This is a genomic window from Bacillus sp. SSR7, from assembly GCF_055902415.1.
Window position 1 is genome coordinate 345,425 of record NZ_JBVVXV010000003.1, and the last position, 57,671, is coordinate 403,095.

Annotated in this window: 61 protein-coding genes, 1 pseudogene and 2 riboswitches (2 of these 64 running past the window's edge); of the genes and pseudogenes, 17 read left to right on the forward strand and 45 right to left on the reverse strand. The window is 35.1% G+C overall.

Annotated features, from left to right (window positions below; translation table 11 throughout):
- From nrdI to AC0NJG_RS09140, 3 genes are all read right to left on the reverse strand, one after another.
- Positions 1 to 307, reverse strand: the 5' portion of a protein-coding gene (gene nrdI, locus AC0NJG_RS09130; protein ID WP_000959450.1) for a class Ib ribonucleoside-diphosphate reductase assembly flavoprotein NrdI. Its footprint begins 53 nt before the window's first position; the window shows 307 of its 360 coding nt (coding positions 1-307); the start codon lies at positions 305 to 307; its stop codon lies beyond the left edge, outside the window.
- A gap of 476 nt (positions 308 to 783) precedes the next feature.
- Positions 784 to 1,101 carry a hypothetical protein gene (locus tag AC0NJG_RS09135; protein ID WP_074602820.1) on the reverse strand — a complete coding sequence of 106 codons (318 nt, stop codon included), beginning with the start codon at positions 1,099 to 1,101 and terminating at the stop codon, positions 784 to 786.
- A gap of 25 nt (positions 1,102 to 1,126) precedes the next feature.
- Positions 1,127 to 1,321 (reverse strand): abortive phage infection protein, encoded by a 195-nt coding sequence (locus AC0NJG_RS09140; protein WP_098639323.1) that lies wholly within the window; start codon positions 1,319 to 1,321, stop codon positions 1,127 to 1,129.
- 245 nt (positions 1,322 to 1,566) lie between these two features.
- Here AC0NJG_RS09140 and AC0NJG_RS09145 point away from each other — a divergent pair, with 245 nt between their 5' ends.
- Positions 1,567 to 2,145 carry a GNAT family N-acetyltransferase gene (locus AC0NJG_RS09145; protein WP_087951765.1) on the forward strand — a complete coding sequence of 193 codons (579 nt, stop codon included), beginning with the start codon at positions 1,567 to 1,569 and terminating at the stop codon, positions 2,143 to 2,145.
- A gap of 35 nt (positions 2,146 to 2,180) precedes the next feature.
- Here the strand turns inward: AC0NJG_RS09145 and AC0NJG_RS09150 are convergent, their stop codons facing one another.
- Together AC0NJG_RS09150 and AC0NJG_RS09155 are read right to left on the reverse strand one after the other, a co-directional pair.
- Positions 2,181 to 2,783, reverse strand: coding sequence for a histidine phosphatase family protein (locus AC0NJG_RS09150; protein ID WP_087951764.1), 603 nt, complete (start codon positions 2,781 to 2,783; stop codon positions 2,181 to 2,183).
- A gap of 88 nt (positions 2,784 to 2,871) precedes the next feature.
- Entirely contained in the window at positions 2,872 to 3,027 is a 156-nt protein-coding gene (locus tag AC0NJG_RS09155) for a hypothetical protein (RefSeq protein WP_087951944.1), read from the reverse strand.
- Between the two features lie 261 nt (positions 3,028 to 3,288).
- On the opposite strand from AC0NJG_RS09155, the gene AC0NJG_RS09160 reads away from it, so the two are divergent.
- Positions 3,289 to 3,474 carry a YkvS family protein gene (locus AC0NJG_RS09160; protein ID WP_001165081.1) on the forward strand — a complete coding sequence of 62 codons (186 nt, stop codon included), beginning with the start codon at positions 3,289 to 3,291 and terminating at the stop codon, positions 3,472 to 3,474.
- A gap of 55 nt (positions 3,475 to 3,529) precedes the next feature.
- Here AC0NJG_RS09160 and queF read toward each other — a convergent pair whose 3' ends face one another.
- Genes queF through queC form a run of 4 tightly spaced genes read right to left on the reverse strand, consistent with a single transcriptional unit; the run spans position 3,530 to position 5,908 of the window.
- Positions 3,530 to 4,027 carry a preQ(1) synthase gene (queF, locus tag AC0NJG_RS09165; protein WP_000918895.1) on the reverse strand — a complete coding sequence of 166 codons (498 nt, stop codon included), beginning with the start codon at positions 4,025 to 4,027 and terminating at the stop codon, positions 3,530 to 3,532.
- Between the two features lie 18 nt (positions 4,028 to 4,045).
- On the reverse strand, positions 4,046 to 4,762 hold the full coding sequence (gene queE / locus AC0NJG_RS09170) for a 7-carboxy-7-deazaguanine synthase QueE (RefSeq protein ID WP_000036279.1): 717 nt from the start codon (positions 4,760 to 4,762) through the stop codon (positions 4,046 to 4,048).
- The gene (queD, locus tag AC0NJG_RS09175; RefSeq protein WP_000368413.1) at positions 4,755 to 5,246 is read right to left on the reverse strand and encodes a 6-carboxytetrahydropterin synthase QueD; all 492 of its coding nucleotides are present in this window, start codon (positions 5,244 to 5,246) and stop codon (positions 4,755 to 4,757) included. The genes queE and queD overlap by 8 nt, the downstream gene beginning before the upstream one ends.
- Positions 5,246 to 5,908 carry a 7-cyano-7-deazaguanine synthase QueC gene (gene queC / locus AC0NJG_RS09180; protein WP_087951763.1) on the reverse strand — a complete coding sequence of 221 codons (663 nt, stop codon included), beginning with the start codon at positions 5,906 to 5,908 and terminating at the stop codon, positions 5,246 to 5,248. Before queC ends, queD begins: the two co-directional genes overlap by 1 nt.
- Positions 5,909 to 6,001: 93 nt before the next feature.
- A riboswitch (PreQ1 riboswitch) is annotated at positions 6,002 to 6,045 on the reverse strand.
- Positions 6,046 to 6,252: 207 nt separating this feature from the next.
- Here queC and kinB point away from each other — a divergent pair.
- Positions 6,253 to 7,461, forward strand: coding sequence for a sporulation sensor histidine kinase KinB (gene kinB, locus AC0NJG_RS09185; RefSeq protein WP_087951762.1), 1,209 nt, complete (start codon positions 6,253 to 6,255; stop codon positions 7,459 to 7,461).
- Between the two features lie 11 nt (positions 7,462 to 7,472).
- Here the strand turns inward: kinB and AC0NJG_RS09190 are convergent, their stop codons facing one another.
- From AC0NJG_RS09190 to AC0NJG_RS09205, 4 genes are all read right to left on the reverse strand, one after another.
- Positions 7,473 to 7,589, reverse strand: coding sequence for a DUF6254 family protein (locus tag AC0NJG_RS09190; RefSeq protein ID WP_000038254.1), 117 nt, complete (start codon positions 7,587 to 7,589; stop codon positions 7,473 to 7,475).
- 99 nt (positions 7,590 to 7,688) lie between these two features.
- Entirely contained in the window at positions 7,689 to 8,222 is a 534-nt protein-coding gene (locus AC0NJG_RS09195; RefSeq protein ID WP_000941965.1) for a DinB family protein, read from the reverse strand.
- 138 nt (positions 8,223 to 8,360) lie between these two features.
- Complete coding sequence (locus tag AC0NJG_RS09200) at positions 8,361 to 10,055, reverse strand: M3 family oligoendopeptidase (protein WP_087951761.1); 1,695 nt, start codon at positions 10,053 to 10,055, stop codon at positions 8,361 to 8,363.
- A gap of 160 nt (positions 10,056 to 10,215) precedes the next feature.
- Positions 10,216 to 10,662 (reverse strand): MarR family winged helix-turn-helix transcriptional regulator, encoded by a 447-nt coding sequence (locus tag AC0NJG_RS09205; RefSeq protein WP_087951760.1) that lies wholly within the window; start codon positions 10,660 to 10,662, stop codon positions 10,216 to 10,218.
- 190 nt (positions 10,663 to 10,852) lie between these two features.
- Here AC0NJG_RS09205 and AC0NJG_RS09210 point away from each other — a divergent pair, with 190 nt between their 5' ends.
- Positions 10,853 to 12,349 (forward strand): DUF3149 domain-containing protein, encoded by a 1,497-nt coding sequence (locus tag AC0NJG_RS09210; protein WP_474062995.1) that lies wholly within the window; start codon positions 10,853 to 10,855, stop codon positions 12,347 to 12,349.
- Between the two features lie 29 nt (positions 12,350 to 12,378).
- Here the strand turns inward: AC0NJG_RS09210 and AC0NJG_RS09215 are convergent, their stop codons facing one another.
- Positions 12,379 to 12,660: an aspartyl-phosphate phosphatase Spo0E family protein gene (locus AC0NJG_RS09215; protein ID WP_000495532.1), complete on the reverse strand. Its 282-nt coding sequence runs from the start codon at positions 12,658 to 12,660 to the stop codon at positions 12,379 to 12,381.
- Positions 12,661 to 12,998: 338 nt separating this feature from the next.
- Here AC0NJG_RS09215 and AC0NJG_RS09220 point away from each other — a divergent pair, with 338 nt between their 5' ends.
- The gene (locus tag AC0NJG_RS09220; protein WP_001234128.1) at positions 12,999 to 13,769 is read left to right on the forward strand and encodes a divergent polysaccharide deacetylase family protein; all 771 of its coding nucleotides are present in this window, start codon (positions 12,999 to 13,001) and stop codon (positions 13,767 to 13,769) included.
- Between the two features lie 67 nt (positions 13,770 to 13,836).
- Here AC0NJG_RS09220 and cbpA read toward each other — a convergent pair whose 3' ends face one another.
- From cbpA to AC0NJG_RS09275, 11 genes and pseudogenes are all read right to left on the reverse strand, one after another.
- Entirely contained in the window at positions 13,837 to 14,460 is a 624-nt protein-coding gene (gene cbpA / locus AC0NJG_RS09225) for a cyclic di-AMP binding protein CbpA (protein ID WP_087951758.1), read from the reverse strand.
- A gap of 125 nt (positions 14,461 to 14,585) precedes the next feature.
- Entirely contained in the window at positions 14,586 to 15,215 is a 630-nt protein-coding gene (locus AC0NJG_RS09230; protein WP_087951757.1) for a class II aldolase/adducin family protein, read from the reverse strand.
- 248 nt (positions 15,216 to 15,463) lie between these two features.
- Complete coding sequence (locus AC0NJG_RS09235; RefSeq protein ID WP_474062996.1) at positions 15,464 to 17,764, reverse strand: NEAT domain-containing leucine-rich repeat protein; 2,301 nt, start codon at positions 17,762 to 17,764, stop codon at positions 15,464 to 15,466.
- A gap of 413 nt (positions 17,765 to 18,177) precedes the next feature.
- Positions 18,178 to 18,959: pseudogene (locus tag AC0NJG_RS09240) on the reverse strand (DeoR/GlpR family DNA-binding transcription regulator).
- Positions 18,960 to 18,999: 40 nt separating this feature from the next.
- Positions 19,000 to 20,184 carry a saccharopine dehydrogenase family protein gene (locus AC0NJG_RS09245; RefSeq protein WP_087994472.1) on the reverse strand — a complete coding sequence of 395 codons (1,185 nt, stop codon included), beginning with the start codon at positions 20,182 to 20,184 and terminating at the stop codon, positions 19,000 to 19,002.
- Positions 20,181 to 21,278: a 2-aminoethylphosphonate--pyruvate transaminase gene (gene phnW / locus AC0NJG_RS09250; protein ID WP_087994473.1), complete on the reverse strand. Its 1,098-nt coding sequence runs from the start codon at positions 21,276 to 21,278 to the stop codon at positions 20,181 to 20,183. Before phnW ends, AC0NJG_RS09245 begins: the two co-directional genes overlap by 4 nt.
- Before the next feature lie 15 nt (positions 21,279 to 21,293).
- The gene (phnX, locus tag AC0NJG_RS09255; protein WP_087994474.1) at positions 21,294 to 22,088 is read right to left on the reverse strand and encodes a phosphonoacetaldehyde hydrolase; all 795 of its coding nucleotides are present in this window, start codon (positions 22,086 to 22,088) and stop codon (positions 21,294 to 21,296) included.
- Between the two features lie 170 nt (positions 22,089 to 22,258).
- Positions 22,259 to 24,016: a putative 2-aminoethylphosphonate ABC transporter permease subunit gene (locus AC0NJG_RS09260; RefSeq protein ID WP_140168458.1), complete on the reverse strand. Its 1,758-nt coding sequence runs from the start codon at positions 24,014 to 24,016 to the stop codon at positions 22,259 to 22,261.
- Positions 24,017 to 25,018 carry a putative 2-aminoethylphosphonate ABC transporter ATP-binding protein gene (locus AC0NJG_RS09265; RefSeq protein WP_087994475.1) on the reverse strand — a complete coding sequence of 334 codons (1,002 nt, stop codon included), beginning with the start codon at positions 25,016 to 25,018 and terminating at the stop codon, positions 24,017 to 24,019.
- 20 nt (positions 25,019 to 25,038) lie between these two features.
- Positions 25,039 to 26,115, reverse strand: a complete 1,077-nt coding sequence (locus AC0NJG_RS09270) for a putative 2-aminoethylphosphonate ABC transporter substrate-binding protein (protein ID WP_087984802.1) — start codon at positions 26,113 to 26,115, stop codon at positions 25,039 to 25,041.
- A gap of 228 nt (positions 26,116 to 26,343) precedes the next feature.
- Positions 26,344 to 26,481, reverse strand: a complete 138-nt coding sequence (locus tag AC0NJG_RS09275; protein ID WP_162200384.1) for a hypothetical protein — start codon at positions 26,479 to 26,481, stop codon at positions 26,344 to 26,346.
- A 163-nt stretch (positions 26,482 to 26,644) separates the two neighbouring features.
- Between AC0NJG_RS09275 and AC0NJG_RS09280 the strand changes: the two genes are divergently transcribed.
- On the forward strand, positions 26,645 to 26,980 hold the full coding sequence (locus AC0NJG_RS09280; protein WP_474062997.1) for a DUF3905 domain-containing protein: 336 nt from the start codon (positions 26,645 to 26,647) through the stop codon (positions 26,978 to 26,980).
- Between the two features lie 38 nt (positions 26,981 to 27,018).
- On the opposite strand, the gene AC0NJG_RS09285 is transcribed toward AC0NJG_RS09280, so the two are convergent.
- The 5 genes from AC0NJG_RS09285 to phaR form a co-directional block, all read right to left on the reverse strand.
- Complete coding sequence (locus tag AC0NJG_RS09285; RefSeq protein ID WP_001204696.1) at positions 27,019 to 28,368, reverse strand: TrkH family potassium uptake protein; 1,350 nt, start codon at positions 28,366 to 28,368, stop codon at positions 27,019 to 27,021.
- 23 nt (positions 28,369 to 28,391) lie between these two features.
- Positions 28,392 to 29,585 (reverse strand): NAD(P)/FAD-dependent oxidoreductase, encoded by a 1,194-nt coding sequence (locus tag AC0NJG_RS09290; protein WP_087994476.1) that lies wholly within the window; start codon positions 29,583 to 29,585, stop codon positions 28,392 to 28,394.
- Positions 29,586 to 29,681: 96 nt separating this feature from the next.
- Positions 29,682 to 30,767, reverse strand: coding sequence for a class III poly(R)-hydroxyalkanoic acid synthase subunit PhaC (gene phaC / locus AC0NJG_RS09295; RefSeq protein ID WP_000206335.1), 1,086 nt, complete (start codon positions 30,765 to 30,767; stop codon positions 29,682 to 29,684).
- An 82-nt stretch (positions 30,768 to 30,849) separates the two neighbouring features.
- Positions 30,850 to 31,593: an acetoacetyl-CoA reductase gene (locus AC0NJG_RS09300; RefSeq protein ID WP_000250412.1), complete on the reverse strand. Its 744-nt coding sequence runs from the start codon at positions 31,591 to 31,593 to the stop codon at positions 30,850 to 30,852.
- A gap of 151 nt (positions 31,594 to 31,744) precedes the next feature.
- A complete protein-coding gene (gene phaR / locus AC0NJG_RS09305) occupies positions 31,745 to 32,227 on the reverse strand; it encodes a polyhydroxyalkanoic acid synthase subunit PhaR (protein ID WP_074602806.1) in 483 nt (160 codons plus the stop codon).
- A gap of 198 nt (positions 32,228 to 32,425) precedes the next feature.
- Between phaR and phaQ the strand changes: the two genes are divergently transcribed.
- From phaQ to AC0NJG_RS09340, 7 genes are all read left to right on the forward strand, one after another.
- On the forward strand, positions 32,426 to 32,878 hold the full coding sequence (gene phaQ / locus AC0NJG_RS09310; RefSeq protein WP_087994477.1) for a poly-beta-hydroxybutyrate-responsive repressor: 453 nt from the start codon (positions 32,426 to 32,428) through the stop codon (positions 32,876 to 32,878).
- A 42-nt stretch (positions 32,879 to 32,920) separates the two neighbouring features.
- Positions 32,921 to 33,445, forward strand: coding sequence for a polyhydroxyalkanoic acid inclusion protein PhaP (gene phaP, locus AC0NJG_RS09315; protein ID WP_474062998.1), 525 nt, complete (start codon positions 32,921 to 32,923; stop codon positions 33,443 to 33,445).
- A 101-nt stretch (positions 33,446 to 33,546) separates the two neighbouring features.
- Positions 33,547 to 33,990: a MaoC family dehydratase gene (locus AC0NJG_RS09320; protein WP_001067916.1), complete on the forward strand. Its 444-nt coding sequence runs from the start codon at positions 33,547 to 33,549 to the stop codon at positions 33,988 to 33,990.
- 148 nt (positions 33,991 to 34,138) lie between these two features.
- The gene (locus AC0NJG_RS09325) at positions 34,139 to 34,324 is read left to right on the forward strand and encodes an alpha/beta-type small acid-soluble spore protein (protein WP_001140707.1); all 186 of its coding nucleotides are present in this window, start codon (positions 34,139 to 34,141) and stop codon (positions 34,322 to 34,324) included.
- A 114-nt stretch (positions 34,325 to 34,438) separates the two neighbouring features.
- Positions 34,439 to 35,758, forward strand: a complete 1,320-nt coding sequence (locus AC0NJG_RS09330) for a TrkH family potassium uptake protein (RefSeq protein WP_087951747.1) — start codon at positions 34,439 to 34,441, stop codon at positions 35,756 to 35,758.
- Positions 35,759 to 35,796: 38 nt separating this feature from the next.
- A riboswitch (yybP-ykoY riboswitch) is annotated at positions 35,797 to 35,962 on the forward strand.
- Positions 35,963 to 36,052: 90 nt separating this feature from the next.
- Positions 36,053 to 36,847, forward strand: coding sequence for a TerC family protein (locus tag AC0NJG_RS09335; protein ID WP_000383324.1), 795 nt, complete (start codon positions 36,053 to 36,055; stop codon positions 36,845 to 36,847).
- A gap of 354 nt (positions 36,848 to 37,201) precedes the next feature.
- Positions 37,202 to 38,053 (forward strand): formate/nitrite transporter family protein, encoded by an 852-nt coding sequence (locus tag AC0NJG_RS09340; protein ID WP_087951745.1) that lies wholly within the window; start codon positions 37,202 to 37,204, stop codon positions 38,051 to 38,053.
- A gap of 35 nt (positions 38,054 to 38,088) precedes the next feature.
- On the opposite strand, the gene AC0NJG_RS09345 is transcribed toward AC0NJG_RS09340, so the two are convergent.
- From AC0NJG_RS09345 to AC0NJG_RS09385, 9 genes are all read right to left on the reverse strand, one after another.
- Positions 38,089 to 38,382, reverse strand: a complete 294-nt coding sequence (locus tag AC0NJG_RS09345; RefSeq protein ID WP_087994478.1) for a cyclic-phosphate processing receiver domain-containing protein — start codon at positions 38,380 to 38,382, stop codon at positions 38,089 to 38,091.
- Positions 38,383 to 38,396: 14 nt separating this feature from the next.
- Complete coding sequence (locus AC0NJG_RS09350; RefSeq protein ID WP_087994479.1) at positions 38,397 to 39,119, reverse strand: prepilin peptidase; 723 nt, start codon at positions 39,117 to 39,119, stop codon at positions 38,397 to 38,399.
- Positions 39,120 to 39,231: 112 nt separating this feature from the next.
- Positions 39,232 to 39,942, reverse strand: a complete 711-nt coding sequence (locus tag AC0NJG_RS09355) for a LutC/YkgG family protein (protein ID WP_087951742.1) — start codon at positions 39,940 to 39,942, stop codon at positions 39,232 to 39,234.
- Positions 39,942 to 41,363: a LutB/LldF family L-lactate oxidation iron-sulfur protein gene (locus AC0NJG_RS09360; protein ID WP_000061911.1), complete on the reverse strand. Its 1,422-nt coding sequence runs from the start codon at positions 41,361 to 41,363 to the stop codon at positions 39,942 to 39,944. Before AC0NJG_RS09360 ends, AC0NJG_RS09355 begins: the two co-directional genes overlap by 1 nt.
- A 16-nt stretch (positions 41,364 to 41,379) precedes the next feature.
- Positions 41,380 to 42,099: a (Fe-S)-binding protein gene (locus tag AC0NJG_RS09365; protein ID WP_087951741.1), complete on the reverse strand. Its 720-nt coding sequence runs from the start codon at positions 42,097 to 42,099 to the stop codon at positions 41,380 to 41,382.
- 168 nt (positions 42,100 to 42,267) lie between these two features.
- Positions 42,268 to 42,957, reverse strand: a complete 690-nt coding sequence (locus AC0NJG_RS09370) for a FadR/GntR family transcriptional regulator (protein WP_254912616.1) — start codon at positions 42,955 to 42,957, stop codon at positions 42,268 to 42,270.
- A gap of 226 nt (positions 42,958 to 43,183) precedes the next feature.
- Positions 43,184 to 44,584, reverse strand: coding sequence for a sensor histidine kinase (locus tag AC0NJG_RS09375; RefSeq protein ID WP_087951740.1), 1,401 nt, complete (start codon positions 44,582 to 44,584; stop codon positions 43,184 to 43,186).
- A gap of 3 nt (positions 44,585 to 44,587) precedes the next feature.
- On the reverse strand, positions 44,588 to 45,259 hold the full coding sequence (locus AC0NJG_RS09380) for a response regulator transcription factor (protein ID WP_000049878.1): 672 nt from the start codon (positions 45,257 to 45,259) through the stop codon (positions 44,588 to 44,590).
- Positions 45,252 to 46,226 (reverse strand): YncE family protein, encoded by a 975-nt coding sequence (locus tag AC0NJG_RS09385; protein WP_143880950.1) that lies wholly within the window; start codon positions 46,224 to 46,226, stop codon positions 45,252 to 45,254. Before AC0NJG_RS09385 ends, AC0NJG_RS09380 begins: the two co-directional genes overlap by 8 nt.
- A 136-nt stretch (positions 46,227 to 46,362) precedes the next feature.
- On the opposite strand from AC0NJG_RS09385, the gene AC0NJG_RS09390 reads away from it, so the two are divergent.
- From AC0NJG_RS09390 to AC0NJG_RS09405, 4 genes are all read left to right on the forward strand, one after another.
- On the forward strand, positions 46,363 to 47,478 hold the full coding sequence (locus AC0NJG_RS09390) for a CdaR family transcriptional regulator (RefSeq protein WP_474062999.1): 1,116 nt from the start codon (positions 46,363 to 46,365) through the stop codon (positions 47,476 to 47,478).
- A 117-nt stretch (positions 47,479 to 47,595) separates the two neighbouring features.
- Positions 47,596 to 49,008: a glycolate oxidase subunit GlcD gene (gene glcD, locus AC0NJG_RS09395; RefSeq protein WP_087951736.1), complete on the forward strand. Its 1,413-nt coding sequence runs from the start codon at positions 47,596 to 47,598 to the stop codon at positions 49,006 to 49,008.
- Positions 49,005 to 50,333 (forward strand): (Fe-S)-binding protein, encoded by a 1,329-nt coding sequence (locus AC0NJG_RS09400; protein ID WP_087951735.1) that lies wholly within the window; start codon positions 49,005 to 49,007, stop codon positions 50,331 to 50,333. The genes glcD and AC0NJG_RS09400 overlap by 4 nt, the downstream gene beginning before the upstream one ends.
- Before the next feature lie 465 nt (positions 50,334 to 50,798).
- Positions 50,799 to 51,626, forward strand: a complete 828-nt coding sequence (locus tag AC0NJG_RS09405) for a CAP domain-containing protein (protein WP_087994482.1) — start codon at positions 50,799 to 50,801, stop codon at positions 51,624 to 51,626.
- Positions 51,627 to 51,666: 40 nt separating this feature from the next.
- Here the strand turns inward: AC0NJG_RS09405 and AC0NJG_RS09410 are convergent, their stop codons facing one another.
- The 6 genes from AC0NJG_RS09410 to potD all read right to left on the reverse strand — a co-directional run.
- On the reverse strand, positions 51,667 to 52,272 hold the full coding sequence (locus AC0NJG_RS09410) for a DUF1648 domain-containing protein (protein ID WP_087951733.1): 606 nt from the start codon (positions 52,270 to 52,272) through the stop codon (positions 51,667 to 51,669).
- Positions 52,273 to 52,363: 91 nt separating this feature from the next.
- The gene (locus AC0NJG_RS09415; protein WP_087951732.1) at positions 52,364 to 53,287 is read right to left on the reverse strand and encodes an RluA family pseudouridine synthase; all 924 of its coding nucleotides are present in this window, start codon (positions 53,285 to 53,287) and stop codon (positions 52,364 to 52,366) included.
- Between the two features lie 98 nt (positions 53,288 to 53,385).
- Positions 53,386 to 53,802: a hypothetical protein gene (locus AC0NJG_RS09420; protein WP_000490297.1), complete on the reverse strand. Its 417-nt coding sequence runs from the start codon at positions 53,800 to 53,802 to the stop codon at positions 53,386 to 53,388.
- A gap of 101 nt (positions 53,803 to 53,903) precedes the next feature.
- Positions 53,904 to 56,096 (reverse strand): MMPL family transporter, encoded by a 2,193-nt coding sequence (locus AC0NJG_RS09425; protein WP_087951730.1) that lies wholly within the window; start codon positions 56,094 to 56,096, stop codon positions 53,904 to 53,906.
- Between the two features lie 110 nt (positions 56,097 to 56,206).
- On the reverse strand, positions 56,207 to 56,854 hold the full coding sequence (locus tag AC0NJG_RS09430) for a phosphatase PAP2 family protein (protein ID WP_140168460.1): 648 nt from the start codon (positions 56,852 to 56,854) through the stop codon (positions 56,207 to 56,209).
- A 59-nt stretch (positions 56,855 to 56,913) separates the two neighbouring features.
- Positions 56,914 to 57,671 carry the 3' portion of a spermidine/putrescine ABC transporter substrate-binding protein PotD gene (potD, locus tag AC0NJG_RS09435; RefSeq protein WP_087951729.1) on the reverse strand. The gene runs 292 nt beyond the window's last position, so the window shows 758 of its 1,050 coding nt (coding positions 293-1,050); the start codon falls outside the window, past its right edge; the stop codon is at positions 56,914 to 56,916.

Here is a 57,671-nt window from a genome sequence, read left to right on the forward strand (position 1 = left end):
TTGTTCCTGATAACTCAAATTTTGATACAATAGGCACTTCATATTTAGCAGAAATTTTGTCAGCACTTGCACCGAACATGTCTCCCCAGTTACGATTGCCGCTTGCAGATACGCCTTTTAATTTTTCATTATTGCGCTCTAAAAATTCTAAAACACGTTCTGGTACATTGCCAAAACCTGTTGTATACGTAATTAAAATAAAGTCTTCATCTATTACTAGATCTTCACCAATTTGAACGGCCGGCATATTTAATTTGTGAATGAAACGCTTCACGTTTCCTGTCATAGAATCATATGCAACTAACATTTCCGACCCTCCCTTTTCAATCTATACTCTCTGTATGTTGTTTCTTGATTTCTCTATATATTGTATTACGTTTCAAAATAAGACACAAGATATATGTATAAATTCTTTCTTTTTTTAACTTTTACTTTTCGACAAGACCGTCGATTTTTTTCAATACAATGACTATGAAACAACATTCTAAAACTCATGTCAATAAAGTGCTTTTCAAAAAAGTTGTCAACGAATTTAACCTTATTTTTAAAAAAGTTAACAATATATTTTGTCATAAAACGGCAAATGCTGGAGGAATATATTTCTCCAGCATCACGCAAAAAAGAACAGACATGAAACGATAATCTGTTCTAAAAAACGATTACATTTATCAACTTTACTTTATTAAATATTATACATATACTTTCAGTTCGCGTTACATACTAAAAGATAACTATTATAGAAAAAGATTATTATTATGGAAATTCAACTTATTTATGAAAAGATTATTCAGAGTGCTCAATACGCACAATATCTTTTACAAATATATGATGCGGATTTTCATCTTTATCAATCATTGTACATACAGGAGCTTCTTCATCAAAGTACACAATCATTCCTTCAACGTACTGATATGTATGTTGAACTTGTACAGTTACTTTAATTTCTACAGCCTCTTCATATGCTCTTTTTATTTTCTGAAGCATTTTTGCCGAACACTTTCGTTTCTCTGGATACATGACCATCCCCATAAATCGATTTCCGGCTCTATCTTTCCACATATAATCCCAATGCGGCAATATGCCTTGTTTAAAATCGCCCATAAGTCTCCTCCCTATATTCTTTTAGTTACGAACGTGGCGTTTCTGAATATGTATAAATGACCTGTCCGCCGCGCTGTGCGTTACCAATGAAATATTTAAAGTCTTCTCGATTTACTAAAACTTCTCTGAACGTATAAAATACATCTTTCGTAACAACATACTCCTTTATTTCACCATTTTTCAGCTGATCCAAAATTGTATTTGCTAATTCTTTATCCATGTATTTCACCTCTATGCAATATTTTATTTTATCTTATATTCTATAGGTCAACAACTGTAAAATTATCCAGATGCTATACCTTCATTTCATTTTCATTATTTTTCAAAAAAGATCTCTTTAGTAGATGTCCACTAAATATCATATACTAACATAGCTACTTCTCTATATCAAACATTTCGACATTCAATTATGCAAAATTCCATACCACTATGCTACAATATATAAATAGAACTAGGAGGGATACTATGATTCGGAAAGCAAAAAAGACAGATGCGAAACTGGTAGCACCTTTATTGTATAACGCTCTGCACGAAATTGCTGAAAAAATCACAGGTAGCACAGTTGAGACAGAAGTATTACTAGGACTTGAAACATGGTTCTCAAAAGAGAGAAATCGACTGAGCTATGAAAACTGTTTTGTATATGAGCAAGACGGGGGTGCAGTTGGAGTTATTGTCGCTTATCACGGTAGTGAAGCAACAATGCTTGATGCACCAATTGTACATCACTTAAGAGAATTACATAAAGATGAATCAATTATGTTAGAAAAAGAAGCCGAGCTTGATGAATATTACATTGATACCTTATCCGTTTCAAGTGCATATGGTGGAAAAGGAATTGGTTCTAAATTGATTGAAGCTGCTGAAATACATGCAACTGAAAAAGAGTATGAGAAAATCGCATTACTTGTTAATTTAGAAAACAAACGTGCCTATTCACTATACGAAAAACTAGGTTATAAAAAAGATCAAATCGTTATGCTTGTAGGCGAACCTTACGCACATCTCGTAAAACCATTAAACATCAAAATTTCTATATCTTAAAAAGAAAGCACACGACTTATATAAATCGTGTGCTTTTATGTTAAATTCGTATTCAATATATTTCCATTCATAGCCTCATGAAACGTATATGTTGTACATCCCCATGGCTCTCTGTGCAAAATAGGAGAACCAGACCATCCCATCGCTCTCAGTTCGGCACCAATCATTACATTCACATAATTATGCCCTACAAGAGCAATACTTCCATGTACGAGAGCATAACGATGTAATAAGTAAGCCGCTTGTCTTGCCCTCTCTCTTACTTCCTTATAAGACTCCACACCTTTATGGTAACCAAGTATCCATAATGTTCGTCCGATAAACATCCATACGTCAGGTTTACACTTCAACCATTTTGGAGCATAAAAACTCGTCGGAACTTCCGCTTCCCTAAATAGAGTATTTTGCATAAAAGATAAAGAATCCGTTAATTCAGCTGCTGACTGTACAGCACACCTTTGATCACTCGTTACAATCAATTTTGCCGCTTCAACCGCTTCCCTTGTTTCCGTTGGTATAGGTGCTTTTTCTGTTATAGTATGTAAGTCATATCCTTTCATCCATTCACGAAAGGATGTAACCGTCATTGGTTCTATAGTACGGTCTAAGCGACCATGACGAATAAAAGAAATCTTCATTCTTTCCACTCTCCATTCATCACTTACGAACTCTATTATGTACTATTTTTACATATCATACCACGCAAAAAAAGAAAGTTATACAACTTTACATATCCCCGCCACTCTCATGTGTGATCCCAGCATGTATCCCATCCATCCCATCAAAATATGTAGTCATTTCATGATGACGAATCTTTTTTAAATGTATATAAGAAAATACAAATAAAGTTAATGCTATAACACTCCCCACAAATTCAAACATCATTTTACCGCCTCTAATTTCTCCCACTTTAGTAGGTTCTTGTACATTTTTATTATACCCCTATATAAAGATGTCTGCATTTAAACCTTTCTTTTTTTCTAATAACATGACATTCTTGGATATTTTCTTACAAAAAGTGAATATTTTTCGATTTTTTACTTTGAAAACATTTACAAAACAGGAAACATAGTTCAAAATAAAGGAAAATAAAAAATCCCAAATTATTCTTTTTTGGAAAAACTGTAACAAGGAGAGTTGCTTATGCAGATCGCAGAAACTGGAGATATCATTGAATTTAAAGGTGGAATGCAAGGCCGTGTTCAAAAAGTAAATCAAAACTCCGTTATTGTAGATATAACAATTATGGAGAATTTTAGAGAACTAGATATGGAACCTCTTACAGTTGTTAGTCATAAAAACTATACTGTCATTAATCAAAATGCATAATATAATAGAAAGAAAGGATCTGTATGTTATACAGATCCTTTCTTTCTATTATACATTAACGATTATCAATTGTTTCTGGATATAAATCATGGTTCATCATGCGGTAGTCCGCCATTTGTTCATACTTCGTTCCTGGGCGACCGTAGTTGCAGTAAGGATCAATGGAAATCCCTCCACGTGGTGTGAATTTACCCCATACCTCGATGTAACGTGGATCCATTAATTTAATTAAGTCATTCATAATAACATTCATACAATCTTCGTGGAAGTCACCATGATTGCGGAAACTAAATAAATATAGTTTTAAAGATTTACTCTCTACCATTCTTTGTTCTGGAATATAGCTAATATAAATTGTTGCAAAATCCGGTTGGCCTGTTTTCGGACATAAGCTTGTAAATTCAGGGCAATTGAATTTAACAAAGTAATCACGGTTTGGATGATTATTATCAAATACCTCTAAAATTTCTGGACTATATTCAAATAAATATTTTGTATTTTGATTTCCTAATAATGTTACATCTTTTAAATCTTCATCTAATCTTCCTGCCATTTTAAACATCCCTTCTCATTATACTCCGCGTTTATTTCCCCATACTAACGCATGAAGCTGCGGCAATACTTTTGCATTATTCATTTCTTTACGATTAACTGCTTTTTCAATTAACCACTCATACTTATCTAATAGCTTTTTAATCAACATCGCATCATCCACAGTTTTTGTATCATCATTTCCTACTTGTAAGAAAAATGGTACATGTGGATAACGTTCGTGCATCTTAACTGCATACTCGAAATCATAATCGTCAAATACTACTACCTTTAAACTAATATCTTTTCCTGCTAGTTTCTGAATCATAGCATCTAACTTCTGAAAATCAGTTTTCATTGTCGAACTTGGTGGTTTTGGAGAAATCGTTATCTCATCAATTTGAAGTAACCAATCTTGCCATTTACTCCCTTGCGTTTCGATTGCTGTTCGCATTCCATTCTCTTTTAATATAGAAAGAAGAAACTCAATATTTTTCAGCAATGCCGGATTTCCACCTGAAATCGTAACATGAGAAAAATTTTCGCCGCCAATTTCTACAAGCTCATTCCAAACGTCTTCCGCTGTCATCTGTCTAATTTGATCTTTAGCAGATCCATCCCACGTAAAAGCAGAATCACACCAAGCACAGCTATAATCACAGCCAGCTGTACGGATAAACATCGTCTTTTGTCCTACAACCATTCCTTCACCTTGAATAGTCGGACCAAATATTTCTAAGACAGGGATTTTACTCATCGAGCATCCACTCCCGTCTTACTTCTGCATAACTAGTCGGAGTCTCAAATAGACGAACGAATTCAACACGAGCTCCTTTATATTCATTCACACGATTATCTTTTGTTAACGCTTCTGCCATCTTTTCATAAATCCAAACGACCATATTTTCAGCAGTTGTATTCATCGCTGGTAACGTTTCGTTTAAATAACGATGGTCTAAATAAATTTCTATTTCATTCTTCCAAATTTCTTTTATATCTCCAAAGTCAATTGCAAGACCGATTTCATTTACATATCCACTAATCCCAAATACAACTTTATATGTGTGACCATGTAAGTTTTTACATTTCCCTTCATAACAGTGTAAATGGTGTGCTGCATCAAATGTAAATTCCTTGCTGACCATTACTCTTTTATTATGATATTTAAGCTGTTTACGCTGAATATCCTTGTCCATTTTTTGCAAATTTTCTACAATGCGAAATCCAAAGAAATTATCCATTAGTTACTCGCTCCTTCGCGTTCTTGTAGGTACGTATCTAATCCTGCTTTACGAAGTTGACATGCTGGACATTCACCGCAACCATCACCAATGATTCCGTTATAACATGTTAATGTTTTTTCTCGAACAAACTCGAATGCTCCAAGTTCATCTGATAATTTCCATGTTTCCGCTTTATCAATCCACATAAGTGGTGTATGAATCACAAACGGATAATCCATGGATAAATTTAAAGTAACGTTTAACGATTTCACAAACACGTCACGGCAATCTGGATAACCACTAAAATCAGTTTCACATACACCCGTTACAATATGACGTGCTCCAACTTGTTTTGCTAATACAGCAGCAAATGATAAGAATAGTAAATTTCGTCCATCTACAAAAGTCGACGGCAATTCACCTTCTTCATGTGTAATCTCCATATCCGTTCTCGTTAACGCATTTGGAGCAAGTTGATTCAATAGACTCATATCTAGTACCGTATGTTTAATTCCTAGCTCTTTTGCAATTTCCGCTGCACAATCAATTTCTAATTTATGACGTTGATTGTAATTAAACGTTACAGCCTCTACTTCTGCAAACTGCTGCATTGCCCAAAATAAACATGTCGTACTATCTTGTCCTCCACTAAAAACAACAACTGCCTTTTCTTTTTTCATTTCACTCATTCTCCTTCTCTACTACGAATAAGAAGAAAGAACGTTCTTGAACTGTCACAATAAAAAAACAAAACAATACCTAATGATATTGTTGTTTCCATAGTTTTTTATAGAGGGAGTTCGCGAACCTCTCCCGTGCATTACACGGAATTCCTTCTTTCATTGACAAAGCTTATTGTAACATATTGTATGCTACCAGAAAAAATTTCTGATTTTTCCGCTATTTCTCATTTCATTTCTTGCATTTTATAGTATGATTAATCTAATGTGAGAAGAGAGGAGGCATCCCACTGAAACCCTTTATTATTTATCTCTTTTTAAATATATTATTCATCCTTGTTACAATGCTCGTATACCATTTATTTTGGAATCAAAAAGGGAAACGTTCTCCTAAATTAAATTCAACTATATTTATTACATTATGTTGCCTCGCTACCATACTATGTATCACTTTCGGAGCAAAAACAAATTATGGATTTCAATTTGATATGCGTCATATCGTATTAATTGTCGGTACATTAACAGGAGGTCCTATTGCCGGTGGATCTATATTAGTTGTACTAAATATATATCGCTTCTTATTAGGAGGAATAGGTGTTTTCCCATCGCTTATCGGTTCTATCCTTCTATTTATTGTCCTACTATTTACATATAAAGTTTTCAATCGAACCTCTAATCGTATAAAAGTAGCACTTGCTATTATCTACAGTCTCACATACGGATTGAGTTGGATACCTTTCTTCCTTTCAAAGGTTACAAATAAGACTGATTATATACCACATATTATTGTGTATGAGTTATGTACGATACTTGGTACGATACTTATTTTATATTTACTACACATATTACAAACTCAAGTTCGTCTTCAAAACGAACTTATGAATGCTGAAAAGTTTCATTTAATTGGCGAAATGGCAGCATCCATCTCTCATGAGATTCGCAATCCGTTAACTTCAACAAAAGGATTTTTACAACTTTTGCAGTCAGATACATGCACTGAGCAAGAGCGAAAATTATATATTGACATAGCCATCAATGGAATCGAACAAGCAAATCACGTTCTTACAGATTATTTAACCTTTGCAAAACCAAGTATTGAAAAAGAACAAACATTACAGTTAGAAGAAGAACTACTGCATGCATTATCGTTAATTACACCGCTTGCTAATTTAACAAATGTGCGTACACATTATATAAAGCAAAGTACTTCTTTTTTTATCGCGGGAGAAAAACAAAAACTAAATCAATGTTTGTTAAATATTTTAAAAAACTGCATTGAGGCCATGCCAAAAGGCGGTGATCTTTATTTCACATTAGTTCCTGATCATAAGCATATTCAATTGTATATAAAAGATACAGGAGTTGGTATGGATCAAGAACAAGTAAAACGCCTTGGATCCCCTTTCTACTCAACAAAAGAAAAAGGTACTGGTCTTGGAATGATGGTCGTATTCAGTGTTATTCAAGCTATGAATGGAAAAATTGATATTATAAGTGAAAAAGGTACAGGTACAACCTTCTTATTAACTTTTCCACTCATACAAAAAACGTGATGAAATACTCATCACGTTTTTTCTGTTCCTTCAACTAATTCAGCAAAAGCTTTCACTTTGCCATGTGGTTTTTGATTTTCTTTACGTGCTTTCCATGCGCGCTCTTCTTCTTTCTTTTTCTTGGACATACTTTTCAACTCCTTCTTATCTTTCTCCATGTAGTATTCCAAAATAAGAAAGAAAACTATACACGTATGAAAAAGAAGTGGTCTCCCACTTCCTTCTGATTATCGTTGCAAAATTGCGTGTTTCGCCTCTTTTAACTGCGTAAGATGTCTTTGTTCATGCAAATCAAGAAATTGAACCCATTGATACAAATTCAAATCATTAAAAACAGGATGCTTTAATCCATTTTCAAATAGATCTTTTTCATCTAAAACACTATGAAGCGTGTGTAATAGTTCTTGTCGTGAATGTTCTAGTAATTGAATTCCTTGCTGTTTTTTCATTAGCGTTTCTGTTGGTTTCATTTGCTGAGGAGCTTCTCGTTTATGCGTGCGATCCAGCGTAAGTTGGAGGTCTTTAAATGGAGTCGTGTTTCTTTCATTTTTTTGTAAAGCATATGCAAGGGCAGACGTAACAGATTGTTCAACTAAATGCAAGTGATGCAAAATTTGAATAATACTCCATTTATCACGACGTGGCTTTACATTCACTTCTGTATCATTTAACATTTCAATTTCTGATAATAGCGTGCTTCGGGTAGACTGTAATGAGTTCACCAAACTTTCTAAACTCACATCCATATTAGATTGAAGCATACTTCTTTCCCCCCTTTTGTTGGTGAAAAGAGGTGCTCCTTATTAGAAACACCCCTTTAGTATTCTGAATTTTCTTTTATTATCTCATCATTTTCTTGTTATGTCGATGTTAAACATGTGAAAAAAAGCGCATGTTTTTTACAATTTTGTGTCGTCAATTGCATGTAGCCATGCTTCAATTTCTGTAATAACACTTTTCACACAGCCTTCAGCAAATGGTGATGTTAAATTTGCAACTTCTACTAATTCCAAGAATGATTTACTTCCACCTTGTTGGCACAGATTCACATAATCTTCCCACGCCTCTTGTCTATTATCTCTTGCACGTTTCCAAAATTGCAGTGCACAAATTTGTGCTAACGTGTAGTCAATATAGTAGAACGGCGAGCTATAAATATGTCCTTGACGTTGCCAGAATCCACCGCGCTCTAAATAATCATTATCTTCATAATCGCGATGCGGTAAATACTTTTTCTCTATATTACGCCATGCAGTCTTACGCTCTTCTGGTGTTGCTTCAGGATTTTCATATACATAATGTTGATACTCATCAACAGATACACCATACGGTAAAAACAGAAGTGCTGAACTTAAGTGAGAGAAGTAATATTTATCTGCATCTTCTTTAAAGAATAGCTTCATCCATGGCCATGTGAAGAATTCCATACTCATAGAGTGAATTTCACACGCTTCATATGTTGGCCAATTGTATTCTGGAATTTCAAATTTACGACTTTCGTATACTTGGAAAGCATGGCCCGCTTCATGTGTTAATACGTCAATATCACCAGACGTTCCGTTAAAATTTGAGAAGATAAACGGCGCTTTATAATTCTCAATATATGTACAATATCCACCGCCAGCTTTTCCTTTTTTCGCAACTAAATCTAATAAATCATTATCTAACATGAAATTGAAAAATTCATCTGTTTCAGCCGATAACTCTTTATACATCGTTTTTCCATGATTAACAATCCAATCCGCATCTCCTTTTGGAGTTGGATTACCTGTAGGGAATTCAAAGTTTTCGTCGTAATATGCTAACTTCTCTACACCGATACGTGCTTGTTGTCGTTTTCTTAATTCCGTTGTAACAGGAACGATATAATCTAGCACTTGCTGACGATAATTCGCTACCATTTCTGCATTATAATCAGTACGGTACATTCTTGCATATCCAAGTTCAACAAAGTTTTTGAAACCTAAAGATTTGGCGATTTTCGTTCTCACTTTAACAAGCTCGTCATAAATACGATCTAACTCTTCTTCATTCTCAGCTAAAAATCCGTAATACGCCTCACTTGCTGCTTTACGTTCACTTCTCTCTTTCCCTTGCATAAATGGAATAAGCTGTGATAACGTTCTTTCTTCTCCTGCAAAATCAATTTTTGCAGATGCTAATAACTGTGTATATTGTGAAGACAATTTATTCTCTAATTGTAAATCTTTCACGACTTCATCAGAATATGTTTTTAAATCACACTCCGCAAGAGCAAATAATTGCTTCCCATAATACGCCTCTAATTCTTCGCGGAATGGAGAATGAATTAACGCATGATAATACTTTGTACCATACCCTTGTACAACTGGAGAGAATTCATCAAAGAAATCTTGTTCTTCCTTATAAAAAGCATCTGTCGTATCGACAGAATGACGAATGTAACAAAGATTCCCCATTGTACCAAAATCGTTGCGAATTTCGTTAATTGAATGAATAACTTGTTTTTGTTCTTCCGCAGTTTTCGCATTATCAAACTTCTCTAAAGCAACAGTAAACTTCTCTTTTAATTCTTCAATATTTGGCCTTTTATATTCATAGTCTTTAAATGACATGAACGAGCCTCCTCTCCATTATATGCATCCTTACTATAATTCAATGCTTACTTACAAATCTCCTTTTATTCTTCAGCAAAATACAACATATACTGCCAACATTACATGTAAACAAAAAAGCTTTGGATTTCTTTATCCAAAGCTCCTTTGGAACATATTATTACTTTTCATACTTTCCAATCTTTTTTAATAGATCCAGTAATTCGTCCTTTTCCTCTTTCGTTAACATTTCAAAAGACTGATGTATAACTTGTTCATGCCCTGGAAAAATAGAAGCAATAAAGTTCTCCCCAGCCTCAGTTAATTGTGCATAAATAACACGTCTGTCATTCGGACACGGAATTCTTTTTACTAGTCCCTTTTTCTCTAGCTTATCCACAACATATGTAATGCTGCCACTAGCTATTAAAATACGCTCACCAATTTGCTGAAGTGGTTGACCGCCTTTATGATATAGCAGTTCTAATACAGCAAACTCAGTTGGATTTAAACCGTTACTTTGTATCGACTTATTTGTAGTATCCATAACAGAACGATGTACACGAGATAATGCAATAAATACTTTTAAAGATTGAGAAATATCTTCTCGTTCATTATTTGATGTCATACAACTTTCAACCCTTCACTTAAATTCTCAGTAATAAAAAGAACAACATAGTACTTCATATAAATTCCGAATGAGTATTCACTCATTCATTACCTCTCCCCAAATATATTATGAATGATTCTTGAATAAAAACATGACAATTTTAACATAGTTTATATATAATGATAATAAAAAAGAAGGAGTACCAAATTTGAAATTCAAATTCCACAGCATAGTTTTATATATATTGCTTGTTATCCTACCAACAATAGGGATTGGTGCTACATTTTATTCATATCATTCGTATAAAATGAAACAAGAAAATAAACAAGTTGCCCATACGGTTCTCTTTTTATATAGAGACTATTTAGATCACCACCTTGGCGAAGCAATTTCTGCCCTAGAAATGCTCGCAAAGGTCGTAGGAACCGAGACTGGAAATATTAATGGGATGAAAGAAATTGTACATGATACAGATGGAAACGATGCACGTTTTTCTGGTCTATATTACGCTACACCAGAAGGTATCATTACAATCGCATCGGAAGGTGACCGACCACCTGTTGATGTCTCAGATCGTAAATATATTCAAAACGCATTACAAACTAAGAAAACAACTGTATCATCCGTCATTACAGATCGTGTTCTTGGCCATCAAGCTATTATGATTGCTTCTCCCATTTTTAATAAACAGAAGGAGCTCTCAGGCTTATTGTTAGCAAGTTTACGCTTTGACTACATTTCATCATCTTTAAATGCCATTAAGCCACAATACCATTTTGAAGTAACTGATAAGTATGATGTAGTTTTTCTAACCGATGATAATAACGAAACAAGTGATGCGCATTCTAATATGCTTACTACTCCACTCCAAAGATTAGATTGGAAGGTCTCTGTTTCTCCGTTACCTATTCATCAAAAAACTTTAAACCAGTGGGTTGCCGTAGAATGTATAGCTACTTTATTTTTAATGTCAATTTTATTTTTACTCGCTCAATATATGTTGTTAAAACGACAAACAAAACTGGAAAGACAACAAAATGAACTACAAAAAATTGAATTAGTTGGAACTTTTGCAGCTAGTACAGCCCACGAAATCCGTAATCCACTTACCGGAATTAAAGGGCTCGTCGCTCTATTGAAAGAGAAATATAAAGATGAACAAGATCAGTTCTATTTTTCCATCATCGAACAAGAAATAGAGCGAATTAATGAAATTGTAAGTGAATTTCTTATTCTTGGAAAGCCAACTGCAATCATTGAACAAACATATGATGTGAGAACCATTCTAAATGAGGTAGCATTAATTATTCAATCTGAGGCGAATCTACATAATATTGTATTCCATTTACATTTGCCAGACCGTCCTGTTCATATCCGGTGCTCAAAAGACCATATGAAACAAGTGGTTTTAAACATTACAAAAAATGCAATTGAAGCTATGACTTCTGGCGATACACTAACTATTTTCATAACAAACAATGAAACACACGCACAATTGCAAATTACAGATACTGGAAAAGGGATTCCAAAACATATTCAAAAACACCTCTTTCATCCGTTCTTTACTAATAAAGATACTGGAACAGGTCTTGGACTTGTCATATGTAAACGAATTGTAGAGATGTACAACGGGCATATTTTTATTAACAGTATAGAAAACGAAGGAACGACAGTTCATATCGAAATTCCGTTACACATAGTATAATTATCCTTATCCCTAAAGGATAATTATACTTATTTCATAAAACCAGCCACAAGCATTCGCCAAAAATTACTTGATTTCCCTTCATACCCAATTTGAAAAATAGGTACCTTTATAATTGATAACCATTTTGGTGTTTGTTTTTCTTTATAACACTGGTACTGTAAAATAAGCTTGTCCAATTCTTGACTCACTTGAATCGTCTCCATACTATTTAACCCACTCGTTAAACCTAATTGAATCATCTCTTCACGTTTCATATGAATATCACGTGAAAGCTTTTCTAGTGTGTACTTCCTTTTTACAGTAAACATTCATATCCCCCTTATTATACTTCCATGCTCTCTACTTCACTTCTCCATCGGACTTTTAACTGCTTAATCATATTTGAATTTGAAGAATCAGAAAATTTAACATTTTCTCCCTGTAATTTACAAATCTTTACCCTCACTTTGAGAATTATTACAAATTATTCTATCTTTGTAAATACATTCGCAATAATAGACAATTTTTTCATCTTCTTTTTTTACAAACACCAATTAAATAGCGGATTCTCTATTTTCCATATACTCTTCTTCGACATTTTTTGTTTAATTTATATAAAAAAGCAAATCATAATGATGATTAATAATTATAGAAAGGAACTATTTATATGCGCAAATATACGATTGCATTGCTGATTTTGACTATGTTCTTGCCATCCTTCTTGTTTCCTGTTCAAGCCAAGGCCCATACAAACAAAGTAGCTATTGTCATTGATGACTTCGGCAATAATATGAAGGGGACTGATAAAATGTTATCACTTCCTATTCCACTAACTGTTGCTGTTATGCCTTTTCTTCCTTCCACAAAGGAAGATGCGATAGCGGCTCATAAGAAAGGACACGAAGTTATTATACATATGCCAATGGAACCGATTAAAGGTAAAAAAGAATGGCTTGGACCAAAAGCAATTACAACTGATTTAAGCGACGAAGAAATAAACAACCGACTCGAACAAGCGATTCAAGAAGTACCACATGCAATTGGGATGAATAATCATATGGGATCAAAAGTGACTGCGGACGAAAGAATTGTACGACTTATACTTGCAGCTTGTAAAAAACACGGTTTATTTTATTTAGATAGCAAAACAAATCCTAAGAGTGTCGTCCCAAAAATCGGGAAAGAATTAGGAGTGCCAATTATTGAAAATCAATTATTTTTTGATGACGTGTACACAGCGGCACATATTTCAAAACAAGCCCAATTACTCATTAAAAAACTTCAAGAAAAACCGATTATGGTAGCTATCGGACACGTTGGGCCTCCAGGTGAAATTACATCACGTGTTATAGAAACCTCTATTCCTAAAATTCGTGAACATGCAGATTTTATTTTTTTATCCGATTTAGCATTATCTCCGCCTCCTGTTTCAAAATAAGATTCATGACTCAAACTAAAAAAGAGAGCAATCTGCATATAGCAAATTGCTCCCTTTCCTTTTCATCTTAAATATAATCTACATGACTCACCCTGAATCCTTTTTTCTCTATTTTTTCGATTAATTGCTTTAATCTTTTTTCATTTAACTCATCTGTTATATTGACAATAACGCGGCGAATATATTGATCGCCGTTATCTAGCGTAAATAGTCCACCGATATGAAATGCTTTCAACAATGTCCCAAGTTCTTTAATCGTTCCCTTACAATCTTGTGTTGCAATTGTTAATATATAACCACCCGTCCGCATACCAAATGAATCCTCAATAACATCAAATACATTGGAATGAGTTAAGATGCCAACAAATTCATTATAATCATTTAATACAGCTAAAAACGGAAGACGACGAATAACATAAAATGCTCTGAAAAAAGAGTCCTTTTCAAAAATAAATGCAGTGGAATCTTCTAGCATATGTTCCGTTCTTAATTCCTCTAATCCACCATTACACTTCTTTTCTAAAAGATCCACTTTATAAATAATCCCCATGAATTTCTTTTCATCTTCTGCTAATACAGGGATTGCTCGAAATCCCGTTTCATTCATAATTTGCAGAGCCTTCTTACCTGAATCGTTCATTTTGCAAAATGTTACTTGCTGTTTTGGCAGAAAATGATATTTAACTCGCAAAATATGTTCCTCCTTACATGTCAACATGTAATCTATATATAATAAGGAGACCTATATTTTATGAGTAAAATTATTTTTAAAACGCTTTCATTTACTTATTGACTTGTAACGACATCACAAACATTTCATATAACAGAGCTCTTTGCACCTTTTATCATTAACAATTTTACATGGTAGTTCATTAAATATTCTATACCCTCCAACCATTTTTTCGCTTCTTCTGGAGTTTTTCCCCACACAATCATGCCATAATTATGAACGAGAACTACTCCTCCACCTTCAATAAAATTCGGCACATTATTCTCTAATAAATCAGCGAATCTTTTCTCATCTTCTACAATGGGAATTGTCATTTCTGTTATACCTTCTTTTCCAAAAACACGTTCCACGGTACGTTTATCGAATGTTACTTCCCCTTCTTCTCCATACAACTCTGATATTAAATGACTATCTACAGTCTGTACTTGTAAAATACATTCTGCACTACTTTTTTTATAAATATCTGCATGCATAAATGATTCCGCAGCTGGTTTTTCTTCATTTTCAAATACTGGTTCACACATACAGTTTACAACAATAAAATCTTCTTCTGAAAATAACCCTTTATCCCTTCCCTCAACGTTTACTAAAAAAGTTAACGGCTCTTTTGACGTACAGAGTGATAAACTAATTTTTGTACCATAAAACCAATCACGAAGTGCTAGTTCAGATTTCACATCTTTTAATTCATTCCATTTCTTTAGAAAAAATAACATTTCGTCACCCCCGGCGTAATATTCATATAATGTTCGAATCCTTTCTATGTAAAAGGAGTATTTTTTGATTATTCTAAAAATTTAATTGAATTATCACATGAGAATGCCTTTTTGTCAATATAGTTTCACAGCTCTTCTTTAAAATGGGCCATTCATATATCTATACTCCTGTCTATTGACTACTTCATTTTATACATAAAAAATACGTTATTCTTTTTCAATCAAAGAATAACGTATTTTCTCATCTTTTATTTCGTTATTGTGTTATATAAGAACTGTGCATATTGTTCACGTGTTACAAAATCATCACCTAAAAAGTTTCCTTTTCCATCACCTCTTGATATGTTATTATCCGCTAACGCTTTCACATATCCTTCTGCCCAATGACCAGTTGGTACATCATTAAAGTTCATTTTATTATTTTCATCTTCTTTTAACTGAAATACTTTATATAATACTACAGACATTTCGTATCGAGCTAATACTCCATCTGGACGAAACTCACCAGTACCATCTCCTTGCATAATTCCAGCTTGCGCAACTGTAGCAATATCTTGTTCAAACATATGCCCTTTCGTATCTGTAAACCTCTCTTTCTGCTCTACTTTATTTTCTAATTTCAAGTACCTTTGTACTAAAGACGCAACTTGTCCACGGGTAATACGATCCCCAAATCCAAATTGTCCATTTCCATATCCCTTGAAAATATTTTCTTTCGCTAAATAGTTAATTGCTTCTTCTGACCAGTGTCCTTTTGGTACATCTTTAAATTCTACTGCTTCTACTTTTTCATCTTCTTTAGAAGTGTTATCTCCTTGGCTTTCTACCACATTTTGAATTACAGATCCTGTGAAGAAGATTCCTGTATCCGCAAATGGATCTTTCACACCAAATTCGTATATTTTCTCGCCTGATGTACTCCATTTAACTGCATCATTACTATACGTACCACCTTCGCTCTTCAAACGAATTTTTGTAGAAATTTTACCATCTTTTTCGTATATAGGTACTTTTACTTCTTTATTTACTTCTGTTTCCTCTAAAAATACTTTTTGATTTTGAACATTGATGTAGGCTGTTTTACTTAGTTCTATCACTGGTCGAACATCACGAATTTCATTTGCAGCAAAACTTAAGAATACTAACTTTTTCAAATTGCTAGCTGGTGTTAAGTCTGAAATATAATTCGCTTCTAAATCAAGCTTTTGTAATTTTACTAGACTTGATAATGGAGTAATATCCTTTAACTCATTGTTAGGTAAGTGTAATTGTTTTAACTGTGTCATCTTACTTAGAGGAGTAACATCTTTTATTTCATTTTTCCCGATCCACAATTCTTCTAATTGCTTCATTTGCTCAATACCAGATAAATCTTTTACTTTATTACGTGTTAATACTAAGTCTTTTAAAGGTAATGAATATAACGGTTTAATATCTTCAATTTGATTACCTGCTAAAGTTAAGTATGTTACATTTTTCAACGCGCTTAATGGCGCAACATTGGTAATTTTATTATTTGCTAAATTCAAGTAATCTAGTTGTTCCATTTTCGCTAATGCTGTTACATCTTCTATTTGGTTGCCTGATAAATATAAACTTTTTACATTTTTCATTTCAATTAGTGGTGCAACGTTCGTAATTTTATTATTACTTAAATCAAGAGAATCTAAATTATCCATCTTAACAAGTGGTGTTACATCTGAAAATTCATTACCACGTAAAGCTAAATGTTTCAATTGTTTTAAGGTCGTAAAGAATGATGGATCTTTTATCTTCGCATTCGCAACTGTTAAAGATTTTAAATTTGGCATATATTTTAATGCACTATAATCCAGTATCTCATTCGTATTTAAAAACAAGTCCTTTACTTGTAATAACTCTTCTTTCGTGATTGGTGTATTTAAATCTTTTCTATTAAATACTTTTTTATTAACAAGCTCTCTTAATTTGTTATCTGTTATCATATTTTGATTATCAATTGGATTATCCGTTTCCGTATTGCCTGAATTAGAGTTATCATCTGGTTTCTCTGTTTCTTTGTCACCTACAGTTGGATCTTTAATTTCAAATTGAACTTGATATTTGTGATCATATCCAATAGCCGGAATAAGTATATGCATTTGCATATTGTGCTTCTTCTCAAACTCGCCAATTTCAAATTGAACTACTTTCGTTCCATTCTTCCTCTTATCTTCTGACAAAACTTTTACATCATGGAATACGCCAGGTTGGTTTTTATCCTCTATTCTAAGGTATTGAAAATAATCGCTATCTTGCATTGTTACAGTTACAATTTTTTTTCCGTCCGCAATCGTTACTTTAGGATCTTTTATATATTGAGAAACCATAGATGGCTCGTCTTTTTGGTCCTTATATATTTTAATCTCAGTATCGTATGTACGTTCACTAGCTGCCGCCACCGATTGGTTTGCTTCAATTTTTATTGCTGCTAACGCTGGAGTAGAGTATGCAGCAAATGGAATTGCTAATGTTGTCGCTACTACTAGCGCCTTCATATAATTTTTTTTCAAAATAATATCCCCTATCATATATAATTTTTATAATTGATAAATGTTATCAATTATACACAAATAAATGATAATGAATCTCATTATCATTGTCAACGAGAATATTACATTAAATTTATATTTTTAAAGGTGAAAAATAAAAAAGCCCTTTATTCAAAGAGCTTTTTTACCTATCGTATGAAGAATTTCATTTTTTTCCTTCTCATTGATGACACCGATTTTTTGCAAAATATTCGCGTACAATACAAGTTTATTATATATTCGTTCTGACATGTTCTCCCTTCTTTCCTTCGACCAACTTTTTTTATATTGGTAAATTATATGAAAGAGATGCGAAAATGTGTCCACTTTTTTTGCATAAATACAAATCTTTTATCCCGCTATTTGCAAGCAGTAAAACTCCCACCTCACAATCAGGTGGGAGTTCCACGTATTTAACAAATTGTCCATTGAATATTATGCCTTTTAACTTCCTCTTCAAAACTATAGGGCATTTTCTTATCACAAATTACATGTTGAATGCGCGAAAACGCTGCTATTCGGTAATTTCCTTTTACGCCTACCTTTGTATGATCACATAAAATATATGTTTTCTCTGCTAATTTCATCATCGCTTCTGACAGTTTCGCCTTTTCTAATTCAAAACTAGAAACTCCAAAACCAGGTAATAATCCATCAATCGAAACAAATGCTTTATGAAAATGAAATTGCTGAATGACTTGCTGCGAAATAGATCCTGATACGCGTGAATGTTTTGAAGATACTTTTCCACCAATAAATAAAACTTCACCGTGAAACATCTTTTATTAATAGAAGAAATTAATTGTGTCGCTACTGGAAATGAACTTGTTACAATGGTTAAATTTTTGCGATGTACAAGATATGGTACCATTTGAAGTGGTGTACTTCCGTCATCAATCGCAATCACATCTCCATCTTCTACAAATGTTGCTGCTTTATACCCAATTCGCTTCTTCTCTTCTATATGTAGCATCTCTCGTTCTAACATTGGTGCCTCTATTCCAGCTCCCGGAAGTTGGACGGCTCCACCATACACTTTCTTCAACTTCTTTTCACGATCTAATTCTTCTAAATAACGACGAATCGTCTCTGTTGATACAGCAAACTCTCTCGCTAATTCTGAAACTTTTACCTTCCCTTTAAACTCTACCTTCTCAAGAATGGTTCGCTTTCTTTCTTCACCTACTACAGACATAACCTCACCCCATTGATTTCTACCTCATACACTGCCTTACCTATACAAAGTTATAACTTTCCTTTTCAACGAAAACTTCCTCGTGAATATGAATACCACGCTTTTTTAGTTCATCAAAAATAATTTGTGGTTTGACAAAAGCTTCCTCGGGTGTCACAACACCAACTTTATTTACATTCCCTTTTGCGATTAACTCTGTAGCAATCCCAAATGGAATACCGACGTTTCTCGTATAAGCTCTTAATTTTTCCCATCCTACAACAGATCCATCAGATAACGGGTGTGTATGATATAATACGCGTCTTTGTTTCTCATTATTTTTCATACCTATTACTTCTACATGAAGTGCATAACCGTAAATCTCTGTTTCTTGTCCTTCTTTCGATTGCAATAAATACTTCGCAATACAATCCATTATGCCGATTTCTTTTCCATTTATTTCAACTGGATCATTACGCAATATACCGTAATCATACAATGCACGTACGAGCTGCATATTTTGCTTTGGCCAAGTTCCTCTCGTCTCTATTAGTTTAACGCCTTTATTTTCTAATGCTTTTGCTAACGTAATCGTTTCAGAATGCGGTATGATATACTGCGTTTCCTTACCATAAGGCGCCGGTAATTCAATTTCTCTCGGACGCGCAAACGGAGGTACTTGCTTAAACTCACCATCTTCATACACTGTACGCGATGGTAAATGTGGATCATATTCATATGTCGTTGTTTCTGTAATGGATGCAGAAAAAGCAATGGGACGATATGAACCATGACTTACACGAACTGACTCTACAGTATGTAACTGATTTGCTGCATGCATCGCCATCATTTGCGTTACACCTGGCGTCATACCAAACCCAGGTAAACATGTTTTTCCGTTTTGAACAAATATAAAATGCGAATCATTTTCTTCACCAAATCCATTTAAATTCACACCGTGACAACCTGCTTCTGCAATACATCGAGTAGATAACCCATTTAACTTAATTGTTGTACCATCCATTACAATGTCATAGCCCTTCATTTTTGCAACCGTATCCTCATGATTCGTTACATCTACTTTCACAAAATTAACGCGAGGATCGTTGAGCCATTCTACTACTTTAAGCCCCTCTTCTTCGTTAAAATCTGCTACTGTAATCGTCTCAAAAGATGAAAATTGCACTAAATCTAAAATTGCTTCACGACAAATTTTTCCTGCTCCACCTAAGCAAAATACTTTCAACCTATAACAACCCCTTTAGCGATACTATCAACTAAGCGATTAATATCTGCCTCATGTACATCACCGATATTTCCAATGCGAAATGTATCTACTTTTGAAATTTTACCTGGATATATAACAAATCCATCACGTTTTAATTCATTGTATAATTGCTCAAAATCAAACCATTCTTCTGGATAAATGAAAGATGTAATAATAGGCGATTGATATTTTTCATCTACTAGTGGCTTAAATCCGATTTCTCTCATTCGATTCACTAATAGTTTTTGATTGTTATCATATCGATTGTAACGTGCTTTTACTCCGCCCTCTTTTTCTAATTCAAGTAGTGCTTGGTAAAAAGCGTGTACAACATGTGTAGGTGATGTAAAACGCCATTTTCCATTTTTATTTTCCATCGTTTCCCATTGATCGTATAAATCTAAAGATAATGAACGTGCCTGCCCTTTACATTTCAACAATTCATCGCGCTTTGCAATAACAAATCCGAACCCTGGAACCCCTTGAATACATTTATTCGCACTACTAATTAGAAAGTCAATTTGCAACTCAGCGATATCTATTTCAATACCACCAAAACTACTCATTGCATCAACTATTGTTACTTTTCCGTATTGCTTCCCTAATTTACATACGTCTACAATTGGATTAATAATGCCTGTCGTTGTTTCACAATGAACAACTGCAATATGTGTAATCTCTTTATCTTGTTGTAATATCTTTTCTACTTCTACAATATTAGTAGGCTCCCACTCTTCTGTTTGACTGACCACCACATCTATATGTAACATCTCTGCCATTTGTACAATTCGCTTACCGTACGCACCATTTGTACAAACAAGCAACTTTCCATTTTTAGGAATAACAGAACCAATTACTGCTTCAACTGAAAACGTACCACTTCCTTGCATAAGAACAGTCGTATATTTCTCTTCTTCCTTCGTTGCTAACGATACAAGTTTAGCTCTTACATCTTGCACCATTGTGTTATATTCAACATCCCAAGTACACCAATCGTATAGCATAACTTCTTTTACTGTTTTTGTTGTCGTTAATGGTCCTGGCGTTAATAATAAGTAGTGATTTTCAGTCATGATCCTCTTCCCCTTTTACGAAATAATAAGTTGTTGTTTCTCAATATGTTCCATTACGGTTTCAAGTTCTTGCATCGTTTCAATCGTAAAGTGCGCTCCATTTTCAACAAAGCGATTATGAACTACTTCTATTTTTTCACGAAGCTCTACTGGATCCATATTCCCCACTTCCTCTTCACTTAAGCCGAGTTCGCTACTACCGAGAATTACACCAACTGTCCACATACCAGCATTTCTTCCCTCTTTCATATCTGATACGGTGTCTCCAATTTTTATCATATGATTCATCGGGTATACACCAAGTTCCATCGCATTTTTATAGCACATCCACGGATATGGGCGCCCAGCAGGAACATCATCTGGTGTTACAAGAAAATCAGGTTTATATCCTTGTAGTGCTGCTTCTTTTGCTACAATGTCCATCATCTCTCTCGTATAACCAGTCGTTGAACCAATTTTAATTCCTCTTTCGCGCAAAGAAGCAATCACTTCCTTTACTCCATGAATTGGCGACGCATAGCGCGGTAAAATAGTGAAGAGAATCTCTTCAAATTCTTCATACATCTCCTGAATGTCTGTTTCTGTTGGTAATTTTCCGAAAACGCGATTCCACTCACTCGCAATACGAGGCATTTCTGTTAGCGCCCTTACATGATCAATTTTTAATAATCCCATTGGTTTACGGGCTTCTTCTACTGTAATTTCAACACCGCGTTTATGGAAGATCTGCATAAATACTTCCAGTGGTGCAAAACATCCGTAATCAACTGTCGTACCAGCCCAATCAAAAATAACTGCTTCTATTTTCATACAATCCATCACCCTTCTTATTTATCCCGCGTTAACGGGCAGTAAGACTTCCCCCTCAAAATTCGGCTGGAGCAAAAAAGTTAAGTGGGAGATCAACTGCCCGTAAACGCCCGATTGATTCAACTAATAATCAGTGGGGGAGGAACCCCCCCACCGATTAAAGTTTCACTTTATCTTTTTTGCCATTGTGACGTTCGGTTACGAAGTGCTTTCGTTCCCCATTCATATACAACTCTTACTACAATATTTGTAACAACAATAAGTACACTCATTGCAGCTGCTGGCGCTACATTTCCTGCATCATCCATATTTACGATTGATACGGCCGCTAGTTTAAAGTCAGCTGCGTATAAGAATACAACCGCTGACACAGTTACCATCGAATTTACGAAATAGTACATGACCATTTCTAAAATTGCTGGTAAGCACATTGGTACCGTTACTCTAAAGAATGTTTTATAAAACGGAATGCCCATCGACTGCGAAACAAGCTCAAACTCTCGGTCTAATTTCTTTAAAGCAGTCGTTGCCGTAACGAATGTTACAGAATAAAAATGAATGATATTGACCAGTACTAACACAGCGATTGTTCCGTATAAAGAATGAAACGGATTCGTTACTGATAATCCAAGTATTTGAATCGTTGGTTGACTAAAGAAAAAGACGTATCCCAATCCAAGTACTAGACCTGGGATTGCTAAAGGTACGATTGAGAAAAAATAGCCTGTTTTTCGGAAAAACTTTAGCTGATTTATTTTTTCAATCGCATATGCGAACATAAATGTTAAAATTGCTCCAATAACTGCTGTTATCACTGATACAATTACACTATTTTTAAATGCTTCAAGTCCATCTCCTGTTAAACTCGAAAAATTAAAATGTTCAAATGTAAAACTCATATTATATGGCCATACTTTCACACTTGCCGCAATACCAACTGCCACAAATAAAAGAATAATCATAAGTGTAATCACACTACAATATATGAACGAGGCTACATCTCTTTTCTTATTAGCAGTTATTCTATATGGCACTGCTTTTGAAGATAAGAAATTTGCCTGCTTTCTTTGTGTAATACGATCAACTGCAAACGCAAATATAGCTGGGATTAATAAAATCATTCCGACAGTTGCACCCATCGGCATATTTTGTTGTCCAATTACTTGTTTGTATACATCAGTAGCAAGTACATTATATTGCCCACCAACAATTTTTGGTGCGCCAAAATCAGTAAAACTAAGTGTAAACACAACAAACATCGCACTAATTAATCCATACTTTACACTAGGTAAAGTAACAGTGAGAAATTGCTTTATTTTACTCGCTCCCAACATATTAGAAGCTTCGTATAAACGATAATCTGAACCTTGGAAAGCAATTAATAATATAAGAAATGCTTGCGGAAATGTATACATGACTTCAGCCATTACAATTCCTACTGGTCCATATAAAGGGATTTGTATGCCTTCAAATAAACCAAACATCCCTTTCGTTACTAATCCTTGATTACCAAATAAATATGTAAGTGCGATACCATGCATCATCGTTGGTGCGAATAATGGTAACAACGCGACATATTGAAATACACGCTTTCCAAATACATTCGTACGAGCGATCGCATAGGCGTAAGCGAAAGCAAGTGTCACTGCAATAATTGTTGTCGCACCCGAAACCCATATCGTATTTTGTAATGATTGAACTAATGTTGGAGTTGTGAAATATTTACTGAAATTCGCAACACCAATGAAAGCTCCATCCTTATCATAAAAAGCTTGTGTAAACAATTGTAATAGCGGCAATATAAGCATTATCAAAAAGGCAAGAATCATACCAATAATTAATAGTCTTTGTACCCACTCTTCTTTACCGATACGTCTCTTAATCTTTTTTTTCGTACTTTCTACCTTTAAATTTTCTAACATCTCCATCTATACAACAACCTTCTTTCCATATGACAACATATGATTTTCTGAGAAAGAGATTTGAATCGGCTTTCCTTTCCTAATAGCTGTTTTTTCTACTTCTGATGCCAATATATCTACAACGATTTTCTCATTATATAGATGCGTTTTCTCATCTATAACTCGCACTTCTGTCCGGTATACAGATCCACGAAATTCCATACTTTCCACAATCGTTTTCATACCATCATTTTGTACAATCGTTACATGTTCTGGACGAATTGCATGTTCTTCATTATTTTTCGAAAAGAAATTAATAGAACCAATAAAATCTGCCACAAACGGATTGGCTGGTCTTTGATAAATCTCCTCTGGTGTGCCAATCTGCATAATTTCCGCATGATTCATTACAACAATTTTATCAGCCATCGTTAATGCCTCTTCTTGATCATGCGTGACCATAATAGTTGTTACTCCTACTTTTTCTTGCAAATCACGCATTTCTCTACGTAACTTTTCACGTACTTTTGCATCTAAAGCAGATAACGGCTCATCGAGTAACAAAATATCCGGAGACAGAGCGAGCGCACGTGCAAGTGCTACTCGCTGCTGTTGTCCACCAGACATTTGAGCAGGATATTTATCTTTTACATTCAGTAAATCAACTAGTTCTAACGCCGATAGCGCCTTCTCTTTTACTTCTGCTTTTCCATACTTTTTTGTCTTTAAGCCATATTCAATGTTTTCAAGTGCTGTTAAATTCGGAAATAATGCATAGGATTGAAACACCATTCCGAAATTCCTCTTTCCAGGAGGTAATGCTGTAATATCTTTTCCATTCACAGCTATACTACCTGTTGTCGCTTCTTCTAGCCCTGCTAAAATTCGAAGCAATGTTGTTTTGCCACAACCACTTGGGCCTAATAAACATACAAACTCATTTTTTTTCACAGTAAAAGAAATATCTTTTAACGCTGTAAATGCATCAAACTGTTTTTGAATGTGTTGAATTGATAAATATTCGCTCATTTTTTCTCTCTCCCACTCACTTACTTTTTCGGTTCTGCTTTTTGGCCAAACTCTTTTTCCCATTTTTCTAAAATTTTGTCACGATTTTCTGCTGCCCACTTAAAGTCGTTCTTTTTGTATAACTTTTCCGTCACATCTTTAGGGAATCCATCTGGAAGTTTATAATCATTTTTAATTGTCGCAAATCCATTTTTCTCGAAGTATAACTTCATTACATCATCAGTAATTGCCCAATCTAAAAATGCTTGCGCTATTTTTTCATTTTTTGCATTATCTTTTTTAATAAGTGCGTTCGCTTCTACTTCCCAACCTAATCCTTCTTTTGGCAATACAACTTCAACTGGTGCACCCTTTTGTTTCTCTTTCAAAGCACTATAAACCATCGATACACCAACTGGATATTCACCCGCACCCGCTAATTTCGCTGGTTTTGAACCTGAATGAGTATAAGTTGCCATATTATCATGAAGTTTCTTCATGTAATCCCAGCCTTTATCTTCACCCATAATTTGTAACCATGCAGAAACTGTTAAAAATCCTGTTCCAGAAGATGCTGGATGTGGCATAACAAGCGTTCCTTTATACTCTGGTTTCGTTAAGTCTTCGTATGATTCTGGCATCGGTAAATTTTTCTTCTTTAATTCTTCTTTATTTATAGCAATCCCCGTCATAAATGCAGTATTTCCTACCCATTTTTCTGGTTGTTTATCATCTTTAAATTGCGGTAAAACGCGATCCGCTCCTTTTGGAGAGTATCCTTTTAACATATCTTTTTTATCTAAAGCTAATAGACTTGAAGCTGCAGTTCCCCATACAACATCTGCTTGTGTATTTTTTCCTTCAGCTAGCAATTTCGCTGTAATAACTCCAGTTGAATCACGAACAATATTCAGCTTCACATCTGGATATTTCTTTTTAAAAGAATCAAGATAAATTGGTACAAGTTCTTCTTCAATTGCTGTGTAAACAGTTAATGATCCAGATAATTTATCATCTTTTACTTTTGCCCCAGCACTTTCTTCTTTCTTTGCACCACACCCCATTAATAACGAAAATACCATTCCAGTTGCTACAGCTTTAAAGATTGTTTTTTTCACTGTCTCTCTCTCCTTTTACAAATCTTATGTACAACTCAAATATAAACAACTAGTGTAAAAGCAGTATTAAACCAACATTAATCTTTTGTTTGTTGTTTGTTTTTGTGTAATACGTTGCTACTTCTATGTTTTTTCGCATTTTTCTGCTAATAATGAACACTAAATTTACAAATAATTAAAAAAACCTTTATAATGCCACAAAAAAATGAGGCGTTTGTAAAAAACGCCTCATTTTTGTTTACCTTTTTTTGAATTACGATTTGCATACTTCGCGCTATTTTCTCCTTCATACTCTAATGCAAATTCTGCATCTGGTAAGCTTTCTTTCGGAGTTTTATTATTGTTGATTGCCGCATTTTGTTTCACTTTTCTTTTTACCAATACATTCACCTGCTCTCAAAAATTCACTTTCTACTCTAGTTTGAAACAAGCTAAAATAATTATTACTGGCAAGTGTTAACAAGTACATAAGAACTGCTAGATGGAAATACTACCTATGAAGAAATCATAATAAAAAGGAGCTCTTATTTTGAAGAAGAAAGATAAATTCCAGTCACCCATTTTAGATGAAACGCTCCCGCATCAAATGAATTTCCCATCTTTTAAAGGAACAGGAAAAAAGATGCAACAACCTTTCATAAATCAATATGACGTCATAATCGGAGACAGTAAATATGATTCCGAGAACAGTCCACTTCACAATTGGAGTGATGATGTAGATCCTGCCATTATGGCTGGTGAAGAATGGATCCATCCTACAAATGATATTGGGTGGATTTCAGAAGAAAATCAAGAGTTACTAAAAAAAGAAGTAGATAATAAGAAGGATACTTTTATGCATCCGCAATTTGGCATTAACGACTAAAAAACCATTCTACCTATGTTAGGTAGAATGGTTTCATACTATCCAATAATAATTCTCTCTTTCGGATATTTATAGCGAGGTGGCTGTTCTCTTCCGCCACTAGCTAGTATAAATGTTAAAATACCGACACGCCCGATAAACATAAGTACAATGAGTACAAGTTTACCAACAGTTGTTAAATCTGGCGTAATACCTGTCGATAGTCCTGTCGTCCCGAAAGCAGAACAGACTTCAACAATTAAACTCATAAGCGGTACATTTTCCGTAATAGATAAAATAAATAGGGCTGTGGCACATAATAAAATCCCCATTGTCATAACGACAGATGCTTTCAGCACGTCCTCTTCATGTAGCTGACGTTTGAAGACTCTAACTGTTCTCCCGCCTCTTGCAAAAGTGTATAGTGACAATATACTAACAGCAAATGTTGTTGTACGTATCCCGCCCCCAACCGAACTTGGAGATGCTCCTATAAACATTAATATACTCATAAATAAAAGCGTCGGTTGTGACAATTCAAGTATATCCATTGTAGCAAGTCCCCCGCTTCGCGTCGTCACAGATTGGAATAGTGTATAGAAAACTGTTTCATGCCATGACTTTCCTGCTAAAAAATGATTTCGTTCTAGTAAAAAAATCATAATCGTTCCAACGACCACGAGCGCAAAAAATGTTGTTGTCGTCAATTTTGTAAATAACGAAAAACGAAATAGTTGCTGTCTCCTTTTACTAAGGAATTGTTTCACTTCCATTAATACAGGGAATCCGATTGCTCCTAAAATAATAAGTAACATATGAATCATTTGAACAATGTAATCTTTTTTATACGGAATTAGCGATTGTCCTGTTAAATCAAATCCGCCGTTCGTAGTTGCACTAACAGCTGCAAAGAAACCGTGAAAATAAGCTTCTTGCCAAGTTGGAAAGTAAAGTAAGAATCTTGTACCTAATAATATTGCTCCAATAAGCTCTATTGAAATAATTACAATTAAAATAGAACGCATCAATTCTACAAGACCTGATAAATTCCCTTGATTATGGTCTGCCATAATCAGTCTTCTTCTCTGCAAACCAATCTTTTTTCCTGTTATAATCCAAACGAATGTACCTAACGCCATAATGCCTAAGCCGCCCAATTGTAAAATAAGGGCTAAAATAATAATTCCTGCCGTAGTAAATGTATCTGAAATCGTAACAACAGACAGTCCCGTAACACTTACCGCACTAACAGATGTAAAGAGGGCATCGATAAATGTCCATTTCACATCAGCCTTTGTAACAAACGGTAAACTAAGTAATATTACCGATACAACTACTGCTAATAAATAAAACAAAACAATGAGTTGTACAGGACGCAATTTTTGTAAAAACTTTTTTATATCTCTCATTCCATCACTTCGCTACCTTTTTTCTATCGATTAAATAAAGAAAAATCTTCACTTTCTTTATTTGTAAATAACTGCTCAAATATTTTAGCAAATACCATTCCATACACAGTTCCATTACCTCCATATGGCAATGCATAAAATAAATTATGTATCTTAGTATCTTCTTTTAAAATAGGGAGACCATCATGACTACCGCCAAATGCTGCCGCCCAATAGTACTCCACCTGTATATCTTTATACTGCGGGAACATCTCTTTTATAATGTTAATAAGGACATCACGCTTATGCAATAATTTCGTATCACCGATTGTTTGAATTTTCATTGCTTCATCCAATCCACCTACAATAATACGATTTTCATACGTCCTAAAATATAAGTAAGGCCTTGCTGTTTCCCAAATTAATGATTGCTCATGCCAGCCTTCAAATGAATCTACCTTATTTGTCACAACTGCATATGATGTTTCCACTGTTGTATTTTTTTCTTTCTTTCCGAAAAGTGCTTCATAACCCGTCGCCATAATAATATTCTTTGCTACAATTTGATTTCCTGTTTTCGTATAACAAATTAAATCATTTTGACGTTTTTTTATATGTATGGCCTCTGTCTGTTCATATATAGTAGCCCCCATTTGATTTGCTTTATGCAAAAGGCTATGCGCTAATAAATACGGATTTACCTCAGCATCACCGTGTGTATATAATGCCGCTTGTTTTGTAAAAGGATAACGTTCCTTAATATCAGATGCTGTAAAATACTCAACCGGAAACTCATAATTCTGTAACGTTTTGTATTCCTCTTGTAAAAATGAGACATCTTCACTTTTACTTGCATAATATAAACTATTTCGCGGAATAAACTGGGGATCAATATCGAGAGTCGGTACAACTTTCTCCATTGTTCGTAACGCTTCGTAACAAAGCTTATATGCTCGCACCCCTTTTTCTTCTCCAAATGTATGGATAAGTGAAGTTAACGATTTATCATGAAGAAATTGTAATAACCCTGTATTAGCAGCTGTGCTACCACATGAAATCATATTTTTTTCAATAAGTGTAACGCGCATTCCAATTTTCGCTAACGAATACGCTATTTGAGCACCTGCTTCGCCACTTCCAACTACAAGCACATCACATATCATATCATTTTCTAACGATGGATAACAAGGCATAGAAGCTCCTGTATCCCAAAACAACTTACCAGTCATAAGCTTCATAATTATACTCCTAAAATATAAATTTCTCCTTTCTATGTTTTGTTATTTTACATAAAAAAAATCCAACTAACATATGCTAGTTGGATCTTTTTATTTTTACTTAGAGCGCTCGTCAAGCCAATCTCCAATCGTCGGATACGTTTGTTTTACCGCTGTTCCACCGTAAACAATCGACATATGTCCCGTTGGTAAACATACATATTGTTTATCTGTGCTAGAAATATGATCTAGCAACGCTTCTACTTGGCATGGCAGGGCGATATGATCACGTTTCCCTGAAATATTTAAGACATTCGCCTTAATATTTGCAAGGTCTACCTTTTGTCCGCGAATAACGAGTTCACCCTTAACGAGTTTATTGTTTTGATAAAAATCACGAATCCACTGTCTGTATGATTCACCTGGGAACGGAATGCCATCGCCAACCCACTTTTGAACTAACCTCCAGCTTTCAACGAAGCGCTCATTCTCTGAACGATCTACTAAAGCAACATATGGACCAACAAAGTTCGTAATTGGTTTTAACATTTTGTTTCCGAAATCAATCATTTCTGGCGGAATGTTTCCAAATGTATCAACCGCTTTATCTAGATTGAAGTATTTCTCGTCTAACAAAGGACCATATAATCCTGTTTCAGAGAAATCAAAAGGACTTGTCATAAAGATTAGGTTACGAATTGGCATGTGTGGATGAAGTGCCGCATAAATAGAAGTTAGCGTTCCCCCCATGCAATAACCAAGTAAAGAAATCTCGTCCGATTTTGCAGTTCGCATTACTTTTTTCACTGCTTTTGCAATATAATCAAACACAAAATCATCAAATTTCAAATGACTATCTTCTAAACCAAATGTGCCCCAATCAAGCATATACACATCAAAACCACGGTCCACTAGATATTCCACTAAACTATTTCCAGGAGTTAAATCCATAATATATGGTTTATTAATAAGAGCATATATTAATAGAATTGGAACTCTTTGTGTTTTTTCTTGTTTTGGAATGTAGCGATAAAGCTTCGTCTTATTCTTCGTCCAAATAACCTCTTTCGGCGTTAATCCTACTTGTGGCTCTGGTTCACGTAATAAAATTTCACTCGCCCTTTTCACTCGGCGATATGCTTTTCGGTACTCTTCTGGGTATAGCTCTAATTGCTTTTCCCATTCTGTTGCGAATGTAGTCATCTTTCTATCTCCTTTTTGGTCAATTTCCTTCTAAAAAAAGAAGTGCATTCCTGCTATGGATATGCACTTTTTTCTTACTTCATTACATATATAATCCGCCGTTAATGTTTAATTGCTGACCTGTGATATAAGCACCGTCACGGCATAGGTATACTACACCTTTTGCAATTTCATCAGCTTGACCAAAACGTTTTTTCGGGATTTTAGCAACGATTTTTTGACGTACTTCTTCTGGTACTTCTGCTACCATTTCAGTATCAATAAATCCTGGGCAAATAGCGTTTACAGTTACATTTGTTTTTGCAAGCTCTAATGCTAATGATTTTGTAAATCCTAGCATACCTGCTTTTGCTGCTGAGTAGTTTGTTTGTCCAAATCCACCCGCTTGACCAATAATAGAAGAAATGCTAATGATTCTTCCTTCTTCTGCTTCCGTTATGTATGGAAGTACAGCGCTTGTCGTATTAAATACACTGCTTAAGTTCACGTCAATTACGCGCTCCCAATCTTCACGATTTAACTTTTTGAATGTACGATCTCTTGTAATACCAGCATTATTAACAAGAATATCTACTTTACCAAAATGATTCACTGCTTCTTCTACAAGTCGGTTTGCATCTTCTACTTTAGAAACATCTGCTTGAACTGCATAAACGTCATGTCCTTCTTTTCCTAGTTCATTTACTAAGTTTTCAGCTGCTTCTTTACTGCTGTTATAGTTAATAACAACTTTTGCGCCCTCTTGTGCTAACGCTACTGTAATCGCTTTTCCAATTCCTTTTGCCCCACCTGTTACGATTGCTACTTTTCCATTTAATTGAACCATTTCTTTTCCCCCTTAAATGAATTTGTGAACGACTATTATGAATCATTTTGGTACTCATACTATGGAGTCCCTATATAATTATGTTTCGCTGTTTATACATAGAAATGAGATTCTCCCTCTCTCTTTCATATGTTATAAACAAGCGCTATTATCACTTTTTATTTTCTGGCTTATTCGTAGGTTTTACTTCTTCTTTTACAGGTTCTTGTAGTTTTGCTAGTACTGCATTTTGCTTTTCTAGCAATTCTAAAATTTGATCAACTTTCGTTTCTAATGTGCGAATATCTTGTTTTACTTTCGTAACATCGCGCTTTAATGTAGGAGCTTGTCCTACTGACTCTACCTTCTCTTCTAGAAACTCCTCAATGTTATCCACTTTATTTTCTAAGTTAATAACAAGCGTAGCCACTCTAGCGATATCCTCTTTCGTAGGCACATTCACCTGCTCTAAATAATTTTTTGTCGTATCATTTAATGCTTTTTGATAAAACAAATTCAAATCTAGAACGCTGCCCATCCAAGCAGAATATTCTTCTGTTTTAATTGTTTCATTGAGCGCTTTTCCCCAAAATGTTTCGGTTTGTTCATAAGCATTTTTCCATGCTTGTAGTGGATCGAATTTTTGATCAATCACTTTACCTACACTCCCTTTTTCGTTTTTGAAACAATTCAACCTATTCATTATTTTCTAATATTCTGAATAAAACTTCAAGTCTATATTTTATTTTTTTCTATTTTCTAACAAATGTATTGACTTTAAAAACAGATAGGTGTAAATTGCACTTATAAGCAAAAAATTCCATCTAACTGATTCATGAGGTGATGCACAATCATGCTACATAATGAACCAGAACAACGCGAAATTTTGGAGAACAACCAAGCAAAACAACCAAACTCCATGCCAAAAAACTTCTTAGTTCCCTTCTTACTTCTATGTCTAAAAGACTGGAGTCTTCATGGTTACAAACTTATTCAAATGCTAATGGATATCGGCTTTTCTTCTGTTGACCAAGGTAATGTCTATAGAACACTACGCAAATTAGAAAAAGAAAACCTCATTTCTTCTACTTGGGATACAAGCGAAGGAGGGCCAGCAAAAAGAATTTATTCTTTAACTGAATATGGAGAGAAATATTTAGCAACATGTGCAACTTCTTTTGAGCATTACCAAAATATGCTGCGAACGTTTTTCACGTTATATACGAACGCATTCTTTCCATTTGCCACTTCTCCAGAAAAGGATGAAAAGGATTCTTCATCTTCACCTGGTGGTACAGCAGAGTAATCTGCGTTCACAATATGCAAAAAAACATTTGGGGGTCAAACAATGGAAACTAAACCATACGAATTGGTCGATGCATTTTGGAAAAACTGGTCTCAATCTCTTTCCCTTTTCTCTTCAGCTGGGAAACAATTAGAGCAACTTACTTTAGAAACATTAAAACAACAACAAGACGCTTTGCATAAATTAACATCAGGAGTAGATGAACTGGAAAAAGAACTGCAACAATTTACTACTCAATTCAATAATCAATATACAGATTACGTGAAGCAATTAACTGGAAACTCCTTAAATGATCAAATTAACGAGTGGCAAGACAAATGTAAAGAACTTTCTGCTCATATGCAACAGCTAACTGTTTCTCCTACAAAAACATCTTTGTCTATCCTTACTCAAACAAGCGGTCAATTTGAAGAAACAACGAAGCAATTTATTGAACAACAACAATTACAACGTGAAGAGGCTCAAAAACAGTTAGAAGGTTTTTTGGAAGATTTCAAGACAAAACAGTTGGAACTCGCAAAAAAGTTCGAGGAAAACTCAAAAAATCTATTTACTTCCATCAAGTAAGAAAAATGTGGGAGCTAACTGCAGCACAAACAAAACTCTTTCTTCCTCCTACTACATCAAGATGGCTAGCATTTTTCGATATGGAAAAGAAGGAGGACAAAATGAATCCATTTCAAGAAGCACAAACCGTCCCGGAGCTTCGTTATGATGAGATTCAAGTCGGTGATCAAGCATCACTTACAAAAACGATTACGGATGAGGACGTTATCAATTTTGCAAAATTGACTGGAGATGTGAATCCTATTCATATTTTAGACTCTTTTGCAAAAACGACAATGTTTAAAGAACGTATTGCCCATGGTATGCTCGTTTCAAGTTTTATTTCTACCATCCTTGGAACGAAACTCCCGGGTAAAAATACGATTTATTTATCTCAAAACGTTTCATTCCGCGCTCCTGTCAAAATCGGTGATACACTTCGCGTTGTGGCAGAGGTCATCAAAAAACGTGACGATAAAAAAATCATTACGTTGCAAACAAATATATATAATCAATCGGATGATATTGTCGTGGAAGGTACAGCGACAATACTAAAAAAAGAGTAGCAATTTTTGCTACTCTTTTTTCTATCCAATAACTTCTAATCACACCGATTACTTCCGCGTATGAGTACGTCGGTTCCACATAAAATAACGGTACCAGTTCAGCTAAGTACTTAGCTGGACTGGACTACTCATAAGGATGTGTATCATCATGGCAAAAACAAACAAATTACTAGTTCCAGGTGCTGAACAAGCACTTGATCAATTTAAATATGAAATTGCACAAGAGTTCGGCGTAAGCTTAGGGTCTAATACAGCATCTCGTTCTAACGGATCAGTTGGCGGTGAAGTAACAAAACGTCTTGTTTCTTTAGCTCAACAACAATTACGTGGATAACAATATAACATATGGCTTAGAGGCAGATATTCTCTGCCTCTTTCTATTTTTAACATACATAATGGTGCTTTTTCACATACTAGTAAAAGCAAACTGAAAGGAACGATATGTAACATGAAACGGATTAACCTTCACATGAGTCCTCCCCGTGTTCTTACTTTGTCTTTTATTATGTTATCAATTATCGGTACATGCTTATTAAAATTGCCAATTGCTACAACGACGTCTATTTCATGGCTCGATGCTTTATTTACAACCGTTTCTGCTTGTACGGTTACAGGGCTTGGTGTTGTGGACACTGGAAAAGTATTTACCTTATTTGGCCAATGTGTCATTTTAACACTTATACAAGTGGGTGGACTTGGCATTATGAGCTTTGCCGTTTTAATTGCGATTATGCTTGGCAGAAAAATTGGCCTTCAAAACCGAATTTTACTGCAACAAGCATTAAATCAAACGAATATAGGCGGTGTCATTCGTCTTGCCAAAGCATTATTTTTATTCTCTTTTACAGTCGAATGTATCGCTACTTTCATTCTCTCTTTTGAATGGGTTCCGAAATATGGGATTGCTAAGGGGATCTATTATAGCTTTTTTCATTCCATCTCTGCTTTTAACAATGCAGGTTTTTCTGTTTGGAGCGATAATTTAATGTCCCACTCTCACAGCATTCTTGTCAATCTCGTCATTTCCTCCCTCATTATTTTAGGTGGGATTGGTTTTACAGTAATCGTAGATATAAAAAGAAAGAAAAATTTTAAAAACCTTACATTACACTCAAAACTTATGCTCTCTTCTACTCTAATCGTCAATATTATTGCGACTGTTTTTATTTTTATATTCGAGTTTCACAATTCTCTTTCTATGAGAGGCTTTACCCCATTTGAAGAAGGCATGGCCGCTTATTTTCAAGCAGTTTCAACGCGTACTGCCGGTTTCAATACAGTTGATATTTCTGCCTTATCGAAGCCTTCCCTACTATTAATGATGCTCCTTATGTTTATTGGCGCTGGTAGTGCTTCAACTGGTGGTGGGATTAAGTTGACAACATTTTTAATCATGTTTTTTGGGGTATTTAAATTTTTACAAGAACAAGATGATATTGTCGTGTTTAAAAAATCCATTAAAGATACCCTCATTGTCAAATCATTGACCATCGCTATTATTTCTATTTCATTTATTTTTTTTGCTATTTTAATTTTAAGCATTACTGAGCGAGTTCCTCTATTGATGAGTGCTTTCGAAGTATTTTCAGCATTTGGGACTGTCGGTCTCAGTATGAATTTCACACCACACTTAACTATGATTGGAAAAGCTATTATTATCTTTATGATGTTTTTTGGGAAGATGGGACCTTTAACATTAGCTTTTTCATTTGCACGTAAAAAGAACCGGAAAATAAAATATCCGAATGAAGACATTTTAACAGGTTGACAACCGTATAAATTATCCATATAATGAGAGTACAATAGCATATCTCCAAAGGGGAGTAGCGTCCAAGAACATTTCTTGGAAACAAAGTCGTCATTACGTAGAACTTAGTTCTTCCGGCTTTGTTGGCATTTTTATTACATATGTCTAGCAAGACCTTTGCCTATTAACGGCAGAGGTCTTTTTTGCATCCATTTCCAAATTCTTCCAAAGTTAATAGGCAGGAGTATGGGGAAACTAAATAGTGGGGAAATTCTTCACTTATTTAGTACTTATAGAAATGAGAGGAGAATGTACATGGATGTATCATTATTATTGGAGTATGGTTGGGTATTACTCATCCTAATTGCACTAGAGGGGATTTTAGCGGCTGACAACGCTCTTGTTCTTGCAATTATGGTAAAACATTTACCAGAAGAAAAAAGAAAGAAAGCACTATTTTATGGATTAGCAGGGGCATTTGTTTTCCGTTTCGGATCGTTATTTATGATTTCGTTCCTAGTCGACGTATGGCAAGTGCAAGCAATCGGTGCCATTTACCTTATGTTTATCGCTGGTAATCATTTATTTAAAACGTATGTTAAAAAGAATACAGATGAAGAAACAGAAGAAAAAGAAGCAAAGAAAAAACAAGAGAACTTTTGGTGGACTGTATTTAAAGTTGAAGTTGCAGATATCGCCTTCGCAGTTGATTCTATTTTAGCTGCTGTTGCATTAGCAATGACTTTACCAAAAACAGGATTAGGTACAATTGGTAGTCTTGATACTGGGCAATTCGTTGTTATCTTTGTAGGTGGACTTATCGGATTAATCATTATGCGATTTGCGGCAACTGCTTTCGTACAAATCTTAAAACGTAAACCAGGACTTGAAACTGCAGCATTCTTAATTGTAGGCTGGGTTGGTGTGAAACTAGCAGTTTATACGTTAGCACACCCTGCATTAAATGTAATTCCGCATTCATTCCCAGAATCTACACCATGGAAGCTTACATTCTGGATTGTATTAGTTGGAATCGCAGTTGGTGGTTGGTTCTTCTCGAAAGAAGTAGAAACAAAAATAGAAAAGAATTTAGACGAAAAAGCGCTGTAATTACAGCGCTTTTTCTTTTTCCTTGTCCCCTCTCTATGTCCAGAAAAAATTTTATTATACCATCATTTGTAAGCGTTTTCCAAGTTTATGTATGTCCTTTTTGTGAAATATTGCACAAACTTATTGAAACTATGACAGAATCCATGTACTTTATTCATATAAGGAATATTTATCCCACTTTAATGGGCAGTAAGACCCCCACCTCAAAATTCAGTGAAAGCAAAGAAGTTCGGTGGGGAATCAACTGCCCATAAAAGTCCGATTGGTTCAACTAATAATCAGTGGGGGATGAAGAAAACCCCCACTGATTAAAGTTTCACTTTATAGATGATGTACTAAAGGAGCGTATTACTCATGCTAGAACAAGGATTAGATTATGTTGTCAAACTGGCTAAGAGCAAAAAACAAATGTTAGATACAAACCCGATGCAATATTTCATTCGTGCCGCACTTGCAGGTATTTATATCGGTTTTATTATTGTACTATGTTTTAAATTAGGTAACTTTTTTCACATTGCAGATTCACCAGCAACTTATTTAGCTGCTTCTATGTTTTTCGGAATTGCCCTCGTACTTATTATATATGGCGGTGCTGAATTGTTTACTGGAAACACAATGTACTTCACTGTAGCAACTTTAAGAAAAGAAACAACAATTGCTGATACACTTCGTAACTGGGTTGCTTGTTATGCAGGGAATTTAGCTGGTGCTTTATTCTTTGCCTTACTATTTTATGCAACTGGAATTTTCGAAGCAATTGATCACAGTCATTTCATGAATAAAGTAGTAGAAGGAAAAATGAATACACCTACAATGCAATTATTCTTTAAAGCAATTTTATGTAACTGGCTTGTATGTCTTGCGTGTTTCTTACCTTCTCAAGTTAAAGGGGATACAGCAAAAATTATGATGATGATGATGCTCGTTTTCACATTCTTCTTATCTGGTTACGAGCATAGCATTGCAAACTTATCACTGTTTGCTTTATCTTTAGTTTCACCGCATCCGGAGACAATTTCTTTTGCAGGTGCTATTCATAACTTAATTCCAGTTACAATCGGTAACATCATTGGTGGGTCTGTATTTGTTGGTATGGTTTACCATTACTTAACAAAGAAAGTACCTGACGTGAAACAAGAAGAAACTGAATTAGTAGCAGCTCAACAAGAAGAAATCATTCCATTGCAAGCGCATATGAAGCATTAAAAACTCCAAAGTTTTACTTTGGAGTTTTTAGCTCCTCACATATTTAACAACAAGGTGAGCCCTTCTTCCTTTCCCTTATGAATCCTCTGTTTCATCTTGTGCATACCGATGACATCATTCGTATGAAGGTGAATTTCATTTACATATAAACCCTCTTTACAAAAAGCCTCTACAAAATCTAATCCATTTCTTTCTCCCCATCCCATATTAAAATCAAGGGAAAGAATATTCACCTCATAATCCCGAACCATTTGCAAAGCACATTCTACTGTATTTGCGGGTACATACCCGTATGGACAACTTCTTTGATCATCCATATATACATTCATGTTCTATCCCCTCTCTATTTTGTATACGTGACCAGCATGTAACATATTGCACCAAGGCTAATAAAAGGACCAAACGGAATTTGGCTCCTCATTTTCATACGTTTTACTACTATACCGGCTCCAAAGAAACAAAGACTAAAGCAAGATGCTAAAAATAAAATCATAAAAACCCCTTTCAGTCCCACTATAAATCCAAGCAGCGAAAGTAATTTTATATCTCCTCCACCAAGCCCTTCTGGATATATCTTTTGCATGCAATATAACAAAATGAATATAACGCTACTACCAACTATACTATCTGTCCAAGTGACTAACGGTACAAAAATACATTCTAAAATGAGTAAACAGGCAAACCAAGCTAAAATACGATTTGGGATTAACATGTATATGTAATCTGTAACTGAAATAATAAGAAGTAATGAAAATAGCGATAAAATGATAATAAGCTCTCGTTTCACCCCAATCATATATACAGTAAGAAGACATATCATTCCGGTTACAAGTTCAAATACTACGTACAAAATTGAAATAGCCCTCTTACAATTCGTACAACGTCCCCTTTGTATACAAAATGAAATGATTGGAATCAATTCTTTTGGCTTTAGCACATACTTACAATAATGACAATGTGAACGCGGGGTAATGATAGACTCACCTAGTGGAACTCTCATCGCAATTACCATAAAAAAAGAACCAAACACCATCCCCACTAACAATGCATATAAATAAGTGAACATCCCTTCCTCTCCTTTCCAGAAGAACATAGCAAAAAAAGGAGAGAACTTCTACTTCATATTATCTCTATTCTATTAAAAAAGCAGGCCATTTTCCGGCCTGCTTTCCCCTCTTTTATACGATGAAATATACTGCTTTTAATGGTCCGTGTACTCCGACAACAAGGTTCATTTCAATATCTGCCGAGTTACTAGGTCCTGTAATAAAGTTAATACAAGATGCCACTTCTTCACCATTTTCTACACGTTTGTTCATATCCTGAACTGCTTGTGTAATACGAGGCACAAGTGTTTCACGTGGAATAATAGCAAAATAGACAGTCGGTAAAAAGTGTAAAGAACGACCTTGGCCTTTATGACTTTGTACCACAATCGTACCCGATTCAGCTAAAGTATAATCACTAAATGCGATTCCAATATTCGCTCTTTCTGCGATACGCATATTCTCTTCTTTTTTCTCAGGATCCCATACATTCACTTCAACATTTTGCTTTGGAAGCTCTTCTTTAAATAAAGAAGTCAATCCATAAGAATCAAAACGTTCATCTGCCGATAACATAATCGGTCCCCCGCCGTTTTCAACGATTACTTTTTGAATATCTTCACGTAAACGATCGTTTGTCGTTTCCACTACAGTTGTATGAATGTTTGTACATTGATTTTTAAATACTTCTAACAATTCTTCTTGGGAATAATCTTTTAGCGTTTCTACATTTACATTACTTTTCCATGCTGGACGCTTTACGCCTTCCGTTTTCCGCTCACGTCCAAGTTCTTTTGCAATATTATCTAGAAAGGACTCACGGTTTTGAATTAATCCTGTCATTATTTGTCCCCGCCTTTCTTATGATCTTTATACCAATCACGGAATCGTTCTTTACTTGGAGCCGGGAATTCACGAATATCTGTCCAGTTTTTAAGTGGCCCAACACCTTTTGATACACGGTTACCAGATGTAAATGGACTCATTGCTGCTGGCGCCATCTTTGATCCCATTTTATATAAAGCTGCTGAAGATGCACCCATACTAAACATTTTCATTGCTAATTTTTCTGCAAGTGGAGCACGTCCTTCTTGCTCAACGATAACTTGACGATGTTTTAATAATAAATCATGCAATGGAATTTTTACTGGACAAGCTTCTGTACACGCTCCGCATAAACTAGAAGCATAAGGAAGCTCTTTGTAATCATCATATCCACCTAAAAGTGGTGTTAATACCGCACCAATTGGCCCTGAGTATATAGAGCCATATGAATGTCCACCAACATGACGATATACAGGGCATACGTTCACACAAGCTGCACATCGAATACATTGCAACACTTGACGGAATTCAGATCCAAGAATTTGAGAACGACCATTATCAACCACAACTAAGTGGAATTCTTCTGGGCCATCTACTTCTTCTTCTTGAATTGGTCCCGCTACCGTTACATAACTTGTTAACTTTTGACCTACTGCACTACGACATAGTAAACCAACTAAAACATCTAATTCTTCCATTGTCGGAACCATACGTTCCATACCCATAACTGCAATTTGTGTTTTTGGAATCGACATGACAAGATCGGCATTCCCTTCATTTGTTACTAAACAAAGGGAACCTGTATTTGCAACAGCAAAGTTACAACCTGTTACACCAATTTCTGCATCCATAAATTTTTCACGAAGTTGTTTACGAACAAACTTAGTCATCTCATATGGGTCATCAGAATTTTCATAGCCAAGCTTTTCTTTAAATACATCACGAATTTGCGTTCTATTTTTATGAAGTGCAGGCGCAATAATATGTGAAGGTGGATCATTATCTACTTGCAAAATATACTCTCCTAAGTCACTTTCTAACACTTCACAACCAATTTCTTCAAGCGCATGATTCATACTAATTTCTTCTGTTACCATCGACTTTGATTTTACTACTTTTTTTGCCTGCTTCTTTTTCGCAACGTCTTGAATATACTTTGCTGCTTCCTCTTTCGTTTTTGCAAAGTACACATGTCCGCCTCTTTTTGATACATTTTCACTTAACTCCATTAAGTAATAATCAAGATTTTCTAACGTATGTTGACGAATTTCTTCACCAAGTTCACGCCATTCTTCCCAGTTTCCTAATTCATCCGCTGCTTTTAAGCGATTCGTATATAAACGCGTTTGTGCAGACGATACTGCTCCGCGCATAAACGAATCTTGAATTCCATCGCCAACGCGATCATTAAATTTTTTCTCACTGATTTTCATAGACATAGCTTATGTTCCCCCTTCATGAGCGACTATTCAGTACCTCAGCAATATGCATTACTTTTATTTCTTTTCCTAAACGCTCAATACGTCCGCCAATGTTTAACAAACACCCACAATCTGCACCGATTAAATAATCAGCACCTGTTTCCATTGCACTATCTACCTTTTCATCTACCATTTGCTCAGAAATTGGAGTCATCTTCACTGAAAACGTTCCCCCAAACCCGCAACAATTTTGCACATTTGGTAACTCTCTCACAGTTAACCCTTTTACATTAGATAATAAAATTCCTGGTGCCTCTGTTACTCCAAGCATACGTGTCATATGACATGATTTATGAATAGTAGCAATCCCTGATAAACTCGCACCAACATCAGTAACCTTTAAAACGTCTACAATGAATTGTGTAAATTCATATGTTTTATCAGCAACTTTTTGTGCACGTTTAGCCCACTTCGGATCATCTTTAAAAACATGCGGATACTCATGAAACATTGTCGCACAAGAACCAGATGGCGTAACGATATATTCTGCATCCTCGAAAGTTTCAATCATATGTTTCATCGCTTCTTTTGCCGCTTCTACATGGCCGCTATTATAAGCAGGCTGACCGCAACAAACTTGTGCTTCTGGAAATTCAATTTCACAACCTAAACGCTCCAACACCTCAACTGTTGCTTTGCCGACATTTGTTTCAAACATATCGACTAAACAAGTAACAAATAAAGTAACTTTCATAATTATTACTCCCCCTTTTTACAACTCCACCAACAAACATACGGTCATCAGATGACTAAGGAGAGAAGAAATAGGCTCAACCATGGCCTATCCTCTCCCTCTTCTAAAGAAAACGCTTACTTAATCTCTCTCTATTTTATCAGAAAATTAGATTTTTAAAAGATTAAATTAAGAATTTATATCGTTTCTACCTGTGACAATATGTTCTACATTTGTTAAATGATCTAGCATTGCTTGCTGCGCTAATTCTACATCTTGCTTTAACACTGCATCATATATAACTTGATGCTCTTCTATAAGTCGTTCTGATGTTGTTTGTTCACCATATAAAATAATGCGTCTTGATTCACCAATCGTTTCAGCAATCATCTCTGAAACATGATTCATAAGTTCAAGCAAAATGTTGTTATGCGAAGACTCTGCAATTCCCATATGGAACTGAAAATCTGCTTTTTCACCAGCTTTTTCATCTCCAACGCTCTTTGCCATTTCATCTAACCAATGCTTCATATTTTGCAAATTATCTTCCGTACGTTTTGCCGCAGCTGCTCGAACTGCCCCCACTTCAAGCACCTTTCGTACTTCTAATAAATTCAAAATATCTTCTTTCTTCATCAGTAATCTATTGTTTAATGATTTTGTTAATGAAGAAGAATCGAAGTTCTTCACATATGTACCTTCTCCTTGTTTCATCTCAATTAAGCCCATTGCTCTTAGCGCACTTAGCGCTTCACGAACAGCAGATCTACCAACTTGAAACTGCTCAGCTAATTGATGTACAGGAAGTAGTTTGTCACCAGGTTTTAACGTACCATTTTTAATCATTGTTAAAATAGCTTCAGATACTTCTTCGTAAATCTTTTTCGGTTTAATAGATTTGTACTCCAGTTAAATCACCTCAGTATCTTCCAAACAACAATTGAAACGATTTATAAGAACTTTGCATCATAACTATTTTAGAACGAATTAATAAGAAGTACAAATGTTTTGTTCATAAATTCGTCAAAATTCCGATATTTATTACATATTAATTTATATCTTACGTATAATTATTGTCTTCCATATAAAGAGCATGCCCTAAAAATTAGAACATGCTCTCCTCATCCTGTACTTTCAATTTAATACTAACCGTCGTACCGTTCCCTTTTTCGCTTTCAATCCGCCACTGTCCATCATGTATATGAACAATTTGTCTTACAATTGCCAGGCCTAAACCTGTTCCACCATGTTGACGACTTCTCGCTTTATCAACTCGGTAAAAACGTTCGCCAAGGTTTTCTAAATGCTCTGTATCAATACCGATTCCCGTATCTTTTATGTTCAATTCACAGTAATCATCTGTCTGTCTGAGCGTTACCATAATATCCCCGTTTTGATTTGTATACCGTATTGCATTATCTAACACGTTATGAAGCACTTGTTGCATACGATCCTCATCAATCATTACAATGATTTCTGGATTTAAATTTGTTGAAATACGAATTTTCTTTTCTATAAACTTAATCTCATACGTATCTAACACATCTTCAATCAGTTGTGAAAAAACGATAGGTTGTTTCTTTAACGGAAAATGTTCACCTTCTAATTGTGCTAAATCTAATAAATCATGAACGAGACGCTGCATACGATCTGCTTCTTTATGAATGAGCTGTGTTACTTTTTCCTGCTGCGCTCCCTTCGCTACACCATCTAAAATAGCCTCGCTATACCCTTTTATATAACTAAGCGGTGTTCTTAGTTCATGCGAAACGTTAGCTAAAAACTCCTTACGCTTTACATCTTCTGTCTCCAAAGAATTTGCCATTTTATTAAATGCTTTTCCTAATCGCCCAATTTCATCTTCAGAAGAAATTGTAATTCGTTCTGAGAAATCTCCTGTAGCCAAATGATTGGCAACTCGCTCCATTTGCGAAAGTGGTTTCGTAATAGCAATAATAATTTTTCTACCAATCCATATTGTCAGTAAAGTTATAGCAAGTGCTAACGGTGCTAAAATAAGACCCATATCATATATTAAGTCTTTTATACTTTTTAAAGGAATATAAGAATATACAATACCAACTAATTTTTTATTTTCTAAAACAGGGATGACAACCCCCATAATATTACGGTCAAAATGTTCCTCGTATCCTATCTTTGTCACAGTTTTTCCATCTAATAATGCTTGCCTGTCCCCTTCACTTATAAGAGAATGATGGTGCACATCAAATGGTAAGCATGCGCTTAAATCACGTGGGTTCGATACGAAAAGAACGTCTGAACTAGATATTTGATCAAATGCTCTTACTTTCTCTTCAAAAATTGATATTCCTTCGCGCTTATCATATTGCGCAGCAAGACGCTTCCCTTCCATTACTAATGAATCTTTTAAATTATCAACGTATAGTTTTTCGTACGAGTATAAAGATACAAAATAAAGAAAGGAAACTGTTACAAATACTGCACATACTACTGTCAGCCAAAGCTTCTGTACCATCGTAAACATACGTTACACCTCAAATTTATAGCCTACACCCCAAACAGTTTGAATGTAGTTTCCACTTTCTCCAAGCTTCAAACGCATCGTTTTCACGTGCGTATCTACTGTTCTTGTGCTTCCGGCATAATCATATCCCCATACCTTTTCCAGCAATTGTTCCCGGCTAAATACTTGCCCTGTATGTTGGCAAAGAAAATAGAGTAAATCAAACTCTTTTACTGTAAGAGAAATCGGTTCACCATCAGCCTCAATCTTCCTACTTTTTTCATTAATAAGGATCGGTCCAAACTGAATCTCCTCTTGTTGCTCTTGCTTTGTATAACGTCTTAACACAGCTTCCATACGAGCGATTAATTCACCAGGACTAAATGGTTTTACAATATAATCATCCGCCCCCATACGTAAGCCGTTCACCCTATTCCACTCTTCACCTTTTGCTGTTAAAAATATAATTGGTACATCTGACGTTTTTCTAATTTCTTTGCAAACTGAAAGTCCATCCATCTCTGGCATCATAATATCTAGTACAACGAAATCATAATGGTCCGTTTCTAATTTTTTTAGAGCCTCTTTTCCATTTTCAGCTTCTCCCCACTCGTATCCGAAATTATCTAAGTACATTCCAACAAGTTGCCTCATATCACTTTCATCATCTACAACTAGCACCCTATATTTACTCATTGTCCTTCCCTTCTCTCTCTATGAGTTGAAACGGTCCTTTTCCGACTTTAATTGTTTGTTTTATTTTCAAATTCTTCATATCCATGACGCACACTTCATCACTATCATAGCTTGCTACGTATCCTTCTGCTCCGCTCTTCAAAAATGCAAATGGGTTTGATCCTACTTCTACAGAAGCCACCTCTTTATACGTGCTAACATCAAACTTTCTAAGCGTATTCGAACCGTGACTTAATGCATATACATACTTATTATCCTTCGTAATATTCACAGGCATAAACGGAGCGTGTAAAGAACGTACCATTTCTCCGCTCTGCAAAGAATACACTAATACTTTCTCATTCACCTGATTTCCATCACCATGTCCGCCAATCCATATTTCTTTCCCATCTGGACTAATTGTTGCTCCCGTTGACGCTGGTGGAATCGTAAAGGATTGCATCACTTCTTTTTTCTTTGTATCAATTGTCGTTAGCTTCGTATCATAAAAGTTTAATACAGATAACTGGTTATGGTACTCTACCATCGTTATTGGTCCTTTTCCTGTCGAAACATTCCCTGTCTCTTTTCCATTAATCGTAAAGAACCTTACCTTTTGGGCATTTTGATCGGCAGCAAATAATTGCTTTTTATCTTCTGATACGACTACATTTACAATGCCTTTTCCTGTTTTATATTTTTCCACTTGCCTTCCTTCTGCTAGTGAATATACATACATGTACTCTAACTGCTTACCATATACAAGTATGTCCTCACCATTTGGAAGTAGTGCAATCCCTGCCATTGGTTCGTTAAGTTCCCATGTCGTAATTAACTTTTTAGTATGTTTATCAACAAAACTAATACTACCTTCTTTTATATTCGTTGTTATAATAACACTTTTATCTTTAGCAATCGATGTATAGGAACTTCCTTGACACCCTACTAATAGAAATAAAAAACAGAGAAGAAAAATATACTTTCTCAAAAGATCCCCTCCATCTTCGGATGATTTCGTTATAATTGTAAAATAACAAATAAATGTGTGGAAAGTGTGAAATTTCCCTTTCCTACTTCATTTACATATATAATGTACAACAAATAGAATTTGAGGTGTGCCAATTATGCTTTTTCCTGATTTAGCGAATAAAATTGTACGAGAAGTACGCAGGCTAATTAAAGAAAATATTATTATCATTAATATACAAGGCGTTATTATCGCAAGTACAGATATAGAAAGAATCGGCCAATTTCATGAAGGCGCACTCCGCTGCGCAAAACAAAAGAAAACTGTCATTATTACAAAAGAGGATGAACGATGTTTGCAAGGCGTAAAGGCAGGTATGAATCTCCCTTTACTATTCCATGACGAAGTAATTGGTGTCATTGGAATCACAGGTGAACCTGAAAATATTTCACAATACGGAGAAATATTACGTAAAATGACCGAACTACTCATCCATGAAAACTACTTTTTAGAACAACTAGAACTTGAACACCGTTCTTATGAAGCATTTGTCTTTGATTGGCTTCAAAATACAGACTGGTCTCCAAGCTTTCTCGATCGTGCCAAAACACTTGGTATTGATTTATATAAGAAAAAACAACTTATTTTGTTCTCTATCGATCAAAATGACACGATGCTTCAGCGTAAGATTTGGCAACATGTACGCAATCTATTAACAAAGGAGCATCTATTTGTTCGCTGGGGAAATGATCGATTTATTTTATTTACAGTCACGAACTCCAAAGAGCAAACGTACCAATTTTTAAAACGATTAAAACAAGACTGTGAAACTTTATTTTCTACTCCTTTATATATCGGGATTGGACAGTCCGTTACGCCAAGCAATATGAACTTATCGTACGAACAAGCATTACAAGCTCTTTCCGTATCACTTGAAACGAAACAAATTGTATTTAATGAAGATTTACGTTTAGAAATGTGCTTACAAGATATTTCTGCCGAAACGCGGGAACAGTTTCTAAAGCGCACCATCGAAAACTTACTATCATCTCCTGAGCTTATACACACTTTACGTTTATTTACCGATTATAACCAATCTTATAAACAAACAGCGGAGCAATTACATATACACATTAACACATTGCATTACAGACTTAAAAAAATTGAGGAGTATACAGGACTTGATCCGAAACAATTCAAAGACTTAAACATTTTATACTTCTCGCTCCTCTTATTAGATAATCATACAAAAAAGAATGATAAAACAGATTAATCTTTAGATGATTATACATAGAAAGAATCCCCCGACTTTTTTATCATTATAATGAAAGCACTGTGATAACGTTTTTTATTATGACTAATTACGTTAACAGTTTGAGGGGGATTTCCAATGTTAGAAAAACAAATTATTGATTCATTCGTATCCATTGTTGGCGAAGAGAATGTGGATACATCCAATATGGGGCGTTTAACGTATAGTTATGATGCCACTCCAAACTTCCAAGCAATGCCTGATGCAGTCATTGCTCCTCGTAATACAAATGAAGTAGCTGAAGTGTTAAAAGTATGTAACGCTCACAAAATCCCTGTATATGTTCGTGGTTCTGGAACAAACCTTTGTGCAGGGACATGTCCACTTAAAGGCGGTATTGTTCTTATCTTCCGCCATATGAATAACATTTTAGAAATTGATGAAGAGAATTTAACAATTACTGTACAAGCTGGTGTCATTACACTTGATATTATTAAAGCCGTAGAAGAAAAAGGTTTATTTTATCCACCAGATCCAAGCTCAATGAAAATTTCTACAATTGGCGGTAACATTAATGAAAACTCGGGTGGATTACGTGGATTAAAATATGGCGTAACACGTGATTATGTGATGGGTCTTGAACTTGTCTTACCAAATGGTGATATGATTCGTACTGGTGGTAAATTGGCAAAAGATGTAGCTGGTTACGATTTAACTCGTTTATTTATCGGTTCTGAAGGAACTCTTGGCGTCGTGACTGAAGCGATATTAAAACTTGTTCCTATACCTGAAACGAAGAAAACGATGCTTGCACTATATGAAGATATTAACGAAGCTGCACGTGCTGTTTCTTCTATTATTGCAAATAAAATCATTCCAGCGACACTTGAGTTTTTAGACCAGCCGACAATTGAAGTTGTAGAAGAGTTTGCTCAAATCGGTTTACCAACTGACGTAAAAGCAATTTTATTAATTGAGCAAGATGGTCCGCCTGAAGTTGTCAATCGAGATATTGAAAAAATGGCTAACGTTTGTCGTTCTATGAATGCAGTTGATGTTCGCGTTGCAAAAGATGAAGCAGAAGCAGATGCGCTTCGAACAGCTCGCCGTAGTGCACTATCAGCACTTGCAAGATTAAAACCTACTACAATACTGGAAGATGCAACGGTACCACGTTCACAAATCGCTCCAATGGTTGAAGCGATTAATGCCATTGCAAAAAAATATAATATTCCTATTTGTACGTTTGGGCATGCTGGTGATGGTAACTTACATCCAACTTGTATGACAGATGCTCGTAATGAAGAAGAAATGCACAGAGCTGAACAAGCTTTCGCTGAAATATTTGCGAAAGCAATTGAACTTGGCGGCACGATTACTGGTGAACATGGTGTTGGTGCGATGAAAGCCCCGTATTTAGAAATGAAATTAGGTAAAGAAGGTATTGCTGCTATGCAAGGGATTAAACAAGCCTTCGATCCAAATAACATTATGAATCCAGGAAAGATGTTCGCGAAGGACACTCGTAAAAGAGTGGTGGTTGAGCGATGACAACATTAAATAAAGAAAACATTCAAAAGGAATTTAAAGAACGATTAAGTGAAGATGAACTACTAAACTGTATGCGATGCGGTTTCTGCTTACCAACTTGCCCTACTTACATTCAATCTGGATATAAAGAATCACATTCACCACGAGGACGTATTGCATTAATGAAAGCGGTCGTTGACGGTTTAATTGAGCCAGATGAAGATATTGAAAACACATTAAACGTTTGCCTTGGCTGCCGTGCTTGTGAACCTGTTTGTCCATCTGGTGTGAATTATGGCCATTTATTAGAAGAAGCCCGTGATATTATAAATCAAAACAAAAAATTCTCAGTGCCCGTGAAAGCCGTTCGTAAAGTCGTTTTTGAAGGACTATTCCCGCATCAAAATCGAATGAGAACATTAACCGGACTAATTGGTTTTTATCAGCGTTCTGGTTTACAAACGCTAACACATAAAACAGGGATTATGAAGTTATTCCCTGAAACACTTGCAACAATGGATCTCGTTTTGCCTAAGGTTCCTAAAATGAAAGCAATGAAAGATCGTCCTGAATTTTTACATGCTGAAAGTACAAAAAAGAAACAAGTTGCATTCTTCACAGGTTGTTTAATGGATACAATGTTTTTAGAAACAAATAACGCAACGATGAAACTTCTTCAGTTAGCTGGTTGTGATATCGTTATTCCGAAAACACAAAGTTGTTGCGGGGCATTACATGGGCATGCTGGTGAGAAGAATGGAGCAAAAGAATTAGCAAAGCGCAATATAAAAGCATTCGAAGACTTAAACATCGACTATATTATTACGAATGCTGGTGGTTGCGGAGCTTACCTCGTAGACTACGATTACCTGTTAAAAGATGATCCACAGTGGGCTGAACGTGCAAAGCAGTTTGTTTCTAAAATTAAAGATATTACTGCTATTCTAGTAGAACTAGATTTCCATAAACGTAATGACTTACGACTCACGCCGCAAATTATTACGTATCAAGACTCTTGTCACTTACGCAATGTTATGCGAACATCTTCAGAACCTCGTATGTTACTAGAAGCAATTCAAGGCGCAACATACCGTGAAATGAAAGATGCGGATCGCTGCTGTGGTTCTGCTGGTATTTATAACATTGTTCATTCAGAACTATCCATGGAATTTCTAGATTACAAAATGGACCGTGTGTATGAAACAGAAGCAGCAACCATTGTTACTGCAAATCCAGGTTGTTTATTACAAATGAAATTAGGTATTGAACGAGAAGGTCTTTCTCATAAAATGAGAGGAATTCACATTGTTGATTTATTATTAGAAGCAATTGAAACCAACTCGTAATAACTCGTAACATACGTAATAATAAGAAAACGGCTATCTCCTTCGTCTATGTAAAGAGATAGCCGCTTTTTTGTCCGCTACAACATTAAAAATATGTTACTTTATTATAAAAAAGAACAACAGAAACATTACAGTTTTGTAAAAATCAATCCAGTATATTCCTCAAAAAAACGCTCAAATCATTGATACAATAGGATTCTTCATTTTCAATATAGGTACATTTATCCAAAAACCCCCTCTTATAACCAAGTATAAAAATGCGGAAAATTCCTTTTATACTCTATGTTTCTCTTATTTTTCCGCCTTTCCCCTCTTAGGATAAATTAGGTAAATTTTAAGTCTATGAATTTTTTTCCATCTTTTTTCTCGCAAAATCTATGCTACGATGAATTTGTCAGTCAGACAGGCTGTCAAAAACAAATCGTGTGAAAACAAATTAAAACTTTACATAGGGGGACACACATCATGAAAAAGCGTGTTTTATTATCTGTAGCTGCTGCAACGGCTCTTACTTTAGGAGTATCTTCTCTAGATGCACAAGCTGCAACAGTACAACCATCTAACATAAAGGTTCAAAATATTCAGCATTCAAAAGTGATGATGAAACAAATGAGCCAACAAGAATTACAAGCATTCTTACAATCTATGGGCGTTGAGTCATTAGCACAATGGCAACAAGGAAACTTCCAACCAAATTGCATTATTCCTGGTCAACAACCTACTGAAAATGTTGTAACTGAGCAACCAACAGCTAAGCCAGAAACTCAAAAGCCTGCTGAGCAAAAGCCAGTTGAGCAAAAACCTGCTGAAGAGGTGCAAAAACCAGAAGCTCAAAAGCCTGCTGAAAACAATAATACGCAAAAACCTGCTGAACAAAAACCTGCTGAGCAAAAGCCTGCTGAAGAAGCAAAATCTTTAAGCGAGTTCGAACAACGTGTTGTTGAATTAACAAACGCTGAGCGTGCAAAACAAGGTTTACCAGCTTTAAAAATCGACACTGAATTAAGCAAAGTAGCACGCATTAAATCTGAAGATATGCAAAAAAATAACTACTTTGATCATAACAGCCCTACATACGGGTCTCCGTTTGACATGATGAAGAAATTTGGTATTTCTTATACATCTGCAGGTGAAAACATCGCTCAAGGCCAACGTACACCTGAAGAAGTAGTACAAGCTTGGATGAACAGTGCTGGACACCGTGCAAACATCTTAAATAATGGCTTCACTCACATCGGTGTTGGCTATGTAGAAAGCGGCAACTACTGGACACAACAATTTATTACGAAGTAAATAGATTAAAAGAGTCTTCTCATAATGAGAAGACTCTTTTTTACGTTTCATAACTTTCTATTATGTATGAGTATAAAGCGTAGAACATAAACAAAATAGAACCACCACTTATTACGCTAAGTAACACATAAAATCCCCATTTCAAGTTCAAAAACAATGAAAATAATATACTACATGCCATCACTTGAAAAATCCGCCTACTCACTAAACGGATCTTTTTTAATTTGATTGAGTCTTTTTCCGTACTCTGAACTTTTTTAAACGCCTTACTAAGCATAAAAAGAAACATACTAATCCCAATTGTTAGTCCTGTTTGAAAGGATATCATGCTTCCAAAATTAATAAAGAGAATGAGCATATGGATAAACAACATAAATAAAGTAATCGTCTTTAGAAATCCACTTATAATGACATGCTCTTCTTCATTAAACTTATATATATTATGTGAAATAATATACATCAATCCATGTAAGAAAATAATAAGACAAGGAATAAGTGCTATAACAACTTGTTTACTCATAAACTCGTTCGGCCGACCATTTACATCCCAATGTACCGCCAAATGTTCTGGTAAATATGGATAGAGACATAGAGTAACTAAAAGACAAGCGAAAAATATTCCTAGTATATATTTATATTTGATCAAGTGATTCTCACCTCTCTTTTCTCTTAACGGCTTCGCTTCTTTTAGAGAAATTCCTGCAAAAATCTACTTTTCTCAACTTTAAACTTCCACTTTACGCATTCATTCTTTGAAATTCTTTCATTGTATCATTTAATTTTGTAGGGAATGGTACATCAACTTCAATCTCTTCTTTCGTAATTGGATGTAAGAAGTTTATCTTCATCGCATGTAACGCCTGCCTAGACATATATTTTGTTCCTCCACCATATAAAACATCCCCAATTAACGGATTACCATTATAGCTCATATGAACACGGATTTGATGGGTTCTACCAGTTTCTAATTGTAACGTTACGAGCGTAACATTTTGTTTTTTAAAATACTTCTCTACTTTATAATATGTGATTGCTTGATCTCCCTTTGGAGAAACACGTCGTCTCGTCGCATGATGGCGATCTCTTCCGATAGCCGCGTCAATTGTTCCTTGCTTCTTTTTCACTTTCCCTTCTACAAGAGCCACATACGTTCTTTTAATTTTTCGTTCCATTAATAAACGATCCATAATTGCACCAGCAATTCTATGTTTGGCAAACACGACACCACCTGTCGTATCTTTATCTAACCGATGAATATGACGAACCTTCGTCTCTAAACCTTGCATTTGAAAATGGAAGGCGACAAGATTTGCAAGTGTTCCCATCCCGCCTTTTTCAGCAGGGTGCGTATCCATCTTCTCAGGCTTATTTACGATGAGTACATGATCGTCTTCATATACTACATCTAATTCACCATATTCAGGCTCTACACCGTATTCTTCCTCCATAAACATATGGACTTGTAACTTTTCGTCCTCTTTTAAAAGCTCATTCCATCTTCTCTGTTCTCCGTTAACAGTAACACCTTTTTCCATACGAAGCTGATGTAACAACTTTTTCGGTATTTCCCATTCTATTTTTAATAACGACTCAATGCTTATACCATTCCATTTCGCTGGCACAGTAATTTCGCACCATTCGCCCTTCTTTTTCGTTTCCATACTGTATCACCTTATTTCTATTGATTCTCTCATTGTAACGGAAAATACACTTTGATGCACCGTCAAAAATAGAGGACAGTCTTATAATAGACTGCCCCTCATGCTCTACGCCTTCTCATTTCCTGCAACACTTCTTCCGCTTTTTGTTCATACGATAAATCTTTAAAGAAATCCGCCAATCTTTTATAATCATTATACGTATCTAATAAGTCATCCATCTTTTCTACTTTCATCACTTGTTGTTTTTGCTTCATTTTTACCGGATAACGATAGCCTGATACTTCTTGTATTTTGTAATACTCATCCTCTACTTGAATGACCTTTACAAGTTCCTCTTCTTCCGCATCCATCGTATACCCATCAAAATCTCTAAGCAATTCATAAATGATATGAGTCCATTCATCTTTTGGATAAAACCCTTTTTCTAACCGATAACCGACAATGCGATACATATGCCCATCATTTTCTGCAAACTGTACTGTATCATTTAGCTTAAACTTAAAATAACGAAACATTGCCTTCACCTACTTATATGTAATGTTCTTATCACATACTATTTGCAAAATGTAGGTCTTGCTATTCATAAAAAAATACTCATCTTATAGATGAGTATTTTTTATGATGATTTTTCTCTCTTCTTTCGAAATGGTAACCACCAGTTCCAGTCTCCAAACAATTTCATTAAACTTGGTACGAGCATAAGACGAATAATTGTTGCATCAAGAAATATCGCTAATGCAACGCCAAGACCCATTTGCCGTACTGGTAAAATATCAGTAAAGGCGAAAGCACCAGTTACAACAATCATAATTAATGCAGCTGATGTAATAATTCTACTTGTTGAAACAAGTCCTTCTAACGTTGCTTGATCGTTATCCCCCGTTTCTTCATACAGTTCATGGATACGCGAAATAAGAAATACTTCATAATCCATGCTAAGCCCAAAGACGAGACCGAAAATGAAGATTGGTAAAACAAATAGAACTGGACTTGCTTCTAAACCAAAATGACCACCTTCAAATAACCAAACAACAATCCCAATTGTTGCGCTTAGACTAAGTATATTCATAATAATCGCCTTAATTGGAATGAGTATAGATCGAAATGCAAATAATAATATAACAAACGTCGATCCAAATATAACAGACATACCAATTGCAACTTTATCTTTAATTTCATCTTCTAACTCTTGTTGGAACGTCGTCATTCCGCCTAGATAATACGTAACATTCGTTTCTTTATAATTTCGTTTAAAATCACGAACCCACTGTTTAGCAGTTTCAGTACGTGGTTTTGTATCTAAAAAGACTTCGATTGTTGTCTTATTTCCTTCCGTATACGCTTCAAATACCGGAGCTATTTTAGCAGCTTCTGGCGACTGTAACATCCCAGCAACTTGATTTGATTTCATTCCATTTAAACTGTCGTATAAACTTCTTACTTCATATACTTTCTTATCATCTTTTAACTTCCGAACGACTTCTTCTAGCTTTTGTAAACTTTCTTTTTCTTTCATATCTTTTTTCGTCTCTACGACTAACGTAACATCAGCATGTGTTTTTGCAGTTTCATTAAATGCCTCTTCGTACTTCTCATATGCAATTCTTGTATCACTTTGTTTAGGTAAAGCTTCCACATCAGGGAACTGCAAATTAGCTGTACGTAATGGTAATAAGCAAATCACAATAAATGTTGTAACAACAATAATCATCGCAATTGGATGTTTCATTACAAATTGTGCAAATGTACGCCACGCCTTTGCCGGTGTATGTGCTACTTGATTCTTTTTTAATATTCGTTTACCGATTAACGATAATAGCGCTGGAAGAAGTGTGAGCGAGAATAAAATACTCATAATTACAACAATCATTCCACTAATTGCGACGGACTGAATATAATCGATTTTAAAGAAAAACAAACCGGATAGGCCAACGAATACACATAATCCTGAAAATACGATTGCTCGCCCTGCTGTCTGATATGTAATTGCTATCGCTTCTTTTACCGTTCGCTTTGCAACTTCCTCTCGAAAACGATTTACAAATAATAGCGCAAAATCAATAGACAACGCAAGTCCGATCATCGGTGCAACATTTAGCACAAAGATAGATAGTTCCTTATCGCTACCTATAAAGTATAATATGCCCATCGTACTAATAACACTAAGTGCCCCATTTACAATTGGTAAAATAGATGCCAAAAGGCTACCGAATGAAAATAGTAATACGAGAAATGCAATTGGTAACCCAATCATCTCTGCTACTTTTAAATCATTTTGCGTTCTTTCATTAATCTCTTTGTTAATTTTCGGAAATCCTGTAGGCGTTACTTTTAATGCCTCATTACTTTTCTTTTCGATTTTATCAGCAAATTGTAATGTCTTTTCCATTCGTTCTTTATTTGTTTTCCCGGAAAATAAAATTGTCGCATAGCCGATATCATCTTGTAACATTTCTTTATTTTGCACTGGATGATGGAAAGATTCATATTTCTCTTTCTCTTGTACATTTTTTACAATACCCTCTACTTGCTTTTGAAATTCCTCATGTGAAACGCCCTTATTTTTTTCAAAAACGAGTAGAAGTGTATCTTGAGACCTCTTAAAATCTTTATCTAAAATTTCTTTCGTTTTTTGGTAGTCCCCTTCCGTTTGGAAGCCATCACCACCTAATACGCCTGGTAGCTTTGGTGCGAATATACCGAGTGCTATCGCAACCAATAGTAATGCTACTATTACTGTATAACGGAACTGATACAAAAAAGCTCCTAATTTTCCCCACTTATCTACTTTATGTACATTTGTTTTCACACATTTTCACCTACTTTACATAATTCAATTGCCACTTATACTGTATCACATCTTCATACAAACAAAAAACGTCTAGAAAAACTATAATAATAGTTTTTCTAGACGTTTTTCTATCTCTCTTTATTAAGACCAAACCTCTCAGTAAGTAAACGATGGTAATAAATCGCCATAATTAATAAAATACCACCTACGCAGTAGCCTGCTAAAATATCAGTTGGATAATGCACATTTAAAATGACTCTACTTAATCCAATCGATACAATGATTATTCCCATCAAAATGGTTATCATATATTTTCCTGCTACACTCTTCAAATTTGCCGCAATGATATAAGCAAGAAATCCGAATGTCATAATAGATAACATCGCATGTCCACTAGGGAAGCTATATCCAAGTGCATCCAACGCTTCATTTAGCGACGGACGATCCCTTTTCATAATTTCTTTTATCCCTTTATTCACAAGATGGGTTATTAAGATGCCCACTGGATATACGATCATCGCAGCATAGTAACGTTTTCTCCAAAAAACAAGTAAACTTATAACGAGCGTAGTTACGATCCCAATGGCAGATCCTAATTTTGTATAGTGTGAGAAAAATGTAAGCGAACTTTCAGTTTGTAATCCTTTTACTAACCCTCTGACATATGTATCCATCACTGTAACACCACCAGCATGTACTCTCCAAGCAACAATGCCAAATACAGCAAATAATAAACCGATACACATTACCTCATATTGATGCAACTTCTTCTTCAAACGATTTCCTCCTACTATGAAAAAATGCGATTTCTACTTTAGAAACCGCATTTCCTTACTTATTTACCTTTTGTTTTTAGCTCTGTCCAGTAACGATCATAGTCTTTTAACTTATCGTCTACATCAACAAGCCATTCTGTACGATCTAACTCTTCTTTCGTTAAGAAAATCATGTGGTTATCACGATATTCTTTACTATGAAGAGGATGAGCTTTTTCATTTGGATTACTGTATCCAATTGACTCGTAGTTTTTCACACTTACTTTTTCATCTAGTAAGTAGTTCATAAACTTCTCTGCAAGCTCTTTGTTTTTCGCACCTTTTGGAATTGCTAACGTATCAGCCCAAATTGTACCGCCTTCTTTTGGTACAACGTACTCTACATCTTTATTATCTTTTGCGATAAATGCTGCATCCCCAGACCAAACTGTTCCGATCCAAGCATCTTCTGTAATAAATTTTTGTTTAATATTATCTGTATCAAATGCTAATAAGTTTGGAAGTAGCTTCTGTAAATCAGTTGCTGCTGTCTTTAACTGTGCATCGTCTTTCGTGCTGTTTGAAAATCCATGCTTCTTAAGACCCATTCCTAACACTTCACGAGAATCATTTAATAAAGTTACATGCCCTTTATATTTCTCATTCCATAAGTCAGCCCAACTTGTAGGTGCTTCCTTCACATACTTTTTATTGTATGCAATACCTGTTACGCCCCAAGTATATACTAAAGAATATTTATTCTCTGGATCAAATGCAGGTGTTTTGAAATTAGAAATCATGTTTTCGATATTTGGGATATTCTTTTTATCTAACGGCG

Bases quoted from the DNA above. Each gene is read 5' to 3' on its own strand.
- AC0NJG_RS09135 (WP_074602820.1), bottom strand. From the start codon at position 1,101: ATGGGCGATTTTAAACAAGGCATATTGCCGCATTGGGATTATATGTGG.
- AC0NJG_RS09140 (WP_098639323.1), bottom strand. From the start codon at position 1,321: ATGGATAAAGAATTAGCAAATACAATTTTGGATCAGCTGAAAAATGGT.
- AC0NJG_RS09145 (WP_087951765.1), top strand. From the start codon at position 1,567: ATGATTCGGAAAGCAAAAAAGACAGATGCGAAACTGGTAGCACCTTTA.
- AC0NJG_RS09150 (WP_087951764.1), bottom strand. From the start codon at position 2,783: ATGAAGATTTCTTTTATTCGTCATGGTCGCTTAGACCGTACTATAGAA.
- AC0NJG_RS09155 (WP_087951944.1), bottom strand. From the start codon at position 3,027: ATGTTTGAATTTGTGGGGAGTGTTATAGCATTAACTTTATTTGTATTT.
- AC0NJG_RS09160 (WP_001165081.1), top strand. From the start codon at position 3,289: ATGCAGATCGCAGAAACTGGAGATATCATTGAATTTAAAGGTGGAATG.
- queF (WP_000918895.1), bottom strand. From the start codon at position 4,027: ATGGCAGGAAGATTAGATGAAGATTTAAAAGATGTAACATTATTAGGA.
- queE (WP_000036279.1), bottom strand. From the start codon at position 4,762: ATGAGTAAAATCCCTGTCTTAGAAATATTTGGTCCGACTATTCAAGGT.
- queD (WP_000368413.1), bottom strand. From the start codon at position 5,246: ATGGATAATTTCTTTGGATTTCGCATTGTAGAAAATTTGCAAAAAATG.
- queC (WP_087951763.1), bottom strand. From the start codon at position 5,908: ATGAAAAAAGAAAAGGCAGTTGTTGTTTTTAGTGGAGGACAAGATAGT.
- kinB (WP_087951762.1), top strand. From the start codon at position 6,253: ATGCTCGTATACCATTTATTTTGGAATCAAAAAGGGAAACGTTCTCCT.
- AC0NJG_RS09190 (WP_000038254.1), bottom strand. From the start codon at position 7,589: ATGTCCAAGAAAAAGAAAGAAGAAGAGCGCGCATGGAAAGCACGTAAA.
- AC0NJG_RS09195 (WP_000941965.1), bottom strand. From the start codon at position 8,222: ATGCTTCAATCTAATATGGATGTGAGTTTAGAAAGTTTGGTGAACTCA.
- AC0NJG_RS09200 (WP_087951761.1), bottom strand. From the start codon at position 10,055: ATGTCATTTAAAGACTATGAATATAAAAGGCCAAATATTGAAGAATTA.
- AC0NJG_RS09205 (WP_087951760.1), bottom strand. From the start codon at position 10,662: ATGACATCAAATAATGAACGAGAAGATATTTCTCAATCTTTAAAAGTA.
- AC0NJG_RS09215 (WP_000495532.1), bottom strand. From the start codon at position 12,660: ATGTTTACTGTAAAAAGGAAGTACACACTAGAAAAGCTTTCACGTGAT.
- AC0NJG_RS09220 (WP_001234128.1), top strand. From the start codon at position 12,999: ATGCGCAAATATACGATTGCATTGCTGATTTTGACTATGTTCTTGCCA.
- AC0NJG_RS09230 (WP_087951757.1), bottom strand. From the start codon at position 15,215: ATGTTATTTTTTCTAAAGAAATGGAATGAATTAAAAGATGTGAAATCT.
- AC0NJG_RS09235 (WP_474062996.1), bottom strand. From the start codon at position 17,764: ATGATAGGGGATATTATTTTGAAAAAAAATTATATGAAGGCGCTAGTA.
- phnW (WP_087994473.1), bottom strand. From the start codon at position 21,278: ATGACTGAAAATCACTACTTATTATTAACGCCAGGACCATTAACGACA.
- phnX (WP_087994474.1), bottom strand. From the start codon at position 22,088: ATGAAAATAGAAGCAGTTATTTTTGATTGGGCTGGTACGACAGTTGAT.
- AC0NJG_RS09260 (WP_140168458.1), bottom strand. From the start codon at position 24,016: ATGGAGATGTTAGAAAATTTAAAGGTAGAAAGTACGAAAAAAAAGATT.
- AC0NJG_RS09265 (WP_087994475.1), bottom strand. From the start codon at position 25,018: ATGAGCGAATATTTATCAATTCAACACATTCAAAAACAGTTTGATGCA.
- AC0NJG_RS09285 (WP_001204696.1), bottom strand. From the start codon at position 28,368: ATGAGAGATATAAAAAAGTTTTTACAAAAATTGCGTCCTGTACAACTC.
- AC0NJG_RS09290 (WP_087994476.1), bottom strand. From the start codon at position 29,585: ATGAAGCTTATGACTGGTAAGTTGTTTTGGGATACAGGAGCTTCTATG.
- phaC (WP_000206335.1), bottom strand. From the start codon at position 30,767: ATGACTACATTCGCAACAGAATGGGAAAAGCAATTAGAGCTATACCCA.
- AC0NJG_RS09300 (WP_000250412.1), bottom strand. From the start codon at position 31,593: ATGGTTCAATTAAATGGAAAAGTAGCAATCGTAACAGGTGGGGCAAAA.
- phaQ (WP_087994477.1), top strand. From the start codon at position 32,426: ATGCTACATAATGAACCAGAACAACGCGAAATTTTGGAGAACAACCAA.
- phaP (WP_474062998.1), top strand. From the start codon at position 32,921: ATGGAAACTAAACCATACGAATTGGTCGATGCATTTTGGAAAAACTGG.
- AC0NJG_RS09320 (WP_001067916.1), top strand. From the start codon at position 33,547: ATGAATCCATTTCAAGAAGCACAAACCGTCCCGGAGCTTCGTTATGAT.
- AC0NJG_RS09325 (WP_001140707.1), top strand. From the start codon at position 34,139: ATGGCAAAAACAAACAAATTACTAGTTCCAGGTGCTGAACAAGCACTT.
- AC0NJG_RS09330 (WP_087951747.1), top strand. From the start codon at position 34,439: ATGAAACGGATTAACCTTCACATGAGTCCTCCCCGTGTTCTTACTTTG.
- AC0NJG_RS09335 (WP_000383324.1), top strand. From the start codon at position 36,053: ATGGATGTATCATTATTATTGGAGTATGGTTGGGTATTACTCATCCTA.
- AC0NJG_RS09340 (WP_087951745.1), top strand. From the start codon at position 37,202: ATGCTAGAACAAGGATTAGATTATGTTGTCAAACTGGCTAAGAGCAAA.
- AC0NJG_RS09345 (WP_087994478.1), bottom strand. From the start codon at position 38,382: ATGAATGTATATATGGATGATCAAAGAAGTTGTCCATACGGGTATGTA.
- AC0NJG_RS09350 (WP_087994479.1), bottom strand. From the start codon at position 39,119: ATGTTCACTTATTTATATGCATTGTTAGTGGGGATGGTGTTTGGTTCT.
- AC0NJG_RS09355 (WP_087951742.1), bottom strand. From the start codon at position 39,942: ATGACAGGATTAATTCAAAACCGTGAGTCCTTTCTAGATAATATTGCA.
- AC0NJG_RS09360 (WP_000061911.1), bottom strand. From the start codon at position 41,363: ATGTCTATGAAAATCAGTGAGAAAAAATTTAATGATCGCGTTGGCGAT.
- AC0NJG_RS09365 (WP_087951741.1), bottom strand. From the start codon at position 42,099: ATGAAAGTTACTTTATTTGTTACTTGTTTAGTCGATATGTTTGAAACA.
- AC0NJG_RS09375 (WP_087951740.1), bottom strand. From the start codon at position 44,584: ATGTTTACGATGGTACAGAAGCTTTGGCTGACAGTAGTATGTGCAGTA.
- AC0NJG_RS09380 (WP_000049878.1), bottom strand. From the start codon at position 45,259: ATGAGTAAATATAGGGTGCTAGTTGTAGATGATGAAAGTGATATGAGG.
- AC0NJG_RS09390 (WP_474062999.1), top strand. From the start codon at position 46,363: ATGCTTTTTCCTGATTTAGCGAATAAAATTGTACGAGAAGTACGCAGG.
- glcD (WP_087951736.1), top strand. From the start codon at position 47,596: ATGTTAGAAAAACAAATTATTGATTCATTCGTATCCATTGTTGGCGAA.
- AC0NJG_RS09400 (WP_087951735.1), top strand. From the start codon at position 49,005: ATGACAACATTAAATAAAGAAAACATTCAAAAGGAATTTAAAGAACGA.
- AC0NJG_RS09405 (WP_087994482.1), top strand. From the start codon at position 50,799: ATGAAAAAGCGTGTTTTATTATCTGTAGCTGCTGCAACGGCTCTTACT.
- AC0NJG_RS09415 (WP_087951732.1), bottom strand. From the start codon at position 53,287: ATGGAAACGAAAAAGAAGGGCGAATGGTGCGAAATTACTGTGCCAGCG.
- AC0NJG_RS09420 (WP_000490297.1), bottom strand. From the start codon at position 53,802: ATGTTTCGTTATTTTAAGTTTAAGCTAAATGATACAGTACAGTTTGCA.